The organism is Streptomyces caelestis, from assembly GCF_001279005.1.
In the GTDB taxonomy this organism is placed as follows: domain Bacteria; phylum Actinomycetota; class Actinomycetes; order Streptomycetales; family Streptomycetaceae; genus Streptomyces; species Streptomyces heliomycini.
Genome location: NZ_LGCN01000221.1, coordinates 1 through 54,567 on the forward strand (window position 1 = coordinate 1; position 54,567 = coordinate 54,567).

Genomic DNA, 54,567 nt, shown 5'->3' on the forward strand with positions numbered 1-54,567 from the left:
TGGTACTGCAGGGGGGACCCTGTGGGAGAGTAGGACGCCGCCGAACAATTAGTGTAGAAAACCCCGCACCGTATGGTGCGGGGTTTTCTGCGTTTCAGGACGGCTCCACCAGTTTCGTGTCGTACGCCAGGATCACCGCCTGGATGCGGTCCCGTGAACCGGTCTTCGCGAGTATCCGGCCCACGTGGGTCTTCACCGTGGACTCGGCCAGGTGGAGGCGGGCGGCGATCTCGGTGTTCGTCCAGCCCTTTCCGACGACCGTGAGGATCTCGCGTTCCCGCTCCGTGAGGGCGGACAGGCGTGCGTCGCCGGGGAGAGGAACATCCGCGGTGCCGCCGCCGGCCGGCAGGTGCTGGACGTAGGCGTCGAGGAGGCGGCGGGTCAGGCTGGGCGCGACGACCGCGTCCCCGCTCGCCACGGAGCGGATGCCGGAGAGGAGTTCCTCCGGCTGGGCGTCCTTCACGAGAAAGCCGGAGGCGCCCGCGCGGAGGCCGGCGTAGGCGTACTCGTCCAGGTCGAACGTGGTCAGGATGAGGACGCGGGTGCGGTCGCCGGTGGCGACGATGCGGCGGGTCGCCTCGATGCCGTCCATGCCGGGCATGCGGATGTCCATCAGGACCACGTCGGGGTGCAGCTCCGCCGTCATGCGGAGCGCTTCGGAGCCGTTCGCCGCCTCGCCCAGGACGGTGAGGTCGTCCTGGCTCTCCAGGAGCATGCGGAAGCCGAAGCGCTGGAGGGGCTGGTCGTCGGCGATGAGGACGGTGGTCACTGCGGGGATTCCTCCGGTAGGTGCAGACGGACACGCCAGCCCTGTTCGGGCCGCGGTCGGGGGCCGGCCTCAAGTGTGCCGCCGTACAGGGCGGTTCGCTCCCGCATGCCGGGGAGGCCGCGGCCGTCGGCGGGGGCGGACGTCCCGAGGGCGCCCGTGTCGGTGACGGTGACCGTGACGGCGCCCTTGTCGCCGTAGACGAGGGAGATCTCCGAGGTCGCGTCGGGGCCGGCGTGCTTGAGGGTGTTGGTGAGGGCTTCCTGGACGACGCGGTACACGGTGAGCTGCCGGCCCGGGGGAAGGGTGGCCCGCCCCTCGACGGTGGTGTGGACGGGCAGGCCCGCGTTGCGGACGCCGTCGATGAGCCGGTCCAGGTCGGTGAGGGCCGGCTGGGGGGTCAGGTCCGCGGGGTGGGCCGCCGTCCCCTCGTCCCTCAGGACGTCCAGGAGGCGGCGGAGTTCGCCGAGGGCCTGGCGGCTGGTGGTGGCGATGGCGTCCAGGGCCTGGGCGGCGCGTTCCGGGGACTTGCCGGCCGCGTACCTGCCGCCGTCGGCGAGACCCGTGATGACGGAGAGGTTGTGGCCGATGATGTCGTGCATCTCGCGGGCGATGCGGGCGCGTTCGGCGGCGGCGGCGAGCCGGGCCTGCTGGTCGCGTTCGGTCTCCAGGCGGCGGGCGCGGTCCTCCAGGGCCTCGGTGTAGTTCTGCCGGGTGCGGACCGTGACGCCGATGAGGACGGCCACGAGGACGGACGTCAGCTGGGAGCCGATCTGCTGGCTCCACTCGCCCTCGCCGTAGCGGGCCGTGGAGACGACCACGGGGGTGAGCACCAGGGCCGCGGCCCACCACAGATGGCGCAGGGGCAGGCGCAGGGCGATGTGGTAGACGACGACGAGCTGGAGCAGCGCCGCCTGGAGCGCTGTACCGGACCAGGCGTTGACCAGGGCGAACGGGGCCATGGCGAGCAGGACGGCCGCGGGGCGGGTGCGGCGCCGCAGGAGAGGCACGGACAGGCCGAGGCTCAGGGTGAGGAGGAACGGGCCGGGGGCGCCCGGGTTGTGGGTGATGCTGCGCCAGCCGCCGCCGGTGTAGTCGATGAGGGCGGCCGTCACCCAGAAGCCGGTGAAGGACAGGTCCCACGGCAGCGGGTGGCGCCGGTCGAAGGCGCGTACCCGCTGGTGGGCGCGTTGCAGGTACTGGGTGAGGGGTTCCGTCGTCCGTACCCCCGTCGGCGGAACCTCCTGGTGGTTCGTCACGAGGTCCATGGTCGCGGGTGCGTCCGCTGCCGTCATCATGCTTCGATGCTCGGCCGTGCGGGGGCGGCGGGCGTCGGACCACGGGCCGTATTCCGGATGAGGGCGGTGGTACCCCGGTACTACGGTGGCGGGCATGAACGCCGTTGCCACGACCTTCGAGGACTGTGTGATCCGGCCGGTGCGCCCGGAGGAGTGGAAGGCGGTGAGGGAACTGCGGCTCACCGCGCTGCGGGATCCGATCGCGCACCTCGCCTATCTGGACACCTACGAGAAGGCGGTGGCCCGGCCCGACTCGTTCTGGCAGGAGCGCACGGCGAACGGTGCGCGGCAGTTCATCGCCGAGACGGCGGACGGGAGCTGGGTCGGCAACGTCGCCGTGCTGATCGAGGAGGCCGGGACGACGGACTGGGCCGGTTTCCCCGTCGAGCGGCGGCAGGGGCATCTGGTGGGGGTGTACGTGGCTCCCGGGTACCGGGGGAGCGGGCTGACGAAGGCGTTGTTCGACGCCGCGGTGGAGTGGGTGCGGGGGCGTGGCGCGGAGCGCGTGCGGCTCGTCGTGCACGCGGAGAACGCGCGGGCACGGGGCTTCTACCGCAAGGCGGGGTTCGTGGAGAGCGGGGTGGTCGTGCCGTTGGCGGACCGGCCGCAGGAGCGGGAGCTGGAGATGGTCCTCGAGCGCTGACGCGTCTACACCGGCAGTTCGGCGTGGGGCCAGCGGGTTCTGGCCTGCTCGCGGGAGCGGAGCAGGGCCAGGGTGGGCATGCCGTGGTCCGCGCCGGTGGCGAGCAGGCCCGGGAGCTGGGGGAGCGGGGCCACGGCCGCCACGTCGTCCAGGACGAGGGTGAGTGGTGGGTCGAGCCGACCGGAGGATGACCGTTCGGCCATGCGCCGGCCGTGCTCGACCACGTGTGAGGCGAGGGCCGTCAGCAGGGGCATCGCGCCCGGACTGCTGCGGGGGTCCTCGATGGATTCACCCACGACATAAAGCGTTCCCCCTTCGTGGACGAAGGAATCCAAGGCGAGGGCATCATTTCGGTGGGGCGTGCAGGCCTCGCGGACGTTGACCGTGGAGAGCGCGGCCAGGGCGCGGGTGGTCAGCTGCTGGGCCATGTCCCGGCGCTCGGGGTGCGCCGTGAGGGCCGCCTCGAGTTCGCCGGCGGCGCCGGGGGCGGCCTTGGGGTGGGTGCGGAGGACGCGTACGGCGTCGTGGACCTGGAGGCCCTGGGACCAGCGGTGGACGTGGCGGACCGTGCGGCCGTCGACGGCGGCGGCGTGCAGGTAGCTGCGGAGCAGGGTCTCCGCGGTGTCGCCGACCGCCTGGTCGAGGCGGGAGGTGGGGCGGACGGGGGCGAGGAGCGCGGCCGCTCTGGCTTTGGCCGTTCCCTTGTCCTCGCAGCCGGCCGTGGGGGACCAGTGGAGGCGGGCCGGGGTGTCACAGAGGTGGGTGGGGTCGTAGAGGTGGGTGGGGCCGAGTTTGGCGCGGGCGTCCTTGGTGTCGTGCCAGAGGGCGGGGTTGGAGGTGAGGACGAGGGCGGGGCCCTCCGCGTCGCGTACGGCCTGGGCCGCGGTGGGGTGGCGGGTGGCCGGGGGGCCGTAGAGCAGCCCCGCGCCTTCGGTGCGGGGGGTTTCCCCTCCGCTCGCCCGTTCCCCGTCGGCCAGGGGTGCGGCCACGGGTTCTTCCCGCGTCGGCGTCTCCTGCTCGGGCTCCCTCGGGGCCGGTACCTCGTGCAGCTGCTTCGGGGTCGGCTGCGGCTCCCGTTCGGGCAGGTGCTCCGGCTCCGGTCGCCGCTGCGTGGCCCCTGCCGTCCCCGTCGCCCGTTCCGCCCGGCGTCGGGCCCTTACCGCTCTCCAGCGGGCCACCGTGCCCAGCGCGAACACCGTCAGGACGGTCAGGATCATCAGCTGGCTGATGAACAGGCCCCAGAAGAGGCCGTACCCCGAGAGGGCGGACTCCGGGGCGTTCGGCCAGGCGCCGGGAAGGTTCTGCGGGTCGGCGACGAGGTGGCGCATGGCCACCGGGGTGCGGGTGAAGGTGACGCCGGACGGCCAGTGGCCGTGGGCGAAGAGGGCCGCGAGGCCCGTGGCCGTCCACACCATCGCGGTGATGCCGATGAGGAACGCGAGGATGCCGATCAGCAGCCCGTCGGGGATGCCGCCGCCCCGGCCGCCGCCCCGGCCGCCGGCCCGGCCGTGCTCACGGTGGTCGTCCGGTCTCACGCGTGCTCCCCTTACGCCACCGTCGATTCGGAGTCGCCGACGTGCTGCTCCACGAAGGCCGCCGCCCGTTCCTCCGCCTCCCGTTCGGCGGCGCGCAGGGCGTCGTCGGTGAGGTCGGCGGAGGACTCGGTCATCGCGCGGTCGGTGAAGACCAGCGGGCGTTCGGTCTCGGTGACCAGGTGTTTGACCACCTGGACGTTGCCGTTGACGTCCCACACCGCGATACCGGGCGTCAGCGTCGGGATGATCTCCACCGCCCACCGGGGCAGGCCGAGCACCCGGCCCGTCGCCCTGGCCTCGTCCGCCTTCTGGGCGTAGATGGTCCGGGTCGACGCCATCTTCAGGATGGCCGCCGCCTCCTTCGCCGCCGCCCCGTCCACCACGTCGGACAGGTGGTGGACGACCGCGACGAACGACAGACCGAGCCGCCGGCCGAACTTCAGCAGCCGCTGGAACAGCTGGGCGACGAACGGGCTGTTGATGATGTGCCAGGCCTCCTCGACCAGGAAGATGCGCTTCTTCCGGTCGGGGCGGATCCAGGTGTGCTCCAGCCACACGCCGACGATCGCCATGAGGATCGGCATGGCGATCGAGTTGCGGTCGATGTGGGACAGGTCGAAGACGATGAGCGGCGCGTCGAGGTCGATGCCGACGGTCGTCGGGCCGTCGAACATGCCGCGCAGGTCACCGTCGACCAGGCGGTCCAGGACCAGGGCGACGTCCAGGCCCCACGCCCGGACGTCGTCTATGGCGACGTTCATCGCCTCCGCCGACTCCGGTTCGGGGTGGCGCAGCCGCTCCACGATGTCGGAGAGGACCGGCTGGCGTTCGACGACGGACTCGTTGACGTAGGCGTGCGCGACCTTGAGGGCGAAGCCGGCACGCTCGTCCAGGCCGTGCCCCATCGCGACCTCGATGATGGTCCGGAGCAGGGCGAGCTGCCCGGTCGTCGTGATCGACGGGTCGAGCGGGTTGAGCCGGATGCCGTGGTCCAGGGCGGCCATCGGGTCGAGGCGGATGGGGGTGATGCCCAGTTCCTGCGCGACGAGGTTCCACTCGCCGACGCCGTCCTCGCCCTGGGCGTCCAGGACGACGACCTGGCGGTCGCGGAAGCGCAGCTGGCGCAGGACGTACGTCTTCTCCAGGGCCGACTTGCCGTTGCCGGACTCGCCGAGGACCAGCCAGTGCGGGGCGGGGAGCTGCTGGCCGTAGAGCTGGAAGGGGTCGTAGATGTAGCCCTTGCCGGAGTAGACCTCGCGGCCGATGATGACGCCGGAGTCGCCGAGGCCGGGGGCGGCGGTCGGGAGGTAGACCGCCTGCGCCTGGCCCGTGGACGTGCGCACCGGCAGCCGTGTCGTCTCGACCTTCCCGAACAGGAAGGACGTGAAGGCGTCGGTGACGACGGACAGCGGATCCCGCATATCGGCTCAGCCCCTACCTTCGAATGCCGGTGGCGAACGGGAGTGTGTTCACGAACGCGCGGTGGTGCTCGCGGTCGCACCACTCCACCTTCAGGTACGACTTTCCGGCCGACGCCCGTATGGTCCGCTTGTCGCGGGCCAGGGCCTCGGGATTGCGGGAGGAGACGGTGATGTAGCCGACCAGGTTGACGCCGGCCGCGCCGCTGGCGAGGTCCTCGCCGCGCTGGTCCAGACGGCCGTGGGCGGCGATGTCGCGCGGGTCGACGGTGCGGTTCATCTTGGCGGCGCGGGACGCCTCCGCCTCGTCGTTGGTCTTCTCGGTCAGCATCCGCTCGATGGCGACCTCGGTGGGTTCGAGGTCCATGGTGACGGCGACCGTGCGGATGACGTCCGGGGTGTGGACGAGCAGCGGGGCCAGGAAGTTCACGCCCACCGGGGTCATCGGCCACTCCTTGATCCACGCCGTGGCGTGGCACCAGGGGGCGCGGGTGGCGGACTCGCGGGTCTTGGCCTGGAGGTAGGTGGGCTCCATGGCGTCCAGCTCGGCCGGCCAGGCGTTGCGCTGCGACATCGCCTGGATGTGGTCGATCGGGTGGTCCGGGTCGTACATGGAGTGGATCAGCGAGGACAGCCTGCTCTGGCCGAGCGGCTGCCGTACGCGGATGTCGGCCTCCTGGAGCCGGGAGCAGATGTCGGTCAGCTCGCGGGCCATGACGACGGCGAGCCCCGCGTCCCGGTCCACCTTGCCGCCGCCCTGGCTGCGCATCGCGCGGGCCATGGTGTTGGCCTCGGAGGCCAGTTCGCGCGTGTAGTGCATGCAGGCGACGAGGTAGGCGCGGTGCTGCTCGCTGCTGGTCGACACCATCGACTGGAGCTGGTCGTACGACTGCTGGAGCCACGGCGGCGACTTGTCGTCCCCGCGGACGGCGACGTCCTTGGCGTGGGCGTCGGGGTCGGCGGGCAGGGTGCGGGCGAGCATCTGGATGCGGGTCACGAAGCCGTCGCCGTTGGCGACGTGCTTGAGCAGCGTGCCGAAGCGGTCGACGAGGGCTTCCTGGTCCTCGGAGTCGCGCAGGCCGACGCCCGGGCCCTCGATCTCGATGGCGGCGGTGACGGTCTTGCGGTCCGCGTGCAGCAGTACGGCGATCTCGTCCGGGCCGAAGGGGGCGGCGAGCCAGGTGATCCTGCCGATCCCGGGCGGCGGTCCGATCTCCACCTCGCGTCCGTCCATGCGGGTGCCCGCCTCGACGGCGCCGGAGCGGTAGGTGGCGTTCCGGCGCACGGTGCGCTTGTAGCTGCGGTTGATCTCGAACCACTTGTAGAAGGTGCGGTGCTTGTACGGCACGTACACCGCGGCCAGCGCCAGCATCGGGAAGCCCGCGAGCAGCACGATCCGCACGGACAGGACGGGGACGAGCAGTCCGCACATCATGCCGAGGAACGCGCCCACGACGATCAGTGCGATCTCACCGGTCTCGCGATTACGGCCGACGATCGCGTTCGGCCGGGCGCGGCCGATCAGATACGTACGGCGGGGCGCGCCCGGATGGGACAGGTGGGACTCGGTCGTCAACGCCCTTCACCTCCCGTGCTGTTGGTGCTGCTGTTGCGGGTGTTGCCGGCGTGGGGGGTGTTCACCGGGCTGCTCGCGCGGGGCGCGGGGGTGGATCCGCCGCTGTTCGACGGGCGCGAGCTGTGCGCGGCGACTCCGCCGGAGGCGGGGTTGGAGGGGCGGGGGCCGGTGGACTGGCCGCCGCCCCCGCGGTGGTGGTCGGCGCGGGTGCTGTGGGTCTTGATGCCCTGGGCGACCAGGGTCGCCGGGGAGCTCATGACGGCGGCGGCCTTGCCTTCGGCGCCCTGCATGAGGCGGTTGTTGCGGGAGCTGGCGATCTCGTCGCCGAAGCCGGGGACGAAGCGGTAGATCATCGCGCTGGCGAAGATGGCCAGCAGGATGATGGCGAGGCCCGACACGATCGCGGCGAGCGAGTCCGGGCCCTCGTCCGACGCCAGCGCGCCGGCGAGGCCGAGCACGATGACGATCACCGGTTTCACCAGGATCACTGCGATCATCACACCGGCCCAGCGGCGGACGTGACCCCACAGGTTCTTGTCCACCAGTCCCGCGTACACGACGACACCGAGCAGGGCGCCGACGTACAGGAGCACCGCCCGCAGATACAGCTCCAGGTAGAGGATGCCCGCCGCGATGATCGACACCAGCGAGACCACGATCAGCATGATCGGGCCGCCGCCGATGTCGTTCCCCTTGGACAGGGCCTCGGAGAACGTCCCGAAGAACGTGTCCGTCTGGTCCCCGGTCGACTTCGCCAGCACGTCGGAGACGCCGTCGGTCGCCGAGACGACGGTGTAGAGGATCAGCGGGGTGAACGCCGATGCGAGCACCGTCAGCCACAGGAACCCGACGGCCTCGGACATGGCCGTGACGAACGGCACGCCGCGCACCGCGCGCTTGGTGACCGCGAGCAGCCAGAGCAGCAGCGTCAGAATCGCCGACGCGCCGAAAACGATCGAGTAGTGCTTCAGGAACTGCGGATTCGTGAAGTCGACGTTCGCCGTCTCCTGCACGGCCTTGCTGAGCTGGTCGACGGTCCAGGAGGCGGCGTCGGCGCAGCCCTGGGCGAGGGAGGCGAGGGGGTCGAGGGTGGTGGTGGGGTCGTTGAGGGTGGAGGAGTCGCCGCCGCCGCTCTTGCCTCGTTCGCAGTAGTCCTTGGCGGGGCCGTGGATCAGGTCACAGGGGTTGTTGCTGCCCGTGGGCGTGGGCGTCGGGGTCGGCGTCGGCGTCGGTTCAGCGAAGGCCCGCGTGGCGAAGACGACGGCAGCCGCCTGTACGGCCGTGACAGCGCCGGTCAGTTTGAGCAGGCGGTGGTTAGCGGGCATACGTGAACCCTCCGTACTCCTCGACGGCCTTCGCCATCTCGTCGGCGCTGGAGGCCCGCTCGTCACCGGGAACCGGCGTGGGGCCGTCCTTCTGAGAGTGGGTCACGATCTTCCAGTCGTCGTTGGTCCACTCAAGCTGCATGGTGATGGTGAACCAACTGTTGGTGACCGGATTGGTGGAACTCTCGCCCGCCAGCCCCAGAAGGCCGCTGCACCAGACCTCCACCGTTGCCGCGTCGGCGGACGCCGTGGTGACCTTGGTGCCGATCGGGCTGGTACGCGAGACGAACGTATAGCCCTCCGGCGTGGTGCCGTCGTCGTTGAGCCCTACGTTCTTGTTGAACTCCGACGTGTACGCCTTGTTCAGCTTCGCCCCGAAATCCGCGACGCGGCCGGGAACGATGATCGACTGGAGGATGACGTCTCGCCGGTCCTTGTTGAACATCTCGGCGGAACCCAGCGCCACCGCGTAGTTCGCCGCCGCGCTCTCCGCCCCCTGTCGGTTGTGGGCGAAGCCCGACGGGATGCCGGCCGCCTTCGCGTCCACCGGCTTCTCTCCCGACGGGGCCGTCGCCGCCGACTTGGGGGAGTCGCCGGAGCCGCCGCCCTCCTCCGCGGCGGAGTCGTCGCCTCCGCGGTTCGCGAAGGCGATCGCCGCGATCAGGAGGACCACCACGCCGACCACCGTGACCAGGCTGCGCGACGACGAACGGCCGCCTCTGCGCGCGCCGCCGTACGGATCGCCGCCTCTCTCCGGCAGGCGGGTGCGGGTCTGACCCGTGTCGTCTCCGAGACTCATGCCGCGTACGCCCTCTCAGCGTCGTGCGGAAACACCTCGTACTCCGCGTACTCCAGGTACGACGGTAGCCGTGCTGGTCCCCGCGCGGGCGCGGTGTGGTGACTGGACATCAGGGAAACGCAACCTCAGCCGGTGGGCACGACGGGCGGGTGGGATGGAGGGAGTGCCGGGCGTGCCCGGTCGGGAGCGGTGGAGCGGGGCTACACGGCCATGCCGTACACGATGGTGAACAGCGTGCCGAGCGAGCCGATGATGAAGACGCCCGTGAGCCCCGCGATGATGAGGCCCTTGCCCTGTTCGGCACTGAACGTGTCCCTCAACGCCGTGGCGCCGATGCGCTGTTTGGCCGCCCCCCAGATGGCGATGCCCAGGCAGATGAGGATGGCGACCGCCATGACCACTTCGATCATGATCTTGGCCTCGTTGCCCAGGCTGCCGAAGGGGCCCCAATCCGGAGCGATCCCGCCGATAATGGTGTTGATGTCTCCCTCGTCGGCCGCGAAGAACATGTAAGTCACCGCCCCTGTATGGGTAGTTCCACGTCCCCTGCGGTGGTGCAGAGGTCAGGCCTTATTGTCACCGACGATGGCGCTGCCGCATGTCGACTTGGCGTCATCCGTTGGCGGGTTTCGTACGAATAGCTTGCCACCGGCGTGCGCTGGACTACGGGAGAGGCGCGCTCCGACGGGTGAGAAGTCGTATTGTTACTCTGTGTATCACGCAGAGTGACGCCGGGCAATGAAGTGGGGCTCCTTCTTGAGGGCGAGGAGGAGCAAGTGGAATCCGTCACGGCTGGTGGTGAGTACGGCTCCGCCGGGGTCGGCGAACTCGCGGACACCGGGAGAGCGTCGGGCGGGAAGGTGTTGTGGGCGGAGTGTGGTGGGAGTGGCCCGACATGGGCGGACGCATGCGCGGCGTGAGCGAGCTCGGCGTCGAACCCGCACGGTGCGGTGGGCACGTCGCCGAGCGGGCTGCCGGGACAAGGGTCTTCGCCGCGCCCGTGGCAACCGCGCCAAAGTCCCACGTGATCATTCCGAAGAGCGGGTGCCGCCTCTACACTGACGTGCGGCAGTGGGCTGCCGGACGGCGAGGGGCGGTTGACGGTGCGTAAGGCATGGGTCGCGGCGGGGATCGCCGTCAGTTCCGCGCTCGCCCTCGTGATGCTGCTCGTCGTCGGGGTCTACGTCGTCGCCGGGAACCTCGTCAACGGGGTCGGCGGCGGGGCGGCCAAGACGCTGGCCAAGGGGAGCGTGCCGGCCGCCTACCAGGCGCTGGTGCAGAAGTGGGGCAACCACTGCCCGGCCATCAACCCGGCGCTGCTCGCCGCCCAGCTCTACCAGGAGAGCGGGTTCAACCCGAGGGCGCAGAGCCAAGCGGCGGCGCAGGGCATCGCCCAGTTCATCCCCGGCACCTGGGCCACGCACGGAATCGACGGGGACGGGGACGGGGACCGTGACGTGTGGGACCCGGAGGACGCGATTCCGTCGGCGGCGGCGTACGACTGCGCGCTCGCGTCCTATGTGAAGGACGTCGGCGGGAATCTGACCGAAAACATGCTCGCCTCGTACAACGCGGGGGCGTACGCGGTGATCAAGTACGGGGGGGTCCCGCCGTACGAGGAGACGCAGAACTACGTCAAGCGGATCCTGGCGCTGGAGAAGAGCTTCGCCGCGCCGGTGGGGCGGGTGGATCCGTCGAGGCAGGCGGCCGGGGCCATCGCGTACGCGCAGAAGAAGCTCGGGACGCTGTACCTGTGGGGCGGCAACGGTACGCCTGAGCAGGGCGGACGGTTCGACTGCTCGGGTCTGACCAAGGCGGCGTACGAGAGCGTGGGGATCACGCTGCCGCGCGTGGCCAACGACCAGTACAACGCGGGGCCGCACCCCGGGCGGGACGAACTGCTGCCGGGCGATCTGGTGTTCTTCTCGGACGACCTCACCAATTCCCGGGCCATCCGGCATGTGGGCATTTATGTCGGCGGCGGGTACATGATCGACGCGCCCCGGACCGGGGCCGTGATCCGATTCGACCCGATCGACACACCTGACTACTTTGGTGCCACCCGCGTCACCGAAGATGGCGCGAAAGCACTCCCCACCACGGTGTGAGCGGAGCGTTAACCACCACCCTGAGCTGCGGAGATGCATCTCTCTTCGATAACGTCTGCGTGATCATTCGGTGGAGTGTGGAACGTATCGACGGGGACCGTGCGTTCCTGTTGTCGTAGCCGAGCGGACGAGCGGATCTACAGACCACGGGGGTGGCAGGATCGGCGTGCGAAACGTGCGCCGCGAAACATGACGAAGGGGCCGCAGCACCATGGCTGGACTCGCCGAATCCGGGTCGAACCCCGACGTCGACCTGCTCTATGACATCAACGGCCTGGCGAAGGCCGCGCCGCCGTGGGTCGACCACCTCATGGAGTTCGTGGGCGAGTACGGCCTGCTGTTCGCCTTGCTGGCGCTGCTGGCGTGGTGCTGGTGGGGCGTCAGGCGACGGGGCGGCGCGGACGCGGCCCCGACCGTGGCGGCCCTGGTGTGGGCCCCGCTCGCGGCGGGCGTCGCGGTCCTGGTGAACGTGCCGATACGCGGGTTCGTGGAGCGGCGCCGGCCCTTCCTCGACCACGAGGGGCTCGAGGTCCTGGTCGACGGCAAGAACGACTACTCGTTCGTCAGCGACCACGCGACGCTCTGCATGGCGCTGGCGGTGGGGCTGTTCCTGGCCAACCGGCGACTCGGGATCATCGGGCTGGTGCTGGGACTGCTGGGCGGGTTCATCCGGGTCTACATGGGTGTGCACTACCCGACGGACGTCGTGGGCGGGCTCGCGCTCGGCACGGCCGTGGCGCTGCTGCTCTCGCCGCCGGCGATGGCGTTGCTGACGCCGCTGATGCGGGCGGTCGAGCGGTCGCCCCGGGGCGGGTGGCTGGTGTCCGCGCGGCGGCGGGACGAGCGGGGGCGGGTTGCTCCGGGGGCCTCGCGGAGTGGGGCGGCCGGGGCCGAGGAGCGGGACCTGGCGGCCTGAGGCTGCCGCCTGTTCACCGGCCCGCCTGCTTCTGCCGCTGAGCGGGGGGTGGTTCGCGCAGCCCGGCGCTTACAGGGCGCCTCCCCCGGAGAGGGCGCCCCCGGCGCCCACCCTCCCCCCGCTCTCGAGCGGGGGGACCCCCATGAGCGGGGGGACCCCATCGCCCTGGGGGTACCTCCCAGGCCCTTGAGGCACTGGGGGAGGCACGACTGCCCGCGGCTGCGGCGAGCGCGCTCGCAGGTGCGTCACTCACCTGTGTGGTTCTGGGCGTCTCTTCTGGCCTGGCTTCTGGCTCTTCTGGCGGGGCCCCGCCAGCCGCAGGTGCAGTGGGCCGTGCAGAAAGGGCCCTGTTCGGTGGTGGTCGTGGTGTGGGAGGCGGCGGTCGGCTCGTCGTCCTGGTGCGGCACGTCGACCACGGTAACGCCCCGTCCGCCGGCGTGACGGGGCCTCTTACCGGTCGTTAACCGGACATGGCTCGGATGCGCGGCGTGGTGGCTGGGTTCGGGGTGGTGTGCTGTCTGGGGCTCGGGAGCGTGGGCTGCACGGGAAGCGACGCCGTGCCCCGGGAGACACCCGCCGGGGACGCGGTGCGGGTGCTGAGGGAGGCCGCCGACGTGCTGATGGACGCCGGGAGTTCCAAGGCGACCACCTCCCTGGAGATGGCGACCGGCGGGACCCGGGTCACCATCCGGGGCGAGGGCGTGTACGACTACCGCAAACGGCTCGGGCGGCTGAAGGTGCTGCTGCCGCGGGATCCGGCCGGGAAGGCCGTCCGGCGGCCCATCACCGAACTGCTCGCCCCCGGGGCGCTGTTCATGAAGAACCGGGGAGCCGGGGTGCCCGCCGACAAGTGGGTGCGGGTGGACACCGGGACGCTGTCCGACGGGAACCTCGTCACCGGCGGGGCCACCGATCCGTTCGCCGCCGCCGAGGTGCTGCGCGGGACGTGGTCGGCGACGTTCGTCGGGCGGACCGAGGTCGCGGGGGCGAAGGTGCGCCACTACCGGGGGACCGCCGACCTGCGGCAGGCCTCGCGGCACGCCTTGGACGCGAACCGGGAGGCGCTGGACGCGGCGGCGAAAGGGTTCGCCACCGCACGGGTGCCGTTCGACGTCTACCTCGACGACGCGGGACGGATCCGCAAGCTCCGGCACCGGTTCAGCTTCGTCAACGGCCGGCGCGACGAGCCCGTCGCGGTCGCCTCGACCACGCTGCTGTACGACTTCGGGATCCCGGCCGACGTACGGCTTCCCGAGGACGGGGACATCTACGCGGGCCGGATCGCCGAGGAGTGAGGCCGGGAGTGACCGGCCTGAACTAGCCCTTCCGTGCCATGCGCGGTGCGTGGGGCGCTCCCTACTCTAGGAAGCCGGTGACGACGGAGAAGGGGTGAGGCGCGTGGCACCGCTCGGCGGTGGGACGGTCCTGGTTCAGGACCACGTGGCGCTCGCCGAGATCGAACTCTGCGGGGAGCTGATCATCGCCGCCTCCAACGCCGAGGAGCGGCTCAGCCTGGAGAGCATCGACGAGGTGCTGAGGGTGGCCGAGGCGCGGACGGATCCGGACGGGGCCTGAGCCCGGTCAGGTACGGAGCATGCGGGCGATGGCCTGCGTCGCCTCCTTGACCTTCGCGTCGATCTCGTCGCCGCCCTTGACGGCCGCGTCCGCGACACAGTGGCGCAGGTGCTCCTCCAGCAGTTGCAGCGCGAACGACTGCAGTGCCTTGGTGGAGGCGGACACCTGGGTGAGTATGTCGATGCAGTACACGTCCTCGTCGACCATGCGCTGCAGGCCGCGGATCTGGCCCTCGATGCGGCGCAGGCGTTTGAGGTGATCCTGCTTCTGGTGGTGGTAGCCGTGGACGCCGCGGTCGTGATCGGTCACGATGTCCGTCACGTCGGTCACGGGCGCTCCTCCTGTTACGTCCGTTACATCCGTCGCGTCCGGGGAGGAGGGCGCGTTCGCGCCGGTTCCGGTGGTCGTCATCGCGTCCTCCTGGTGAGCTGGCGGGCGACATATACCCCTGGTGGGTATATGGTAGCGAACTTTGCTGGGTATAGGCCTCTTGGCCGATGACGTGCGCCGCGGCCGGGAACGGAGCTCGGAACGCCCCCGTGTCCATCACTCTCTCCGATGGGTGACACTGGTGGGCGGCCCGTTAGTCGTGGCCGGATGATGCGCCTAGCATCAGCCTGACCGAAACCGATGCTCACCGAGGACCCCACGTGCGCTTTCGTCTGACCCCCAGGGAGACGAGCTTCTACGACATGTTCGCCGCGTCCGCGGACAACATCGTCACGGGCTCGAAACTCCTGATGGAACTGCTCGGGGCGGACCCCTCCGCCCGGGCCGAGATCGCAGAGCGTATGCGGGCCGCGGAACACGCGGGTGACGACGCCACGCATGCGATCTTCCACCAGCTGAACTCCTCGTTCATCACGCCGTTCGACCGTGAGGACATCTACTCCCTCGCCTCGTCCCTCGACGACATCATGGACTTCATGGAGGAGGCCGTCGACCTGGTCGTCCTCTACAACGTCGAGGAACTGCCCAAGGGCGTCGAGCAGCAGATCGAGGTCCTGGCGCGGGCGGCGGAGCTGACCGCGGAGGCGATGCCGCACCTGCGCACCATGGAGAACCTCACCGAGTACTGGATCGAGGTCAACCGGCTGGAGAACCAGGCCGACCAGATCCACCGCAAGCTGCTGGCCCACCTCTTCAACGGCAAGTACGACGCGATCGAGGTGCTGAAGCTCAAGCAGATCGTGGACGTACTGGAGGAGGCGGCCGACGCCTTCGAGCACGTGGCGAACACGGTGGAGACCATCGCGGTCAAGGAGTCCTGAGCACTTCATGGACACCTTGGCTCTGGTCGTGACCGTCGGGGTCGCGCTCTTCTTCACCTACACCAACGGCTTCCACGACTCGGCGAACGCGATCGCCACGTCCGTGTCGACGCGGGCGCTGACGCCCCGGGCGGCGCTGGCGATGGCGGCCGTGATGAACCTCGCCGGCGCGTTCATGGGTTCCGGCGTCGCCAAGACCGTCAGCGAGGGGCTGATCCAGACGCCCGAGGGGTCGAAGGGGATGGGCATCCTCTTCGCCGCGCTGATCGGGGCGATCGTCTGGAACCTGATCACCTGGTACTTCGGGCTTCCGTCGTCCTCGTCCCACGCCCTGTTCGGGGGCATGGTGGGGGCGGCGCTGGCCGGGGGGACGACGGTGTACTGGAACGGGGTGGTCGACAAGGTCGTCATCCCGATGTTCGTGTCGCCGGTGGTGGGCCTGATCGCCGGTTACCTGGTGATGACCGTGATCCTGTGGCTCTTCCGGCGGGCCAATCCGCACAAGGCCAAGCGGGGGTTCCGGATCGCGCAGACCGTTTCCGCGGCCGGCATGGCGCTGGGGCACGGTCTGCAGGACGCGCAGAAGACGATGGGCATCGTGGTGATGGCGCTGGTCATCGCCGATGTCGAGGACTACGGCGATCCGATTCCGGTGTGGGTGAAGATCGCTTGTGCGCTGATGCTGTCCGCGGGGACGTACGCCGGTGGGTGGCGGATCATGCGGACGCTGGGGCGGAAGATCATCGAGCTGGATCCGCCCCAGGGGTTCGCCGCGGAGACGACGGGCGCGTCGATCATGTTCGGGTCCGCGTTCCTGTTCCACGCGCCCATCTCCACGACGCATGTGATCACTTCGGCGATCATGGGTGTGGGGGCGACGAAGCGGGTCAACGCCGTGCGGTGGGGGGTGGCCAAGAACATCGTCCTCGGGTGGTTCATCACCATGCCGGCGGCGGCTGTGGTGGCCGCGTTGGCGTTCGGGCTGGTGAATCTGCTGGTGCTGTAGCCGGGCTGGTGCGCGGTGCTGGTGCTGGGCGGGGATGTTGCGCAGCCCGGCGTTTGCGGGGTGCCGCTGCGCCCACCCGTGCCGCCCTGCGGCACGATTGCCCGCAGCTACGCGGTACTTGGAAGGGCCCGCCCCCGGGAGTCGGGGGCGGGCCCTTTGCGCCTCGCGGTGGCACCGCCATGCAGCACCGCGAGGAGAATCGGTCAGCCGAAGCGGCCGGAGATGTAGTCCTCCGTGGCCTGGACCGACGGGTTGGAGAAGATGCGCTCCGTGTCGTCGATCTCGATCAGCTTGCCGGGCTGGCCGACGGCCGCCAGGTTGAAGAACGCCGTGCGGTCCGAGACGCGCGCCGCCTGCTGCATGTTGTGCGTCACGATGACGATCGTGAAGCGCTCCTTCAGCTCGCCGATCAGGTCCTCGATGGCGAGGGTGGAGATCGGGTCCAGGGCGGAGCAGGGCTCGTCCATGAGGAGGACGTTCGGCTCGACCGCGATGGCGCGGGCGATGCACAGACGCTGCTGCTGACCGCCCGAGAGGCCCGAGCCCGGCTTGTTCAGTCGGTCCTTGACCTCGTTCCAGAGGTTGGCGCCCTTGAGGGACTTCTCGACGATGTCGTCCAGCTGGGACTTCTTGTACTTGCCGTTCAGGCGCAGGCCCGCCGCCACGTTGTCGTACACCGACATCGTGGGGAACGGGTTCGGGCGCTGGAAGACCATGCCGACCTCGCGCCGCACCGCCACCGGGTCGATGCCGGCGCCGTACAGGTTCTCGTCGTCGAGCATGACCTTGCCGTCGACCCGGCCGCCGGGCGTCACCTCGTGCATGCGGTTGAGCGTGCGCAGGAAGGTGGACTTGCCGCAGCCGGACGGACCGATGAAGGCGGTCACGGAACGGGGTTCGACGGTCATCGAGATGTCCTCGATGGCCAGGAAGGAGCCGTAGTAGGCGTTGAGGCCGCTGACGTCGATGCGCTTGGCCATGGTGATCACTTCTTCTTTCAGGTCGGGGAGGTCTCAGCGACCGGCCACGCGGCGGAGCCGCATCGATGTCACCGTGGGGCCTTCCAGCGGGCGATGCCGCGGGCCACGAGGTTGAGGATCATGATGAACGCGATGAGCGTCAGGGCCGCCGCCCAGGCACGGTCGTACGCGGGGTCGGAACCGGCGCCGAACTGCAGGTAGATGTACATCGGCAGCGATTCCTGCGGGTCCTGGAACGGGTTGGCGTTGATGAAGTCGGTGCCCCAGACCAGCAGCAGCACGGGGGCCGTCTCACCGGTGATGCGGGCGACCGCCAGCATGATGCCGGTGATGATGCCGCCGATCGACGTCGGCAGGACCACCTTCAGGATCGTGCGCCACTTCGGCACACCGAGCGCCAGGGACGCCTCGCGCAGCTCGTTCGGGACGAGCTTGAGCATCTCCTCGGTGGAGCGGACGACCACCGGGATCATCAGGATCGACAGGGCCAGCGAACCGGCGAAGCCGGACGGGCCCATCTTCAGGATCAGGACCCACAGGCTCAGGATGAACAGGCCCGCGACGATCGACGGGATGCCCGTCATGACGTCGACGAAGAAGGTGACGGCCTTGGCGAGCTTGCCGCGCCCGTACTCGACCAGGTAGATCGCGGTGAGCACACCGACCGGCACGGAGATCAGGGCGGCGAGGCCGACCTGCTCCAGGGTGCCGAGGAGGGCGTGGTAGATGCCGCCGCCGGGCTCCGCGTCGGCGACCACGCCCATCGAGTGGGTGAGGAAGTAGCCGTCGAGGACCTTCACGCCGCGCTCGGCCGTCTCCCAGAGGAGGGAGGCCAGCGGGGTCACGGCCAGCAGGAAGGCGACCCAGACCAGGCTGGTCGCGGTGCGGTCCTTGGCCTGGCGTGCGCCCTCGATCTTCGCGGAGACGGCGTAGGAGCCGACGACGAAGAGGACCGCGGCGATCAGCGCCCACTGGACGTCGCTGTGCAGGCCGGCCGCGGCGCTGATGCCGTAGCCCAGGGCGAGGGAGCCGGCGGCGACCGCCCAGGCGAACCACTTGGGCAGGGTCGCGCCGCGCAGGGAGTCGCGCCGGGGGGAAAGGGTTGCGTTGCTCATGCGTTGGCCCCCGAGTACTCCTTGCGGCGGGCGATGATCAGGCGGGCCGCGCCGTTGACCAGCAGGGTGATGACGAAGAGCACCATGCCGGAGGCGATCAGCGCGTCCTGGCCCATCACGGTGGCCTCGTTGAACTTGCTGGCGATGTTCTGGGCGAAGGTGCCGCCGCCCGCGTCGAGCAGGCTGGCGGAGATGTCGAAGGACGGCGAGAGCACCATGGCCACGGCCATCGTCTCGCCGAGCGCGCGGCCGAGGCCCAGCATCGAGGCGGAGATGACGCCGGAGCGGCCGAAGGGCAGCACCGACATGCGGATGACCTCCCAGCGCGTGGCGCCGAGGGCCAGGGCCGCCTCCTCGTGCATGCGCGGGACCTGGCGGAAGACCTCGCGGCTGACGTTGGTGATGATCGGGAGGATCATCAGGGCGAGCAGGATGCCGACGGTGAGCAGCGACCGCGCGGGGCCGCCCTCCCACGCGAAGACGCCGGTCCAGCCGAGGTAGTCGTCGAGCCAGCCGTAGAGGCCGTCCATGTGCGGCACCAGGACGATGGCGCCCCACAGGCCGTAGACGATGGACGGGACGGCGGCGAGCAGGTCGATCACGTACCCGACGGTGCCGCCGAGCCGGCGGGGGGCGTAGTGCGTGATGAACAGGGCGATGCCGACCGAGATGGGGACGGCGATGACCATGGCGATGACCGACGACACGACGGTGCCGAAGGCCAGGACGGCGATGCCGAACTCCGGCGGGACGCCGGTGGGGTTCCACTCGAAGGAGGTGAAGAAGTTGGCTTCGTCCTTGCTGATGGCCAGCGAGGCGCGGTAGGTGAGGAAGGCCGCGATGGCGGCCATCAGGACCAGGACGAAGATGCCGGATCCGCGGGAGAACCCGAGGAATATCCGGTCACCGGGACGGGTGGCGCCGCGCGCGGCGCCCTTGTCCTCGGGTGCGGCCGGTCCGGGTGAGGGGGGAGCGGCGGGTTTCTGTGCGGTGATGTCCATCGGGTTCTCCGGTCTGCGGAGCCGCCGGGGCGGGCGGCTCGGTCGGAGCCACCGTGGGCCGGGGGCTCCTGTTGGCGGTGCACCGGACGGTGCGGACCGGCACCGTGGTCGGGGCCGGTCCGCACACTCGGGTCAGGCGAGGCTCGAGATGGTCTCGCGGACCTTGGTGATGATCTCGGTGGGCATCGGGGCGTAGCCGGCGTCCGCCAGCAGGCCCTGGCCGTCCTCCGAGGCGATGTAGTTCAGGAAGGACTTGGTGGCGGGCAGGGTGTCGGCCTTGTTGCCCTTGTCGCAGACGATCTCGTACGTGACGAGGACGAGCGGGTAGGCGCCGTCGGCCTCCGGGGTGTAGTCCATCTCCAGCGCGAGGTCCTTGCCGGTGCCGACGACCTTGGCGGCGCCGATGGCGGCGGTGGCGTTCTCGATGGTGGCCTCGACCGGCTCGGCGGCCTCGGTCTTGAGGGAGACGGTGTTCATGCCGTCCTTGGCGTAGGACAGCTCCATGTAGGAGATCGCGCCCGAGGTCTGCTTCACCTGCTGGGCGACACCGGCGGACTGCGGAGCGGACTGGCCGCCCTTCGCCTGCCAGGCCTTGCCGCCCTCGTACTTCCAGTCGTCGGGCGCGGCGGCCTTCAGGTACTTGGTGAAGTTGTCCGTGGTGCCGGACTCGTCGGAGCGGTGGAAGGCCTGGATCTTCAGGTCGGGCAGCTTGGCGTCGGGGTTGAGCTTCGCGATCGCCTCGTCGTTCCACTTGGTGATCTTGCTGTCGAAGATCTTGGCGAGGGTCGAGGCGTCCAGGACGAGGGAGTCGACGCCCGGGACGTTGTAACCGATCGCGATCGGGCCGCCGACCATCGGCAGGTCGATGCCCTGACCGCCGGAGCAGATCTTCTTCGAGGCCTCGATCTCCTCGGGCTTCAGCGCGGAGTCCGAGCCGGCGAACGCGGTCTGGCCCTGGGTGAAGGCCGTGATGCCGGCGCCCGAACCGGTCGGGTTGTAGTTGACCTGCACGCCCTTGCACGCCGCGGCGTACTGCTTGACCCAGGCGTCGATGGCGTTCTTCTGGGCGGAAGAGCCGGAGGCCTGCAGCTGGCCCTTGGCGTCGCCGCAGTCGATGTTGCCGGCCTGTGCGGTGGCGGAGGCGCCGCCGCCGTTGCTGTCGCCGGTGTCGTCGGAACCGCACGCCGTGAGGGCCAGGGCGCCGGAGACGGCGAGAGCACCGAGAGCGAGGGCCCGCCGGTTCTTGCGCTGAAGCTTCACTTGAGTCCCTTCCAGTGGCCGCCGTCCTGAATTCGGCGGCGTGCGAAGTGTGGGTGATGCGGTCACCCGTCTCTTCGGGCGATCCGCATCGCGTAAGGCCGAAATTAGGCAGAACAGGTGAAGGAGCTCATTGGCGTAAATGAACGCGGGGTGAACCCCTGTGGACGGTGCGGTGAGGTCACGGAACGCTCACGTCGAGGACACGGGGGGATACCGGGCGGGAACGGGACACTCACCGTGCCGGGCGGAGGGTGGCGAGGAATGCGTCCACGAGGTCGGCGTCCCGGGGCTCGGTGAGGCGGGCGCGGGCGGCTTCAGGGGGGAGCCAGAGGACGCGGTCCACCTCGTCGTTCGGGGTGAACGCGCCGGAGACGGCCTCGGCCGCCCAGTAGCGGACCCGCTTGGGGCGGCCGTTCGCCAGGTAGTGCGCGCTGGGGAGCTCGGCGGCCGGGACGGCGCTGTGGCCCGTCTCCTCGGCGACCTCGCGCAGGGCGCCGGCCAGCGGGTCCTCGCCCCGCTTGAGCTTGCCCTTGGGCCAGGACCAGTCGTCGTACTTCGGCCGGTGGACGAGGCAGAGTTCGAGCGCGCCGGTCACGGGGGAGCGACGCCACAGGACGCAGCCGGCGGCCTGGACGGTGAGGGCGCCGTGCCGCGCGGAGCCGGGGGTGCTCACCGGGTGCCTCCCTATAACGTGCCGAGGGCTTCCTTCTGCCAGGCCCGCTGGAACGCGTACCGCGCCGCCTCCACCTCATGCCGCTGGTCGGCGTGGAGCACGCCCAGCGCGTATGCCGTGGCCGGCGCGATCCGCGGGGTGCGGGCCGCCTGCGCGGCGGCGGCCGCGGCCTCGGAGGCGTCGCGGTGCCGGTCCAGTGCCCCGCCGGCGGCGAGGAGGCCCGGGTCCGGGCCGGCGTGGAGGACCTCGAGGGCGTAGCGGTGCAGGCGCAGGAGGAGCCGGACCTGGTGCCAGGGGGCGTCCTGCGGGTGCGGGGCCGGGTCCGGGGAGAGTCCGTGGACCAGCGCCTCGGCGTTGTACGGGCTGCCCGCGGTGAGCAGGGGCAGCGCGGCGACGGCGTCGGCGAGCCGTTCGCGCGCGGCGTCGGCGAGCGGGCGCAGATCGGCGCGGTCCGCCGCCGGGGACAGCGGGACCTCGCTGGCGAGCACGGCCACCTTGTCGGCGACGGCGTGGAACCGGGAGGAGCCGAGGGCCTGCAGTGCGGTGGAGTGCGCACGGGTCCGGGCGAGGGTCAGCTGCCGGTCCAGCAGGGCGCCGGCCTTGGCGGCGCCGACGGTCAGGTTCCCCCGGTCCGGGGCGGTGACCCTGCGGTCGGCGGTGGCCGTCAGCGTCGCCGTGGCGGTGCGGGTCCCCCCGAGGGCGGTCGCCGTGGCGGTGCGGCGCAGGTGCGCGGGGTGTCCGTCCCCGGCTTCGCCTTCGGCCGGGAGGCTGTTCCCCCTCGTACCGCCCGTGCGGGGTTCGTGGTCGGGTGCGGGCGGCCCCTGTGGGGCGTTCTCGCCATCGGCGGCCGCGGCGCGGGGCGACAGGGGCGGTGCCCCCGACAGGCGGTGCAGGGCCGTCAGGAGCTGCTCCAGGCGGGACGCGTAGGCGTGCTCCAGGGCCAGGGTGCCGGAGACCCAGGCCAGTTCGGGGCGCATCGCCTCCGACCAGTCGGGGTCCAGGACCGGCTGGAAGGTGTGCAGGCTGGCACTGACGCGGCGGGCCGCGCGGCGCAGCGCGCGGGCCGCCGCGACGGAACCCTCCGACGCGGCCGCGCCCGCCCCGGCCTCCCGGTGGAGGCGCAGCGCGCGGAGGAACTCGGTCGCCCGGTCCCGCAGGTAGCCGGCCAGGACGTCCGCCGGTACCGGACCGGCCGTCGGGTCAAGGTGTCGCTGTGCCACGCCGGCGCCTCCGGGCGTCTATGAGCATCTCCTGGACGTTGCGCAAGGGCTGGCCGTCCGCGTCCGTCGCGTGCCGGGTCCACTCGCCGTCCGCGGCGAGGTGCCAGGACTGGGTGGTGTCCGACATGCCGGTCTCCAGCAGTCGGTTCAGGGCCGCCCGGTGAGCCGGGTCGGTGACCCGCACCAGCGCCTCTATCCGGCGGTCGAGGTTGCGGTGCATCATGTCCGCGCTGCCGAACCACACCTCGGGCTCGCCGCCGTTGCCGAAGGCGAACACGCGGGAGTGTTCGAGGAAGCGGCCGAGGACGGACCGTACCCGCACGTTCTCCGACAGGCCCGCCACGCCGGGCCGGATCGCGCAGATGCCGCGCACCCAGATGTCCACCGGCACGCCCGCCTGCGACGCCCGGTAGCAGGCGTCGATGACGGCCTCGTCGACCATCGAGTTGACCTTGATGCGGACGTAGGCGGGGCGCCCGGCGCGGTGGTGCTGGGCCTCCTTGTCGATGCGGGAGACCAGGCCGTCCCGCAGGGACTTGGGGGCGACGAGGAGGCGCCGGTAGGTCTCGCGCCGGGAGTAGCCGGAGAGCCGGTTGAACAGGTCGGAGAGGTCCGCCCCGACCTGCGGGTCCGCGGTGAGCAGCCCGAGGTCCTCGTAGAGGCGGGCCGTCTTCGGGTGGTAGTTGCCGGTGCCGACGTGGCTGTACCGCCTGAGCGTCTCGCCCTCCTGACGGACCACCAGGGACAGCTTGCAGTGGGTCTTCAGGCCGACCAGGCCGTACACGACGTGGCAGCCGGCCTCCTCCAGCTTGCGCGCCCACTTGATGTTCGCGTGCTCGTCGAACCGCGCCTTGATCTCGACCAGCACCAGCACCTGCTTGCCGGCCTCGGCGGCGTCGATGAGCGCGTCGACTATGGGGGAGTCGCCCGACGTGCGGTACAGGGTCTGCTTGATGGCCAGCACGTCGGGGTCCTCGGCGGCCTGCTGCAGGAACGCCTGCACCGACGTGGAGAACGAGTCGTACGGGTGGTGCAGCAGCACGTCCCGGCTGCGCAGGGCGGCGAAGACGTCGGGCTGGGACGCCGTCTCCACCTCCGCCAGGTCGCGGTGGGTGCCGGCGATGAACTTCGGGTACTTCAGCTCGGGCCGGTCCAGGCCGTGGATGCGGAACAGGCCGGTGAGGTCCAGCGGGCCCGGCAGCGGGTACACCTCCGCCTCGCCGACCTTCAGCTCGCGCACCAGCAGGTCCAGCACCTCGCGGTCGATGGACTCCTCGACCTCCAGGCGCACCGGCGGCCCGAAGCGGCGCCGCATGAGTTCCTTCTCCAGCGCCTGGAGCAGGTTCTCCGCGTCGTCCTCCTCGACCTCGAGGTCCTCGTTGCGGGTGAGCCGGAAGGCGTGGTGCTGCAGCACCTCCATGCCCGGGAACAGCTCCTCCAGGTGCGCGGCGATGACGTCCTCGATGGGGACGTAGCGGCCGGGGGAGCTCTCCAGGAAGCGGGACAGCAGCGGCGGCACCTTGACGCGGGCGAAGTGCTTGTGGCCGGTGACCGGGTTGCGGACGACCACGGCCAGGTTCAGCGACAGGCCCGAGATGTACGGGAAGGGGTGCGCGGGGTCGACCGCGAGCGGGGTGAGGACCGGGAAGATCTGGTGCCGGAAGAGGGTGAACAGGCGGGCCTGCTCCTTCTCCGCCAGCTCGTTCCAGCGGACCAGGTGGATGCCCTCCTCCGCGAGTGCGGGGGCGACGTCCTCGTGGTAACAGGCGGCGTGCCGGGCCATCAGCTCGCGGGAGCGGGCCCAGATCATCTCCAGCACCTCGCGCGGCTGGAGACCGGAGGCGGAGCGGGTGGCGACGCCGGTGGCGATGCGGCGCTTCAGTCCGGCCACGCGGACCATGAAGAACTCGTCCAGGTTGCTGGCGAAGATCGCCAGGAAGTTGGCGCGCTCCAGCAGCGGTGTGGCGGGGTCCTCGGCGAGTTCGAGGACGCGTTCGTTGAACGCGAGCCAGCTGCGCTCCCGGTCGAGGAAGCGGCCCTGCGGGAGCGGGGTGGCGCCGTCCGCCACGGACTCCTCGTAACCGTCGAGATCCGCGTCGATGTCGGGTTCCAGGTCGGAGACCACTCCGGCCACGGTGTGCGGACGGTGGGCGGCGATGGAGCCCACGGAGGGCTGCGGGTGCTGTGCCTGGGCGTTGGGCTGGCTCATGACCCCATTCTTCCGCGCCGGGGGCGTCACGGGCGCGTCGGAATGCGCGGGTGGGAGCGGTGGTGGCCCTGAGGCGTCCCCGTTCCCCCCGTTCACCCTTGGGGGCGGTGAAGGCTCCGGCACGGCGGGATGCATTGGCCGAGCGTCGCAAGCCTGTCTGAATCAATGGTTACGGAGACATGACGTCCGGGATATCGGGCAGCGGCTCACGGGGGTGCGGGTCCCGGCGCGGGGAGCCGTACGTCCCTCCCCGCCGGGAGGGACGCACGGACGCGGGCGTCAGGCCGTGCGGCGGCGCGGCACCCGGCGGCCGGCGGGCAGCCGGAAGGAACAGTCGCGCAGCGCGGGGGCGACGCGTCGGCCGAAGCGCTTGCCGAGCGCGTCCGCCTCGATGGCCGGGACGGTCATGACGGGTCTCCCTGAGGGGGCTTCGGGGGTGCGGGGTCCGGCGTTCGTACCGGGTGGTGGGTTTCGAGCACGGCGGTGAAGAGCGCGGCCACGTCCTCCCGCTCCAGGCCGGCCTCGCGGGCCCGGGACGCCCAGTCCTCCAGCTCCGCACGGAGCGGGGAGTCGGCGGGGGCGGCGCCCAGGGAGCGCCGTACGAAGGTGCCGAGTCCGCGCCGGGCCTCCACCAGGCCCTCGCGCTCCAGCTCGCGGTAGGCCTTCAGCACGGTGTTGGGGTTCACGGCGGTGGCTTCGACGACCTCGCGGGCCGTGGGCAGCTTGTCGCCGGGCGCCAGCAGGCCCAGGCGCAGGGCCTGTTCGGTCTGCTGCACGATCTGGACGTAGGTGGCCACGCCACTGCGCCGGTCGATGCGGTAGTCGACCACTTGGCACCACCCTTTCACTCATTGAGTAGTGAAAGGGTGGTACAGGGGGGTGGGAAAGTCAACCGCGATCCCGTGAACCGATCGCCGCGGGTCGTTCGATGAGGGGACGTGAGCGAAACGAGAAGCGACGGGGAGCTGCTGCGCTCCGTCGCGTCGGACGGGGACCGCCGCGCCTTCGAGGAGCTGTACCGGCGGTACGCGCCGTGGCTGACCGCCCGGATGCGCGGCCGGTGCGCCGACGCGGGGATCGTCGACGACGTCGTGCAGGAGACGTTCCTGGCGGTGTGGCGGGGGAGCGCGCGCTACCGGGAGGACGGGGACGCGGCCGGCTGGCTGTGGCGGATCGCCTCGCGCCGGCTGGTCGACGCCCTGCGCGGCGCCGGGGCACGCGGCCGGCTGCGGCAGACGCTGGCGCGGCTGCGGCACCGGGACGAGGCCTCGGCGGAGGACCACGTGCTCGCGGGGGTGGAGCACGGGGACCTCGCCGGTGCGCTCGTCCGGCTGTCGCCGGAACTGCGCGCGGTGCTCCAGGCCACGGTCGTCGACGGGCTGACCACCCGCGAGGCCGCCGTCCTGCTCGGCATCCCGCCGGGCACGGTCAAGACGCGGGCGATGCGGGCCCGCAGGCAACTCCGGGAGGCGCTGGCATGACGTACGGAACGACGGGCGGCACGTCCGGGGGCGGCACCGGCTGGCACGTGTCCGAGGAGGACCTGCGGGCCTACGCGCGGGGCGGCCTCCCGGCGCCCCTGCTGTGGTCGGCCGACGCCCACCTCACCGCCTGCGCGCACTGCCGGGCCGTCCTCGCCGACGTGAGCGACCCCGCCGCCCTCGACGCCGGATGGGAACGGCTCGACGCCGAACTGGACGCGCCCCGGCCCGGATTCCTGGAGTCGCTGCTCCTGCGGCTCGGCATCGCAGACCACACCGCGCGGCTGCTCGCGGCCACCCCGGCGCTGCGCCTCTCCTGGCTGGGCGCGGTCGCCGCGGTCCTCCTGCTCACGGTGGCCGTCACCCTCGGTCGCGGCGCCACCGGGTCACCCACCCTCTTCCTCGCCCTCGCACCGCTGCTGCCGCTGGCCGGGGTCGCGTTGTCGTACGGGCCCGTGCTGGACCCGACGTACGAGATGGCGGTCGTCGCCCCGATGCACGGCTTCCGGCTGCTGATGATCCGCACGGTGGCGGTGCTCGGCGCCGGGCTCGGCCTCAACGGGCTGGCCACGCTCGCCCTGCCCGGATACGGGCTGCGCGCCCTGGCCTGGCTGCTGCCCGCCCTCGCGCTCACCGCGACCGGGCTGGCGCTGACCGCCCGGCTCGGCCCGGTGCTCGCCCCGTCCCTCGTCGGCGGCGGCTGGATCGCGCTGCTGCTCACGGCGGACGCCGCCCGGACCGGCGGGGAGGGCCCGCTCGCCCCGTTCACCGCGGCCGGACAGGGCGTGTCGGCGGCGGTCGCCGTCCTCGCCGCCGGGCTGCTGGTCCTGCTCCGGGACCGCTTCGACCTCAGCGGCCGACGTACGGCCTGACGGCTGCCCGGTTTCCCGCCGGAGGGGGTGAACGCGGCCTGACGGCCCCGGTTCTCCTTCCCTCCGCCGGGGCGGGCTGATCACCCCGATTCCCCTTCTGCCGGGAAACCCGGCCGTCCGTTCTGGTGTCCGGTCGGCCGGTGCTCCTGGGCCGTCCGTCCCGGTGCTCGGCCGGCCGGGGATCCCCGGCCGTCCGCCCCCGGCTGATCCCCGGGCCGGGAAGCGCGGGCCGGCCGCCTGCTGCTCCGTCCACCCGCCTCCACCTGTAAGGGAGTTCCGTATGACCCCCACCGTCTCCGCCTCCGGGCTGAGCCTCCGCTACGGCGGTACCCGCGCCCTCGACGACGTGTCGCTGCGGCTGTCCGCCGGCGTCACCGGGCTGCTCGGGCCCAACGGCGCGGGCAAGACCACGCTGCTGCGGGTGCTCGCCACCGCCGTGCCGGCCGACCGGGGCGCCTTCACGGTGCTCGGCCACGACCCGGGCACCTCGCGCGGCCGGCAGGAGGTCCGGCGCCACCTCGGCTACCTGCCGCAGACGCCCGGCTTCCACCCCGACTTCACCCCCTTCGAGTTCGTCGACTACGTGGCGATCCTCAAGGAGCTCACCGACCGCGCCGCCCGCCATCGCGAGGTGCGCAGGGTGCTCGACGAGGCCGGCCTCGACGGCGTGCGCGGCAAGCGGATCCGCAAGCTGTCCGGCGGCATGCGGCAGCGGGTGGCGCTGGCGGCGGCGCTCGTCGGCGACCCCGCGTTCCTCGTCCTCGACGAGCCCACCGTCGGACTCGACCCGGAGCAGCGCATGCGCTTCCGGGAGTTGATCGCGCGGGCCGGTGAGGGCCGCACGGTGCTGCTGTCCACGCACCAGACCGAGGACGTGGCGATGCTCTGCCACCGGGTCGTCGTCCTGGCCGGTGGCACCGTCCGCTTCGACGGCACCCCCGCCGAGCTGACCGCGCGGGCCGCCGGCCGGGTGTGGAGCAGCGCCGAACGCGACCCGGGCGCGAAGGCCGGCTGGCGCACCGGACTCGGCACCTTCCGCAACGTGGGCGACCCGCCCGTCGGCGCGGACCTCCTCGAACCCACCCTGGAGGACGGCTACCTGCTCACCCTCGACGGACTCGACGGTGTGGACACGGAGGTGGCCGCATGAGCACGCTCACCGCCGGGACCCCGGCCGCCACGGTCACGGCCGGGACCCGTACGTCCTGGGCGGCCGTCCTCACCCTGGCCCGCTTCGAGACCCGCCTGCTCCTGCTGCGGGCTCCGGTCCTCGTCGCCTTCGCGGTGTACCTCGGCTGGACGGTGTGGAGGACCCGCACCTCCTGGGACGGCTTCCCCGCGCTGCAGGACGCCGACCGCGCCACCCAGGGCGCGCCCCTGCTCGTCGGTCTCGCGGTGCTGCTCTGCGCCAACCAGGCCGTGCTGCGCTCCCGCCGGTACGACACCGACCGGCACCTCGCCGTGCTGGTGGTCCAGCCGTGGCGCCGTACGGCCGCGCACCTGCTGTCCGTCGCGGCCGTCGCGCTGCTCACCGGGGTGTGCGTGGCCGGCCAGTTCACCTGGGAGGCGCTCAAGCCCGGTGCCGTGGGCCAGGGGTCGCCGGGCGAACTGCTCGTGGGCCCGCTGTGCGTGCTGCTGTTCGGCGCGGCCGGAGTACTGCTCGCCCGGCTGGTGCCGTCGGCGTTCGCGGCCCCGCTGCTGATCGTCCTCTGCCTGTTCTTCGCCCTGCTCGCCCCCATGGCGTCCGACGAGGACAGCGCGGCACGCTGGTTGTCGCCGGTGGTCGAGGAGAGCGGCCCCCATCCCCTGCCGTCCGAACTGCTGGGCCGCCCCGCCGCCTGGCACGCCCTGTACCTCGCCGGGCTGGCCCTGAGCGTGGCCCTGACCGCCGTGCTGCTTTCCGGAGCCGGCCGGCTGCGGTCCCTCCGGGCGGCCTGCGCCGGCGCCGTGCTGCTGACCCTGGTGGGCGCGGTGGCCCAGTCCCAGGGCGTGCCGCGGGAGACGACCGAGGCGCGGACGCGGTACTCCGTCACCCCGGAGAAGGAGCAGCGGTGCGCCGAACGGGACGCCACGACGTACTGCGCCTTCCCGGAGTGGGGAGCACGCACCGACGACTGGGACCGGGTCCTCGACGGCGTGCGCTCCCTCGCGGGCGGCGCCGCGCAGGACCGGCCGCTCGTCGTACGGCAGCGGGTCGAGGCGCGGTACGGCCTGGCCGGCGACGCGGCGATCGACCCGGCCACCCGCCCCGGCGAGATCACCGTCGGTACGTCCTGGGGCGGCAACAGGGCCCCGGAGTTCGCCGTCGCCGTGGCCGGTGTGCTGGTCGCGGGCACCGAGGCGAAGGCGGGCGGGATGTGCGACGGCCGGATGGTCACCGTCATGTGGCTGGCGCTCGCCGACCGGCCCGACCCGATGGCGGACCTGCGGCGGGTGCGCCTGGACGACAGCGACGCCGGCTCGGCGGTCGTCCTCTCGCGGACGAACCCGCTGTCCATGACCGCCGCGCAGACGGAGGTGGTGCGCGAGCTGCTGCTGCGCCCGAAGGACGGGACCGCCGCGAAGGTGAGGGCGCACTGGGCCGAGCTGACGGCTCCGAAGGTGACGACGGACCGGGTCGCGCGACTGCTGGGCCTGGACGAACCGGAGGCGAGGGACGAGTGCCTGTGAGGGCCATCGACCCGGCTCTGCTGCGGCCGGCCGTACGGACCATGCCCTGGAGGGCGATCGGCGCGGCCGGGGCCCTGGGCCTGCTGCTCGCCGCCGTGCCGAGGCTGATGGGCGAGGAGGCGGACGCCCGGCTCGCGCTCGACGCGCTGCGGGCGTCCGCCGTGACCTTCGCGCTGGGGGCGGCCTTCGTGCTGGACGACCCGGCCCGGCACACCACGGCCGCCGTCCCCACCCGGCGGGCCGTCCGCCACGGACTGCGCGTCCTCCTCGTGGCCTCGGTCGCCGCCGTGTGGTGGACGGCCGCGCTGCTCCTCGTCCCGGAGGCCGTGCGCCCCCCGGCCGTCGGGATCACCGTCGAGGCGGCGACGGCCCTCACCCTCGCCCTGTCCGGGGCGGCGTTCGCGATCCACCGCGGGGACGGCGCCCGGCCGGGCCGGGCGGTCGCCGCGTTCCTGCTCACCCTGGCGGTCCTGGGCCCGCTGCTGACCCCCGGGAGCTGGGCCCTGTTCGTGCCCCCGGACGACCCGAGGTGGGCGGCGGCCCACGGCCGCTGGGCGGTGCTGCTGTGCGCGGAGGTGGTGGTGGGCGCGGTGTGCGCGGCGGAACCGGGGCGCCGCCTCACTCCTCGCGGGCTCAGGTCTCCGTCCGGTACATCAGGTCCGTCTCGTGCGTGACGAAGCCCAGCCGCTCGTAGACGGAGACCGCCGCCTTGTTGTCGGCGTCGACGTAGAGCATGGCCGTCGGCAGTCCCCGCTCCGCCAGGTGCCGTAGCCCGATCGTGGTGAGGGACCTGCCGAGGCCGCCGCCCTGGGCGTCGGGGCTCACCCCGAGGACGTACACCTCGCCGAGGTGCTCCGCCGCGTGCACCTTGGTCCAGTGGAAGCCGACGAGCCGGCCGTCCTTCTCCGCCAGGAAGAACCCCTCGGGGTCGAACCACGCCTCGGCCTTGCGGTCGTCCAGGTCGCGCTGGGTGAGGGCGCCCTGCTCGGGGTGGTGGGCGAAGGCGGCGGCGTTCAGCGCGAGCCAGGCGGCGTCGTCCCGCCCCGGCACGAACGTACGGACGCTCACGCCCTCCGGCAGCACCGGGTCGGGCAGGTCGAGGCCGGCCAACGGCCTCCGCATCTGCCGCAGTTCCCGGAACAGCGTCAGCCCGAGGACCTGCGCGAGGTGCCGGGCGGCGGAGTGGCCGCCGTGCGCCCACACCCGCAGCCGCTTCCCGGAGGCGGCGAGCAGCGCCGAACCGAGCGCCCTCCCGTGGCCGTTGCCCCGGTAGGAGGGGTGCACGACCAGTTCGGCGGCCGGCGGCTCCACCGGATCGGTGTCCTCCAGCTGGGCGTATCCGACGAGTTCGCCGTCGACGGAGAGCAGCAGGTGCGAGATCCCGTCCCGCTCCCCGCCGCGCAGCTGCAACCGCCCCTGTTCGGACACCGCCTGTTGTCCGTCGGTCCGGGCGGCCTCCGCGAGCAGGGCGAGCACCGCCTCGGTCCGCTCGGGGCCGAGCGCGGCGTACGTCTGGAGCGAGCGGGGGCGGGGCCGTGCGAAGTCGTCGCTGGTCATGCGTACGAGATTAAGGGGAGGCGGCCCCAAAACGGACAGTGGCGGCGTCGACGAAACCTCAACCAGGCCGTAACCCCGAATACCCTGTTGCGCTACGCGCGTTGACTCTAGGCTGCGCCGGTACCCACTCGGACCCACAGGGGGGCGCATGCCAGCCACATCCCCGGCGCACCACCAGCGCCGCAGACGCCGTACGAACCGTCTCCTCGCGACCGCCGCCGGTGTGCTCACCGCCGGCGCGCTGGCCGCGGCAGCCCTGCCGGGGTCGGCGACCGCGGGCGAGAACCACGGGAACAAGGGCAAGACCCACCCCGGCCGCTACCAGGACGTGCAGCTGCTGTCCTTCAACGACCTGCACGGCAACCTGGAGCCGCCGTCCGGCTCCTCCGGCCGGGTCACCGAACTCCAGCCCGACGGCACGACGAAGACCGTCGACGCGGGCGGCGTGGAGTACCTCGCCACCCACCTGCGCGAGGCGCGCAAGGGCAACCGCTACTCCATCACCGCCGCCGGCGGCGACATGGTCGGTGCGTCCCCGCTCCTCTCGGGCCTCTTCCACGACGAGCCCACCGTCGAGGCGCTGAACAAGCTCGACCTCGACGTGACGAGCGTCGGCAACCACGAGTTCGACGAGGGCGCGAAGGAACTGGCCCGCCTCCAGAACGGCGGCTGCCACCCCGTCGAGGGCTGTTACACCGACAAGCGGTTCAAGGGCGCCGACTTCCCGTACCTGACGGCGAACGTCCTGGACGAGAAGACGAGGAAGCCCCTCCTCAAGCCGTACTGGGTGTGGAAGAAGCAGGGCGTCAAGATCGGCTTCATCGGCGTGACCCTGGAGGGCACCCCGAACATCGTCTCGGCGGAGGGCGTGAAGGGCCTCGCCTTCGAGGACGAGGTCGAGACGATCGACAAGTACGCCGAGGAGCTCCGGCGCCAGGGCGTGAAGTCGATCGTGGCGCTGATCCACGAGGGCGGCTTCCCGGCCTCGTCCTCCTACAACTACGACTGCGACTCCCCGGGCGCGGGCGACGGCGTCTCCGGCCCGATCGCGGACATCGCGAAGAACGTCTCGCCGCAGGTGGACGCGCTGGTCACCGGCCACACCCACAACGCGTACGTGTGCACCGTCCCCGACCCGGCGGGCAAGCCCCGCATGGTCACCTCGGCCGCGTCCTTCGGCCGCCTCTACACGGACACCACGCTGACCTACGACCGCGCGACGGGTGACATCGCCCGTACGGCCGTGAAGTCCGCGAACCACGTGGTCACCCGGGACGTCCCCAAGGCGCCCGACATGACCCGCCTGATCGACCGGTGGAACACCCTCGCCGCCCCCATCGGCGACCGCGCGATCGGCTACATCTCCGGCGACGTCGTCAAGGACGGCACGGAGTCCCCGCTCGGCGACCTGATCGCCGACGCGCAGCTGGAGTACGGCAGGACGCTGGACGCGGAGACCGACCTGGCGCTGATGAACCCCGGCGGCATCCGCGCGTCCCTCACCCACGCGGCCGGCGGCAAGGAGGGCGACGGCGTGGTGACCTTCGCCGAGGCCTTCACCGTCCAGCCGTTCGCCAACACGGTCAACCTCCAGGACTTCACCGGGGCGCAGGTCGTCCAGGCCCTGAAGGAGCAGGTCAGCGGCTCGAACGAGGCGGCCCCGAAGATCCTCCAGATCTCCTCCGGCCTGACCTACACCCTGGACCTGACGAAGACCGGCGCGGACCGCGTGGTCACGGACTCGATCAGGCTCGACGGCTCGCCCATCGACCCGTCCGCCACCTACCGCGTCGCGACCAACAGCTTCCTCGCGGGCGGCGGCGACGGCTTCCCGACCCTGGGACAGGGCACGAACGACCTGGTCGGCGAGGACGACCTGACGGCCCTGGAGCGGTACCTGACCGCCAACTCGACGCCCACCACCCCGATCGCCCCGCCGAAGGCGGACCGCATCACCATCGTGCGGTGACCGTCGTCGGGGCCGGCACGAGGCGTGTTCACCGCCTCGTGCCGGCCCCGACGCACACCCGTGCCCCTACCCGGGCCACACGACCGCCTGCGCGACGATCACCCGCTCACCGTCGAAGGTGACGGCAGGCCCTTCGTGCAGCCTGTACCCCAGCTCCAGCGCCTCGCTCACCCGGTGGCAGAAGACAGGGTCGTCGGGACCGGTCAGTACGCGGTAGACGGGCAGCCCGTCCGGTGGTGTCGACATGCGCCCACCGTGCCACACGCCCCGCTCGGGCGGGCAGGGGCGGTACGACGAGGCGCTCGCCGGGGCGGAAGCGGCGGTCCGCGGGGCGCTCGCCGACTGCGAGAGGTTCCTCCACCCGGGCCGCCCCGCCCCCGCCCCCGCGTTCGCGAAGCCCGCACGCTGCCGGCCCGCATCGTCTCGGACGGGCCTCGGATGAGCGGAGATCCCCGTGACCCCGCGCCGGGGACGGCGCGGGGCCCGTTGCGAGGGGGTCAGGACGCCGTGGGGGTCCAGCCGGCCAGCCAGTCGGCGACCTCCTGGTCGGCTGCCTGGGCGTCGGTCAGATGGGGGCGGTTGCTGCTCGCCGCGCCCGAACCGGAGCCGGTGTTCCTGTACTCGGCGAAGCGGTCGTCCTTCCAGGAGAAGCCGCTCATGTCGGTCCAGGGCGTGGTGCGGATCGCGGCGCTGAGGCTGGTGTTGCGGACCGTGGTCTGCGGGTCCAGGGAGGCGTCGCCGCCGGCGTGCCAGGGGCGGCCGAGGTAGAAGGTGCGGTCGGAGACGTCGCCGCTCACCGCCGAGTTGGCGATGAGGATGCCCTTGCGGTTCGCGGCCGTGCTCGGGGCCGTGACGTAGCCGGCGGAGGAGCCGTCCCAGCGCTTCTTCAGCGTGATGACCGAGCGGTCGATCACCGCGGTGGCCCGGCCGAAGACGAAGTCGACGTTCCCGACGACGTAGGAGTTGGTGACGTAGACCCGGCCCAGCCTGTCCTTGGCGGCCGTGTCGAGCAGGAGGGTGTCCTGGTCGCCCTCGACGATCACACCGTCGAGGAGGACCTTGTCGGCCGCCGTGCGCAGGGCGACCGCCTGGTGGCCGGAGAGGGACTGGTTGGCGCCCTCGTCGAAGTCGTTGGAGATCGTCAGGTTGCGGGCCTGGAAGTCGTCGGCCTCCACGGCGACCGTGGCGCTGCCGGAGGTGCCGTAGGTGCCCGAACCGTCCGGCTTCCGCGTGCCGGCCGCGTTGTTGTAGACGATCACCGTGTCCTTGCGGCTGCCGCCGGTGCCCTGGAAGGTGACGTGCGGCTTGTTGGACGGGACCTTGACCGTCTCGCGGTACGTGCCCGGCTTGATGGAGATCACCACGCGGGAGGCGTTGTTCGCGGGGACGGCGTTCACCGCCGCCTGGACCGTCCTGTACTGGCCGGTGCCGTCCTTGGCGACGGTGAGCGTGGTGGCCGCCGCGGCCTTCGTGGAGACCTCCGCCGACGCCGACATCGACGCCGACGTGCCGATGGTCGTGCGCGGGCCCGTGCCCGCCTTCAGCAGCGACGGCACGTCCGCCGCCCTGTCGAGCGTGTACGGGTAGTACGTCTTCGGGTCGAACGCCGTACCGCCGCTCTCGTTCCGTCCCGACGTGCCCGAGAAGACGTTGCCGCGCTGCACGACCGTCGCCGTCGCGTCCTTGATGACCGGGTTCCTCATGCCCTGGAAGTAGCTGTTCTCCAGGACCATCCGGGTGCCGCCGCGCGAGTAGTTGCCGTACGAGGATTTGATGTCCGTGTTCGCGACGTCCTCGAGGAAGTTGTTGTAGAGGTGCGCGTGGGCGGCGTTGTCCGTGGAGGGGTTGCGCTGCTCGGTCTCGCGGAACCAGTTGTGGTGGATCGTGATGTCCGTGGTGACGTTCTCGGTCCAGCCGATGCCGAAGGTCTTGTTGTTCTGGCTGAGCCTGTTCCAGGAGACCGTCACGTACGTGCTGTCCTTGCGGACGTCGATCAGGCCGTCCGCCATGTTCCGCAGGTCGTTGTGGTCGATCCAGACGTGGTGGGCGCCGTCCATCTGGATCGCGTCGAAGTCGTGCTCCTTGTCGTTCCAGACGCCCTGGTAGGCGTCCCGGATCGTCAGGTTGCGGATGATCACGTTGTGCACGCCCCGGCCGAGGAAGAAGCCCCCGCCGACGAGGTGCCCGGACGTGCCGGAGCCCACGATCGTCTTGTCGGAGGCGACCTTGATCTCCTTGCCGACCGGGTTCATCGTGATCGTCCCGGCCACGACGATGACGTACGGCTCGGCGGCCGTGGCGTACTTCTCCAGGTCCGCCTGCGTCCGCACGGTGACGGTCCTGCCGTCCCGGCCGCCGTACGTGCCGTTCTGGCCGAGCGCGTCGACGGAGGCGAAGCCGTCGGCGGTGGCGGTGGCCCAGGCGGGTGCGGCGGCGGCCGCCGCCGCGGCGGACGCCTCCTGCTGGGGGAGGAGGCCGGCGCCGTGGACCAGGAGGCCGGCGGTGGTCAGGGCCACGGGGAGGCCGACGGCCAGGAGCTTTTTGGACCTGCGGTGCCGGGCCGTGCTGCGGTGCTCGCTCATGCGGCGATCCGTTCCGTGTGGGGGAGGGGACGCCGTTCGGTCGCCGCCCGGCGCGGAAAGGTTGCCGCCGAACGCGGCTAGGGCACCTCGGGCGGTGGGGTCGGGGCGCCCGGCAGGCGGACCGTGGCCGTCGTGCCGCCGCCGTCCGCCCGGGTCAGGGACACCTCGCCGCCCGCCTGCTGGACCGTGCGGGCCACGATGGACAGGCCGAGACCGGAGCCCGGGAGGGCGCGGGCGGTGGGGGAGCGCCAGAACCGGTCGAACACGTGCGGGAGTTCGTCGACGGGGATGCCGGGGCCGTGGTCGCGGACGGTGAGGACGCCGTCGGCCAGGCGTACGTCGATCACTCCGCCCTCCGGACTGAACTTCACCGCGTTGTCCAGGATGTTGACCACCGCCCGCTCCAGCGCGGACGGCTCCGCCCGTACGTACCACGGGTGGACGTCCGCGGTGATGGTCAGCTCGGGGCCGCGCAGCCGGGCGCGGCGCAGGGCCGACTCGACGGCGTCCTGCCAGGCGACGATCTGCGCCCGGTCCGCGTGCTGGCCGGTGTCGGGACGGGACAGCTCCTGCAGGTCGCCGATGAGCGCGGCCAGTTCCGTCATCTGCGCCTTCACGGAGGCGAGCAGGGCCTTGCGGTCGGCCTCCGGGATCGGGCGGCCCGTCTCCTCGCTGCGGGTGAGGAGTTCGATGTTGGTGCGCAGCGAGGTGAGCGGGGTGCGCAGCTCGTGGCCGGCGTCCGCGATCAGCTGCTGCTGGAGGTCGCGGGAGCTGGCGAGGGCCGAGGTCATGGAGTTGAAGGAGCGGGAGAGGCGGGCGATCTCGTCCTCGTCGGCGTCGTCGACGGGGATGCGGACGGTGAGGTCCTCGGTCCGGGCGACGTGTTCGACGGCCCGGGTCAGCTCGTCCACGGGGCGCAGGGCGGTCCGGGCCACCCAGAGGCCGGCGGCGGCGGCGCCCACGACCCCGGCGCCCGCGACGAAGACCAGGACCAGCGCCAGGTTGTTGAGGGAGTCGTGCACCTCGCTCAGCGGGCGCGCGGCGGAGACGGCGACGTCCCGCAGGCCGGGCACGGTGTAGGTGAAGACCCGGTACCGGCCGCCGTCGGAGCCCGTCGCGTCGTGCAGCGCGTCGGCGGACGCGCCCTCGGCGACGGCGCGGTCGGCGCCGGTGAGCCGGACCGCCTCCGTGCCGATGATGAGACAGCTCCCGCCCTTGCCGTCCACGAGCTGTACGGACGAGCCGAAGGGGTTCTCCTCGCGGGTGACGGGGTCGTGGGCGCACAGGCCCGTGCGCAGGTCGAGGTACTTGCTCACCTGCTGCCCGTCCATGCGGTTCGCCTTCAGGGCCTCGTCCAGCGAACTCACCAGCACGCTCTTCACCACGAACCAGCACGCCGCCGCCACCACCGCCACCGCGAACGCCACCGCCGCCGCCACCAGCAGCGACAGCCGGGCCCGGAGGGGCAGGGCGCGGACGCGGCGGACCAGCCCGCTCACTCCGCGCCCCCCTGCCGCAGCACGTACCCCACCCCCCGCACCGTGTGCACCAGGCGCGGCTCGCCGCCCGCCTCGGTCTTGCGGCGCAGGTACATGACGTACACGTCGAGCGAGTTGGACGAGGGCTCGAAGTCGAAGCCCCAGACCGCCTTCAGGATCTGCTCGCGGGTGAGCACCTGGCGCGGGTGGGCCATGAACATCTCGAGGAGGGTGAACTCCGTGCGGGTCAGCTCCACCCGCCGGGCGCCGCGGGTGACCTCGCGGGTCGCCAGGTCCATGCGCAGGTCGGCGAAGGCGAGGACGTCGTCCGACGCGGCGGAGGCGTCCACCGCCGCCGCGTACGAGCTGCGGCGCAGCAGGGCGCGGATCCGGGCGAACAGCTCGTCCAGCTCGAACGGCTTGACCAGGTAGTCGTCCGCCCCCGCGTCCAGGCCGGTCACCCGGTCGCCGACCGTGTCCCGGGCGGTCAGCATCAGGATGGGCGTGGTGTCGCCGGTGGCGCGGATGCGGCGGGCGGCGGTCAGGCCGTCCATGCGGGGCATCTGGATGTCCAGGACGAGCAGGTCGGGCCGGTGGGCCGCCGCCTTCTCCAGGGCGTCCGCGCCGTCGACGGCGACCTCGGTGCCGTACCCCTCGAAGGCCAGGCTGCGCTGGAGCGCTTCGCGCACCGCCGGCTCGTCGTCGACGATCAGGATGCGCTGGGGGTCGCGGTCGCCTTCTGCGGGGCTCATGGGCTCGGGGTTCCTCACGGCTCTCTACGGGGTCGGTCCTTCAGCCTCGCACGGTACGCGGGCGGCGCGTCAGGTCGTCGAGCCGGAGCGCAGCGCCGGCAGGTCGGACGTGACGGTGTCGATCGGGATGGCGAAGCCCAGGCCCACGCTGCCCGCGTCGGACGAGGACGAGCCGCTGCCGCTCGACGAGTACATCGCGGAGTTGACGCCGATGACGTGGCCGTTCATGTCGATCAGCGCGCCGCCGGAGTTGCCCGGGTTCAGGGACGCGTCGGTCTGGATCGCCTGGTACGTGGTCGTGGAGCCGCCCGTGTCGCCGTTGAACTCCTGGCCGCCGTACTCGAACGGCCAGCCGCCGCCCTGCTGCCGCTGCTGCTGCCCCTGGCCCTCGTCCGTCGAGACGGTCACGTCACGGTCGAGGGCCGAGACGATGCCGCTGGTCACCGTTCCGGTCAGGCCCTCGGGGGAGCCGATCGCCACGACCTGGTCACCGACCTGCACGCCGTCGGAGTCGCCGAGGGTGGCCGCCTGCAGACCGGAGGCGTCCCGCAGCTTGATCAGGGCGAGGTCCTTGCCGCTGTCGGTGCCGACGGTCTCCGCCGCGTAGGTCGTGCCGTCGCTGGTCCGCACCTCGATCGAGGTGGCCCCGGACACGACGTGGTTGTTGGTGACGATCTCGCCGTCGGACGTGATGATCACGCCGGAGCCGGTGGAGGAGCCGGCGTTCGAGGTCGCGTTGATCTCGACGATGCTCGGGGTGACCGCCTCCGCGACGCCGGCCACCGTGCCCTTCCGGCTCGACGGCACGACGGTGGTACTGGTCGAGCCGGCGGCGGCCGTGTCGCCGCCGGCCAGCTCCTGGATGCCGTAGGCGGTGCCGCCGCCCACCGCCGCCGCGACGATCGCCACGGCCGCGAGCAGGGCCGCCGGGCCGCGGGCGCGCTTCCTCTTCTTCGCGGGCCGCGGCGCGGGCTCCTGCGTGGGTTCCTGCGCGGGCTGCGGGGACGGCGCGTACGCCGGCGGGGGCGGCCACTCGGGGTTCACCGGGGCGGGGCTTCCGTACGCGCCGTTGGGGCGGGGGCTCTCGGTCATGGCACCGAGCCTCGCGCCCGACCATGAGAGCGAGCTGAGTGTGTGCTGAGAAGTCCGGCAGAACCTCGTATGCCCGATATGAGGACCGCGGGTCCGGCCGAGGGGCCCGGTTACGCGCAGCCGCAGGAGTGGCGGACCACCAGGCGGGACGGGTACACCTTCAGCCGCTCACGGCGGGAGCCCGCCACCCGCACGCCGTCGTCCAGGACGAGGTCGACCGCCGCACGGGCCATCGCCGAGCGGTCGGAGGCGACCGTGGTCAGCGGCGGGTCCGCGAGCGCCGCCTCCTTGATGTCGTCGAACCCGGCGACCGCCAGCTCCCCCGGCACGTCGATCCGCAGCTCCCGCGCGGCGCGCAGGATGCCGATCGCCTGGTCGTCGGTGGAGCAGAAGACCGCGGGCGGGCGGTCCGGGCCGGAGAGGATGTCCAGGCCGACACGGTAGGCGTCGTAGCGGTTGTACGGGGCCTCGAAGAGACGGCCCTCGGTCGGTATGCCGGCCTCCTCCATCGCGCGCCGCCAGCCCTCGACGTGGTCGGAGACCGGGTCGCCGACGGCGGGGGTCTCCGCGGTGCCGCCGACGCAGGCCACGTACTCGTTGCCGTGTTCCAGCAGGTGGCGCACGGCGAGCTGGGCGCCGCCGAGGTCGTCGGTGACGACGGCGACGTCGTCGATCGCCTCCGGGCGCTCGTGCAACAGGACGATCCGGGCGTCCCACGCCTCGATCTCCGCGGCGGCCTGGTCGTTGAGCGCGTGGCTGACCAGGATCAGGCCGGACACCCGCATCCCGAGGAAGGCCCGCAGATAGTGGACCTCGCGCTCGGCGATGTAGTCGGTGTTGCCGACGAGCACCATCTTCCCGCGCTCGGAGGCGGCCTGCTCGACCGCGTGCGCCATCTCGCCGAAGAACGGCTGACGGGCGTCCGGGATGATCAGGCCTATGAGGTCCGTGCGCCGCGAGGCCATCGCCTGGGCGACCCGGTCCGGCCGGTACCCCAGCTCCTTGATCGCGGCGAGGACGCGCTCGCGCGTGGCCGGGGCGACCGGCCGGGGTCCGTTGTTGATGACGTAGCTGACGACGGCGGTGGACGTCCCCGCCAGCCGCGCCACGTCATCCCTGGTTACCTTGGCCACGCGCGGAGTCTACGCGGATATACCCGGGGTGGGCAGGGAGTATCACACCTTGGATGACGCGGCTTCCGCGGTGCCCGTCCGCTCCTCGGCCCGGGCGTCCTCCGCGGCGCGCGCCGGCTTCTCGGGTTTCTCGGGGGTGACGAACCGGTAGCCGACGTTGCGGACGGTGCCGATCAGCGACTCGTGCTCGGGGCCGAGTTTGGCGCGCAGGCGCCGTACGTGGACGTCGACCGTGCGGGTGCCGCCGAAGTAGTCGTAGCCCCAGACCTCCTGGAGCAGCTGGGCGCGGGTGAAGACCCGGCCGGGGTGCTGCGCGAGGTATTTGAGCAGTTCGAATTCCTTGAAGGTCAGGTCGAGGACCCTGCCCTTGAGTTTCGCGGAGTAGGTCGCCTCGTCGACCGACAGGTCGCCGTTGCGGATCTCCATCGGGGAGTCGTCGTTGACGATCTGCTGGCGGCCCATGGCGAGGCGCAGGCGTGCCTCCACCTCGGCCGGGCCCGCGGTGTCCAGGAGGACGTCGTCGATGCCCCAGTCCGCGGTGACGGCGGCCAGGCCGCCCTCGGTCACGACCAGGACGAGGGGGCAGCCGGGGCCGGTGGAGCGCAGCAGCTGGCACAGGCTGCGGACCTGCGGGAGGTCGCGGCGGCCGTCGACCAGGATCACGTCGGCGCCGGGGGTGTCGACGAGGGCGGGTCCCTCCGCGGGGGCCACGCGCACGGTGTGCAGCAGCAGACCGAGGGCGGGGAGCACCTCCGTCGACGGCTGGAGGGCGTTGGTCAGGAGCAGCAGAGAGCTCATCGCACCCCACCGGCCCGGGTCGTCGTCGTTCGCTCGTGCACGGTTCGCTCGCCCATAACGTCTGGTTCCTCCTCGGTCCCTGCGAGGACGTTTACGGCATTGCCGGGTGCGTTCGACGGCCCGTACACCGGCGGTTTCCCGCGTTCGTATACAACGCTTCCGAAAGCACAAAAGGACCCGGGGGCTTCACTGCCCGAGTCCTCTTCGCAGCAGAATAGCCGACATGAGCACCGGTCGGGCAGGTCATGTGGCGCGATCCACCACGCGATCCACCATTCGTCCATATTCCGAGACGCCCGGGGTAACACGGGACCGGGCGCCTTTGCGGACGTTCCTGCACACCGCGGACGGGGTGGCGATCGATTCCGTATACGAACCGGGGAGCCCTCCTTCCCGTGATCTCGTTTTCGTGATCGCGCACGGATTCACCGGGAACGCGGACCGGCCGCACGTGCGGCGGGCGGCGCGGGCCCTCGCGCGGTACGGCGGTGTCGTGACGTTCTCCTTCCGGGGGCACGGGGCCTCGGGCGGACGGTCGACCGTGGGGGACCGGGAGGTGCTCGACCTCGCGGCGGCGGTGGGGTGGGCGCGTGAGCTGGGGTACGCGCGGGTGGCCACCGTCGGCTTCTCCATGGGCGGCTCGGTGGTGCTGCGGCACGCCGCGGCCGGCCGGGACGCCGGGGTCGACGCCGTCGTCTCCGTGAGCGCGCCCGCGCGGTGGTTCTACCGGGGCACCGCCCCCATGCGGCGGCTGCACTGGCTGGTGACCCGGCCGTCCGGGCGGCTGGTGGGGCGGTACGGGCTGCGGACGCGGATCCACCACCGGCAGTGGGACCCGGTGCCGGTGCCGCCCGTCGAGGCGGTGCCCCGGATCGCGCCCACGCCGCTGCTGATCGTGCACGGGGACCAGGACGGCTACTTCCCGCTCGACCACCCGCGGATGCTGGCGGCCGCCGCCGGGGAGCACGGGGAACTGTGGGTCGAGGCCGGCATGGGGCACGCGGAGAACGCGGCGCCGGAGGAGCTGCTGGGGCGGATCGGGGACTGGGTGGTGGACCGGGCGGGCTAGCCTGACGGTGTTCACCGTCAACTTCATGAGGAATCAGCAGATGGCAAAGGTCACGGTGCGGTACTGGGCCGCCGCCAAGGCCGCGGCCGGGGTGGCCGAGGAGGCGCACGAGGCGGCCACGCTCGCCGAGGCGCTCGACGCGGTGCGCGGGCGGCACCCCGGCGAACTCGCGCGTGTGCTGCGGCGGTGCTCGTTCCTCGTCGACGGTGATCCCGTGGGCAAGCGCGCGCATGAGACGGTACGGCTGGCCGACGGCGGCACGGTCGAGGTGCTTCCGCCGTTCGCAGGAGGGTGAGCGATGACGAACCAGCCGTACGGGGCGTACGACCCGTACCAGGACCCGCAGCGGGCCCAGGGCGTGTGGCCGGGGCAGCAGCAGGCGTACGAGGACCCGTACGCGGACCAGCAGTACACGCAGCAGTGGCAGGGGCAGACGTGGGAGACGCAGACGCAGCCGCCGGTGGCCGCGGCGTACGCCCCGGTCCCTCCCGACCCCGACCCCGCTCCCGTTCCCGACCCCGCTCCCACGCCTGCCCCGGCGGCCCCGGCCGCCGACGGGGCCGGGCCCGCGTACGGGCCGGCCACGCTGGGCGGGAACGCGCGGGTCACGGACGCGCAGCGGGCGCGGGCCGAGGGACGGTCGCCGATCATCGAGCCCGGGATGCAGCCGGCGGCGCTCACCGCGCTGCTGGGGCTGCTGCTGGCCGGTGGGGCGGCGCTGGGGACGTACGCGCTGCTGGTGCCGTTGGTGGTGCTCCAGGGGCTCACTGCGGCGGGCTGGTTCCGGCTGAACGGGATGTGGCCGGCGCGGCAGGGGATCGCGCTGGGGTTCCTCGGCGCGCTGGCCGCGGACGCGGCGCTGCTGCTGTCCGACCGGTCGCCGGCGGCGATCCTGGGGACGCTGGGCGTGTGGGTGCTGCTGACGCTGGTGCTGCAGCTGCGGTCGCACGCGGATCCCGACGAGCGGATGTACGGCCTGATGGCGACGGTCGTGGCGGCGGCGCTGGCGATCGCGGCGGGCGGGTACCTGGCGGCGGACGCCTCCGCGGTGACCGTGGGCGCGGTCGCCGTGGCGGCGGGGGTGGCGGCGCGTGCGCTGCCGCTGCCGACACCGGTGTCCGTGGTGGTCGCGGTGGCGGCCGCGGCGGGTGCGGGGTTCGTGGCCGACGGGCCGGCGGGAGCGCTGCTGGGGGCGGGCGCGGCGGTGTGCGCGCTGATCGGCCACCGGGCGGCGAGCTACGACTACCCGTCCCGCTTCGTCCACTTCACGGCGGGCGTGGCCCTGCCCCTGGCCGCGGCGGCCCCCGCGGTCCACGTCCTGGCCCGCGTGCTCTCCTGACGGCCGCGGGGGCGGACCCCTGTCACAAGTGATCGACAATCCCCCGCCCCCCGCCCTCCCCGGCACTAACCTCGCGCAGGGACGGCCGCCCGGTCGTCGACGAACGCCGTCGTCACACGCCCGGTGGGGGAAGACCGCATGCGCGCACTGCGAATACTGCTCGTCGTCACGGTGGTACTCGCCGCCGTCCTCGTCGTCGTCGACCGCGTGGCCGTCCACATCGCCGAGGGCGAGGCGGCCGACCGTCTGAAGGCGGCCGAGGACCTGGCGCGCACCCCCGACGTGTCGATCGACGGCTTCCCGTTCCTCACCCAGCTCGCCGACGGCACCCTCGACGAGGTGCGGGTGGGCATCGAGGACTACGAGGCCGGCACCGGCGACGGCGCCCGGACGATCCGGATCGCCGACCTGAGCGCGGACCTGCGCGGCGTCGACTTCTCCACCGACTTCGGCTCCGCCGTCGCCGCCGAGGCCACCGGCACGGCCACCGTCGCCTACGGCGAGCTGCTGAAGGCCGCCGCGTCCGAGTCCGGCCGGGTGGGCCCCGGCGTCACCGCCCGGGTCGTCGGGCTGTCCGACGGCGGCAACGGGAAGATCAAGGTCGCGGTGGAGGCCGCCGTGCTGGGCGTCGAGCTGCCCGAGCCGGTCTCCGTGCTCAGCTCCGTGACGGTCGTGGACGGCGACACCGTGCGGGTGGAGGCCGACGCGGTGCCGGAGTTCGGCGGGGTCGAGATCATCGAGTCCGCCGTGCGGCGGATCACCGACTTCGAGCAGGGGATCGACGGACTGCCGGGCGGCATCCGGCTGGACGAGGTCCGGGCCGCGGGGAACGGGGTGGAGATCACGGTGAAGGGTTCCGACGTCCGCCTGGTCGGGTGAGGGACGGCGCGGGCGAGAGGCCTGTCCGAGAAGTGAGACGGGCGTGTCCGCAGGGTAAATCCGACCGCGGCCGTCCGGGCGGCCGGGACGGGGGAGGGGCGGTTCCCGACGGCATGTGTCCCGTATGGCGGACGATCGCGTCTCAGCATGCGACACCCCGGTGACACGCGTGCCCGTCCGTCCTTACGATCGGACCCATGCGGTGTCAGACGAGCGTCCTCCGGCCGAGGGGACAGGCGGATCTCACGAAGCGGCGGGCAGTGGACCTGTGCCGTGTCGCCGCCATGCTCTGTCGCACCTTCTGATGAGCGGACGCCCCGCCGTCCGCGTTCCCGCCCCGCCCCGCTGAGGGCATCCGTGCGCCGTCGCCGTCGAGGCCGCGCGCACCCTCTCACCCGCACGCCCCGCCGCACCTGCCCCGGAGGAGAAACAGCATGAGCCGCAGCGACGTCCTGGTCGACGCCGACTGGGTCCAGGACCACCTGGACGACCCGACCGTCGTCATCGTCGAGGTGGACGAGGACACCACCGCCTACGAGAAGAACCACATCAAGAACGCCGTCCGGATCGACTGGACCAAGGACCTGCAGGACCCGGTCCGCCGCGACTTCGTCGACCAGGAGGGCTTCGAGAAGCTCCTGTCGGACAAGGGCATCGGCAACGACCACACGGTCGTCCTCTACGGCGGCAACAACAACTGGTTCGCCTCGTACGCCTACTGGTACTTCAAGCTGTACGGCCACGAGAACGTCAGGCTCCTCGACGGCGGCCGCAAGAAGTGGGAGCTCGACGCCCGCGAGCTGGTCCCCGGCGACGAGGTGCCGGAGCGCCCGAAGACCGCCTACAGGGCCAAGCCGCAGGACGCGTCCATCCGCGCCTTCCGCGACGACGTCGTGGCCGCCATCGGCAGCCAGAACCTGGTCGACGTGCGCTCGCCCGACGAGTTCTCCGGCAAGCTGCTGGCCCCGGCCCACCTGCCGCAGGAGCAGTCGCAGCGCCCGGGCCACGTTCCGACCGCCGCGAACATCCCGTGGTCGAAGAACGCCAACGACGACGGCACCTTCAAGTCCGACGACGAGCTCAAGGCGCTCTACGAGGCCGAGCAGGTCGACCTGTCCAAGGACACCATCGCCTACTGCCGCATCGGTGAGCGCTCCGCGCTGACCTGGTTCGTGCTGCACGAGCTGCTCGGCGTGGAGAACGTCAAGAACTACGACGGCTCCTGGACCGAGTACGGCTCCCTCGTCGGCGTGCCGATCGAGCTCGGCCCCGCCAAGTAACCCTCCCGACCGACCTCTCCAGACCACTTCAGGAGTACGACATGTGCGGTGCGAAGGCCGGCGGCCCGGACGCCTCGACGATCAAGCCCGGTGAGACCACCATCCAGGGCCAGGTGACCCGCGACGGGGAGCCGGTGACGGGCTACGTCCGTCTGCTGGACTCGACCGGCGAGTTCACCGCGGAGGTCCCGACCTCCGCCACCGGACAGTTCCGCTTCTACGCGGCGGAGGGCACCTGGACCGTCCGCGCCCTGGTGCCCGGCGGCACCGCCGACCGCACGGTCGTCGCCCAGCAGGGCGGCCTGGCCGAGGTCGCGATCGCGGTCTGAGGGCACGGGAACGGCCGGAGGGCCGCACCCCACGGGTTGGACGCCCGGGGTGCGGCCCTCCGGCGCGTCCGGTCCTACGCTGGACGTATGTACGCGCGCAGGCGGCACGTCTACTTCGCCATGATGGGCACCTGCATCGGGCTGTTCGTCCTGGCCTGGGGCGTGGTGCGGCTGTGGTCGGTGCCGGCGGCCGTGGGCATGTGCCTGGTGGCCATGGTCATCCCGCCGGTCGCCGCGATGGTCGCCAACCGGCGGGGGCCGGAGGACCGCTGGTGGGACGATCCGTCCGGCGATCCGGAGTCCGACGAGTGGTGGGACGAGCTGGACGGCAGGAAGCGGCCCCGGTAGGGCGGGCCGCTCAGTAGACGAGTGCCTGGACCCCGTCGGCCAGGGACTCCTGCACGAAGACCTGCGCGCCGGCGATGCGCACGCCCTCGATGACGTCCTTCTCGGTGATGTCGCGGCGGGCCGCGCACTGGGTGCACAGGGTGATCCGGCCGGTGGCCAGGACCGAGTCCAGCAGGTCGGGCAGCGGGGCGGCGTGCGGCAGCTCGAACTCGGCCGCCCTGCCCGGCAGGGCGAACCACGCGGACTCGCCGGTGAGCCACAGGGAGACCTCGACCCCGCTGGCGGCGGCCACCGCCGCCACCGTGAACGCCTGCGAGCAGCGCTCGGGTGCGTCGGTTCCCGCGGTCACCTTGATCACAAGCTTCTTCGCCATGCCCGAATCGTAGACATGACCGCCGCGTCGGCGGGCCGGACGGCGTCCGCACCGTGGGCGTCGTGCTCGTCCGGAAGGGGCCGCGCCCGCCGTGCCGCGGGGAGGACGCACCTCGCACGACGGGGCCTGGTCCCGGCCGCGTAAGCTGGGGCCCGGCCCCGTGCACACCACCGCACCCCGCTCAAGGAGCACCCCGTGGAACTCTTCTTCGAAATCCTGTTGGTCCTGGTTGCCGTCGGCGTCCTCGCCTTCGCCGGGCTGACCGTGAAGAAGCTGTACCAGGGCCAGCGCTGATCACCGACGCCAGGAAGTTCCGCTCATGATCGAGATCCCGTCCGACCTGCACAAGGACCTCGTCCCGCTCGCCTTTCTGCTCGGCAACTGGGCCGGCGCCGGCGTGCACGACTTCCCCGGCGCCGAGAAGTGCAACTTCGGCCAGGAGGTCACCTTCACCCACGACGGCCGGGACTTCCTGGAGTACAGCTCCCACACCTGGGTGCTGGACGGCGACGGGAACAAGGTCCGCCCGCTGGAGTCGGAGCACGGCTTCTGGCGGATCGACGCGAGCCGCAAGGTCGAGGTGACGATGACCCGCGACGACGGCGTCATCGAGATCTGGTACGGCGAGCTGGCCGACCAGAAGCCGCAGATCGACCTGGTCACGGACGCGGTGGCGCGCACCGCCGCCTCGCGGCCCTACACCGGCGGCAAGCGGCTGTACGGCTACGTCAAGAGCGACCTGATGTGGGTCGGCGAGAAGCAGACCCCCGAGGTCGAGCTGCGCCCCTACATGTCGGCGCACCTGAAGAAGGTCGTCACCCCGGAGGAGGTCGAGCGCTGGGCCAAGGCCCTGCCCGACGACATGCCGGACGACGGGATCGCCTTCTTCAAGTAGGTCTTCTCCGGCGGGGCACGGGTCGCTCTAGACTCGTGGTGTGGTGAGCACCGACTGGAAGAGCGACCTCAGGCAGCGCGGCTACCGGCTGACTCCGCAGCGGCAGCTGGTGCTCGAAGCCGTGGACACCCTCGAACACGCGACCCCCGACGACATCCTCGGCGAAGTGAGGAGGACGGCGTCGGGGGTCAACATTTCCACCGTGTACCGCACGCTGGAGCTCCTCGAGGAGCTGGGGCTGGTCAGCCACGCCCACCTCGGGCACGGGGCGCCGACGTACCACCTCGCCGACCGGCACCACCACATCCACCTGGTCTGCCGGGACTGCACGAACGTGATCGAGGCCGACCTCTCGGTGGCCGCCGAGTTCACCGCCAAGCTGCGCGAACAGTTCGGTTTCGACACCGACATGAAGCACTTCGCGATCTTCGGCCGGTGCGAGGACTGCTCCCTGAAGGCTTCGAGCGCCGAGTCGTAGGCTTGGCGCATGAAGAGCCCCCTGCTGACCCTGCCCGGCGCCGTCCCCGCCGAGGGCGTGGACGAAGGCGTGGCCGCCCACTACGGCGACCTGTTCCGTGAGCAGCGCGCCCTCGCCGAGGGCACCGGTTTCGTCGACCTGTCCCACCGCGGGGTCGTCACCGTGTCCGGCCCGGAGCGGCTGTCCTGGCTGCACCTGCTGCTCACCCAGCACGTCAGCGACCTGCCGCCGCACCAGGCCACCGAGGCGCTGATACTCTCCGCCAACGGCCACATCGAGCACGCGCTCTACCTGGTCGACGACGGGGAGACGGTCTGGGCGCACGTCGAACCCGGGACCCGCCAGGCGCTGATCGCGTACCTGGAGTCGATGAAGTTCTTCTACCGGGTGGAGATCGCCGACCGCACCGCCGACATCGCGGTGGTGCACCTGCCGGCCGGTTCCATCGTGGAGGCGCCCGAAGGGGTCGCCGTCCGCGAGACGCCGTACGGGCGGGACCTGTTCCTGCCGCGCGGCGACCTGGAGTCGTACGCCCGGACGGCGGGGCCGGCCGCCGGGATCCTCGCGTACGAGGCGCTGCGGGTCGAGCAGCACCGGCCGCGGCTCGGCTTCGAGACCGACCACCGCACCATCCCGCACGAGCTGGGCTGGATCGGCACCGCCGTGCACCTGCAGAAGGGCTGCTACCGGGGGCAGGAGACGGTGGCCCGGGTGCAGAACCTGGGCAAGCCGCCGCGCCGGCTGGTCTTCCTGCACCTGGACGGCAGCGAGGTCCACCTGCCGGTGGCGGGGACCGGGATCCGGCTCGCGGACGACGGGCCGGACGGGCGGAGGATCGGGTTCGTCACCACGTCCGTGCGCCACCACGAGCTGGGGCCGGTCGCGCTGGCGCTGGTGAAGCGGAACGTGCCGGTGGACGCGCGGCTGATCGCCGGGGACACGGCCGCCGCGCAGGAGACCGTCGTCGAGCCCTGAGCCGTACGGCTCGGACCTCCAGGCCGTACGGCTCAGATCTCCAGCAGGACGGTGAACGGGCCGTCGTTGGTCAGCGACACGCTCATCCGCGCGCCGAAGCGGCCCGTCGCCACCGTCGCGCCCAGCGCGCGCAACCGCGTCACCACCTCGTCGACCAGCGGCTCGGCGAGGTCGCCGGGCGCGGCGGCGTTCCAGGTGGGGCGGCGGCCCTTGCGGGCGTCGCCGTACAGGGTGAACTGGCTGATCACCAGCAGCGGGGCGTCGACGTCGCTGCACGACTTCTCGTCCTGGAGCATCCGGACCGACCAGAGCTTGCGGGCGAGCTGCGCCGCCTTCTCCTCGGTGTCCTCGTGGGTGACGCCCACGAGGACGCACAGCCCTTCGCCCTCGATCGCCCCCACCGTCTCGCCGTCCACGACCACGCTCGCGCCGTCGACCCTCTGCACCACTGCTCGCATACGACCATCATGCCGGTCGGCGAACAGGCGGCCGACGGCGGCCCGCGGAGGACCCCGGCCGGGCTATTTTCACTCATTGACGCCCATCTGGGGCGGATCGGGGGCACTCGCTCACAATGTGGCCGCTCGGGGTGGCACGATGCTGGCACACGCCGGTCGAGGGGACGGTTGAGGCACATGAGCACACCAGGGATCGGACAGCCGCTCGAGGCTGTCCCGTCGACCCAGGCGGGCGTCGGGGAACGGGAGTTCTGCCGGCCGCCCACACAGCGCACGGACAGTCCGGTGCTGCCCGAGGACCGGGCGGTGCGCGATCTGGCCGTGCTCAGCCTGGCCGAGCTGCGCACGGTGCGGCGGGACGCGCAGCGTGACGAGGCCGACCTCAGTTACGTGCGGCGGCTGCTGCAGGGGCGGATCGACATCCTGCGGGCGGAGCTGGCCCGGCGCCTCCCGCGGGAGGCGCCCTCGGTCGTCGCGCCGGGGGAGGCGTCCGTCGTCGAGCGGCTGGGGGAGATCCTGCGGGACACCCCGGCCCGGCACCGTTCCTCCGCCCGGCACGTGACGCTGGGGACGCCGCGGGGCGAGGAGTACCGGCGGCTGGCGTCCGAGACGCTCGCCGAGGTGGAGCTGTCCGACCTGGGCGCGCGCACGGACGGGGAGCTGAACGCCGCGATGGGGCGGCTCGTGCTCTGCGAGCAGCAGGTGTCCCGGCGCCGGCAGCGGCTGCAGCGCACGGCCGACGAGTGCAGCGCGGAGATCGCGCGCCGCTACCGGGACGGGGAGGCGCAGGTCGACGACCTGCTCACGTGAGCGGGCCGGGGGGAAACCTCTTCGACACCCGGCGCGCGGCCGACCTACCGTGATCCCATGACCCCCCGCGCCGACATCGACGTACGTCCGATCGCCGAGTCCGAGTTCGCCGACTGGCAACGGGCCCTGAACATCGGGTTCCTGCGGGAGCCCACCCTGTCCGAGGAGGTCCTCGAGGCGCGCCGGGAGCAGTTCACGCCCGGCCGGTCGGTCGGGGCCTTCGACGACGGGCGCTGCGTGGCGACGTTCCGGTCCTTCGCGCAGGAGCTGACGGTGGTCGGCGGGGCGACCGTGCCCGCCGACGCCGTCACCAACGTCACGGTCACCGCCACCCACCGCCGTCGCGGCCTGCTCACCCGCATGATGGCGCAGGACCTCGCCGCCGCGAAGGAGCGCGGGGACGTCGTGGCGACGCTGATCGCGGCCGAGTACCCGATCTACGGCCGGTACGGCTTCGGCCCGGCCACCACGGCGACCGAGTGGACCGTCGACGTGCCGCGCGCCGGCCTCGACCCGCGCCGGGCGGGCCCGGAGGACGGCGGCCGGGTCGACCTCGTGGGCGGCGAGGCCGTCCGCAAGCTCGGGCCCGAGCTGCACGAGCGGCTGCGCCGCGCACAGCCGGGCGCCGTCAGCCGGGACGAGCTGTGGTGGAGGACGGCGACGGGAGCGGTGCGCTTCCATCCGACCTTCCAGGAGCCGTACTACGCGGTGTACCGCTCGGCCGGCGGCGAGGTCGAGGGCATGGCCGCCTACACGGCCGACGACCACTGGGGCGATGCCAAGCAGCCGTCGAACACGGCGCGGGTGAAGTGGCTGACCGCGGTGACCCCGGCCGCCGAGCGGGCGCTGTGGCTCTACCTGTGCTCCATCGACTGGGTGACGCGGGTGAGGAGCGGCTGGCGGGCGCCCGACGATCTGCTCCCGCACCTCCTGCCGGACCCGCGCGCCGCCGCCGTCACCACGCAGGCGGACTGGCTGTGGGTGAGGATGCTGGACGTCGTACGGGCCCTCGGGGCGCGGACGTACGGGGCCGCGGGGTCGCTGGTGCTGGAGGTGACCGACCGGGCCGGACTGGCCGGCGGGCGTTACCGCCTCGAGGCGTCCGCGGACGGGACCGGGGTCTGTGCGCCGACCACCGGGAGCGCCGATCTCGCGCTGGACGTCGCCGAGTTGTCCGTGCTGTGGCTGGGGGACGAGTCGGCGGTGCGCCTCGCGGCGCTGGGCCGGGTCCGGGAAGAACGAGCGGGCGCCGCCCGTCAGGCCGACGCCCTGCTGCGTACCTCCAGGCGACCGTGGTGCCCGGACGTGTTCTGAGCGCTGTCGCTCTCGCGCCCCTGCCGCCCTCCTCCTTCCGCCGACGACGGGTGGCTCATCCGTAGCGAGCTGTTCGGTTGTGGTGGTGCGGGTGGTGCGGGTGGTGCGGGTGGTGCCCGCCGACGGGACTCCCGGCTCCCCTCCGGAGGGGGGCCCGGCCGGCGGTCCGTGCGGTGTGCCGTCAGCCGGACTGGGCGAACAGCATCACGAGGATGACCGCGCCGATGCCGCTGATCACGGTGTTCCGCGCCTTGATGCCCACGGTGAGGGCGACGAAGGCGATGATTCCCATCGGCCCGTACTTCCACTGGACGAGCTGCTCGAACCCGATGGCCAGGGCTGCGAGGGCGATGGCGATGAGCGGCATGACGGTCCCCCTTGTCGTTCGCGGTTCCCACCCCTCTCCCTGAGGGGCACTCCTCCTGGCTGCCGACCAGGTTGCGAGAGTTGGTTACCAACTTGCTCCTAGTTATAGCCACTTGGAAGAGTCCTATAACCACCCTTCACCGAACTGCCCGAAGATGGCGGGAAGTTGTACTGTTCGGTTGTGGAGCCGGAACACGTCTTCGCCCCTGGGCGGAAGAAGCCACAGCGGCCACAGCCCACACCCCGTGAGGTGGCCGACGAACTGCGCGCGCGGATCAGGTCCGGGACGCTGCGGCCGGGGCAGCGCATGCCCACCCAGGCCCGGCTCGCCGCCGAGTTCGGCGTGGAGCGCCCCGCGGTGCGCCAGGCGCTGCGCATCCTGCAGTCCGAGCGCCTGCTCACCAACGTCTCCAGGGGCGCCCCGGCGACCGTCGCCGCCGACCCCGGCAGGGCGCCGGCCGGCCCCTCGGCGCCCCCGCTGCCCACCACGGTGGGCCTCGCGCCCAGGATCGACGCCGCCTTCGAGGCCGAGCACGTCGAGATCGACGCCGTCTGCCTGACCGCGGTCTCCCTCACCCTGGCCCTCGGGGAGCCGCTGCGCCGGATCCACTCCGGGCGGTTGAAACCGGCCAGGGTCGACCTCCGGGTGCTGCTGCCCGGCCGGGACATCGACCTCGCCTTCCCGGTGCCGGTCGAGGGGCGCGACGGCGCGGAGGACCCGCTGCACGAGCGGTGGCTGACCCAGCGCAACGCCCAGGGCCAGGTGCTCCGCCACAACCTGCTCGCCCTGCGCGCCACCCACGGCGTCGAGGTGCGGGTCTCCTTCCGCGCGCTGCCGTTCACCCCGCCGGTGAAGCTGTACGGCGAGGAGGCGCTGTTCGCCTACTACACGCCGGCGCGCGGCGAGGCGCAGATCGACCAGGAGTACCTGGAGACCTACGACGCGCAGGGGGCCCGGTCCCTGCTGTTCGCCTTCGAGCAGGGGACCGTCCTGCGGGACACCACGTTCGTGGAGCAGTCGCGCCGGTGGTTCGACGCGCTGTGGGAGACCATCAGTTCGGAGCTGGTGCTCACGGGCTGACGTCTCCCGCGGACCCGGGGCGGCGGTGGCTCCTCACAGGGCCGGCCTCGTCACCAGCAGCGCGAGCAGGACCGCTCCGGCGGAGCTGATCCCCGGCCGGTTGGACCCGACGCCTATGGCGAGCAGCAGCAGGCCGAGGACGCCGGCCGCGCCGTACTGCCACTGGACGAGCTGTTCGACGGTGACGACCAGGACGGCGGGGACGAGGGCGAGGACGGGCACGGTGCGTTCCTCCTTCGGGGGCGGGTCGGGGCTGCGGAACCAGAAGCTCGCCAACTTGGAAAAGTTGGCAACCAACTATGTTTAAGTTGTTCCCACTTGGCCCCCACTTGCAAACGGCCTTCAAGCAACTCCCGTCAAGTGGATCAAAGTTGTAGCGTTCGGTCGTGACCCAGGAGAACGTCGCAGTGAACGGCAGCAGCAGAGTCCCGCCGCAGGAGATCGCCGACATCCTGCGGGAGCGCATCCGGGCCGGCGAGCTCAAGGCGGGCGACCGCCTGCCCACCCAGGCCGAGCTGGCCGAGGAGTTCGGCGTGGAGCGCGGCACCGTTCGCCAGGCCCTGCGCGCCCTCCAGGAGGACGGCCTGCTCAGCAACGTCAGCAAGGGCAGCCCGCCGCGGATCGCCGAACCGGCCCCCGCCCGGGAGGAGCCCCGGCCGACGACGGTGGGACTGGCGCCGCGCCTGACGGAGGCGTTCTCGACGGCCCACGTGCGGATCGACGCGGTGTGCCTGACCGCCGAGAGCCTGATGCTGGCGCTGAGCGAACCGGTTCGGCACATCCACGAGGGCCGCATCCGCCCCGAGTCGATCGACGTCCGCCTCCTGCTGCCCTCCCGGAGGATCAACCTGGCCTTCCCCGTCCCGGTCGAGGGTCGCGACGGCACCGACGGTCCGGTGCACGAGCGGTGGCTGACCCAGCGCAACGCCCAGGCCCGGGTGCTCCGCCACAACCTGCTCGCCCTGCGCGCCACCCACGGCGTCGAGGTGCGGGTCTCCTTCCGCGCGCTGCCGTTCACCCCGCCGGTGAAGCTGTATGTACCTGCTCAACGGCGAGGAGGCGCTGATCGGCTACTACCTGCTGACCCGGCGCGAGGAGGAGTGGGAGAGCCACACCCTGGAGATGTACGACGCCCTGGGCGCCCAATCCCTCCTCTTCCCCTTCGTGGAGCGGGGCGGGCGGCGGGAGCGGGCGTTCGTGGAGGAATCCCAGAAGTGGTTCGACGCCCTCTGGGAAACCATCACGACGGACCTGACGCTCTCCTAGTCGGCCCCTGAGACGGGACGGACCCATGCGGTGACGGCCGAGAAGCGGAACGGGGCAGGGACCGGCCACGGGACCGACGCCGACGGCGGACCGGACGGACCGCGGAACCCGGCCGAAGCCACCGTCCCGCTGGACCTCGGGTCGGCGCCGGCCCCGGACCGGATCGCGGACGCGCTCCTGAGCCGGCGCCGGGACCACGCGCCGGCCGGCGGCGACGCGGCGGGCCGAC

At 72.0% G+C, this 54,567-nt stretch carries 57 protein-coding genes and 1 pseudogene; 28 read left to right on the forward strand and 30 right to left on the reverse strand.

Annotated elements, in window-relative coordinates:
* Positions 1-94: 94 nt before the first annotated feature.
* On the reverse strand, positions 95-769 hold the full coding sequence (locus ADK41_RS26940; protein ID WP_030829557.1) for a response regulator: 675 nt from the start codon (positions 767-769) through the stop codon (positions 95-97).
* Positions 766-2,034: a sensor histidine kinase gene (locus ADK41_RS26945; RefSeq protein ID WP_234318880.1), complete on the reverse strand. Its 1,269-nt coding sequence runs from the start codon at positions 2,032-2,034 to the stop codon at positions 766-768. Before ADK41_RS26945 ends, ADK41_RS26940 begins: the two co-directional genes overlap by 4 nt.
* 124 nt (positions 2,035-2,158) lie before the next feature.
* Between ADK41_RS26945 and ADK41_RS26950 the strand changes: the two genes are divergently transcribed.
* Positions 2,159-2,707, forward strand: a complete 549-nt coding sequence (locus ADK41_RS26950) for a GNAT family N-acetyltransferase (RefSeq protein WP_051843241.1) — start codon at positions 2,159-2,161, stop codon at positions 2,705-2,707.
* Positions 2,708-2,712: 5 nt separating this feature from the next.
* Here the strand turns inward: ADK41_RS26950 and ADK41_RS26955 are convergent, their stop codons facing one another.
* From ADK41_RS26955 to ADK41_RS26980, 6 genes are all read right to left on the reverse strand, one after another.
* Complete coding sequence (locus tag ADK41_RS26955; RefSeq protein ID WP_030829549.1) at positions 2,713-4,242, reverse strand: type VI secretion protein; 1,530 nt, start codon at positions 4,240-4,242, stop codon at positions 2,713-2,715.
* A gap of 11 nt (positions 4,243-4,253) precedes the next feature.
* Positions 4,254-5,663 (reverse strand): ATP-binding protein, encoded by a 1,410-nt coding sequence (locus ADK41_RS26960; protein ID WP_030829546.1) that lies wholly within the window; start codon positions 5,661-5,663, stop codon positions 4,254-4,256.
* A gap of 13 nt (positions 5,664-5,676) precedes the next feature.
* Positions 5,677-7,236, reverse strand: a complete 1,560-nt coding sequence (locus ADK41_RS26965; RefSeq protein ID WP_030829543.1) for an SCO6880 family protein — start codon at positions 7,234-7,236, stop codon at positions 5,677-5,679.
* A complete protein-coding gene (locus tag ADK41_RS26970) occupies positions 7,233-8,561 on the reverse strand; it encodes a membrane protein (RefSeq protein ID WP_030829540.1) in 1,329 nt (442 codons plus the stop codon). Before ADK41_RS26970 ends, ADK41_RS26965 begins: the two co-directional genes overlap by 4 nt.
* Positions 8,551-9,360: a hypothetical protein gene (locus ADK41_RS26975; RefSeq protein WP_030829536.1), complete on the reverse strand. Its 810-nt coding sequence runs from the start codon at positions 9,358-9,360 to the stop codon at positions 8,551-8,553. The genes ADK41_RS26970 and ADK41_RS26975 overlap by 11 nt, the downstream gene beginning before the upstream one ends.
* A gap of 200 nt (positions 9,361-9,560) precedes the next feature.
* The gene (locus tag ADK41_RS26980) at positions 9,561-9,869 is read right to left on the reverse strand and encodes a hypothetical protein (protein WP_030829533.1); all 309 of its coding nucleotides are present in this window, start codon (positions 9,867-9,869) and stop codon (positions 9,561-9,563) included.
* A gap of 651 nt (positions 9,870-10,520) precedes the next feature.
* Here ADK41_RS26980 and ADK41_RS26985 point away from each other — a divergent pair.
* The 4 genes from ADK41_RS26985 (at position 10,521) to ADK41_RS39880 (ending at position 13,959) form a co-directional block, all read left to right on the forward strand.
* Positions 10,521-11,468, forward strand: a complete 948-nt coding sequence (locus tag ADK41_RS26985) for an NlpC/P60 family protein (protein WP_380954507.1) — start codon at positions 10,521-10,523, stop codon at positions 11,466-11,468.
* A gap of 211 nt (positions 11,469-11,679) precedes the next feature.
* Positions 11,680-12,384: a phosphatase PAP2 family protein gene (locus ADK41_RS26990; RefSeq protein WP_030829528.1), complete on the forward strand. Its 705-nt coding sequence runs from the start codon at positions 11,680-11,682 to the stop codon at positions 12,382-12,384.
* 479 nt (positions 12,385-12,863) lie between these two features.
* Complete coding sequence (locus tag ADK41_RS26995; protein WP_234318879.1) at positions 12,864-13,679, forward strand: hypothetical protein; 816 nt, start codon at positions 12,864-12,866, stop codon at positions 13,677-13,679.
* Between the two features lie 94 nt (positions 13,680-13,773).
* Positions 13,774-13,959, forward strand: a complete 186-nt coding sequence (locus ADK41_RS39880) for a hypothetical protein (RefSeq protein WP_078662022.1) — start codon at positions 13,774-13,776, stop codon at positions 13,957-13,959.
* Between the two features lie 6 nt (positions 13,960-13,965).
* Here the strand turns inward: ADK41_RS39880 and ADK41_RS27000 are convergent, their stop codons facing one another.
* Entirely contained in the window at positions 13,966-14,370 is a 405-nt protein-coding gene (locus ADK41_RS27000; RefSeq protein ID WP_030829521.1) for a metal-sensitive transcriptional regulator, read from the reverse strand.
* Positions 14,371-14,609: 239 nt separating this feature from the next.
* Here ADK41_RS27000 and ADK41_RS27005 point away from each other — a divergent pair, with 239 nt between their 5' ends.
* Complete coding sequence (locus tag ADK41_RS27005) at positions 14,610-15,230, forward strand: DUF47 domain-containing protein (RefSeq protein WP_006136311.1); 621 nt, start codon at positions 14,610-14,612, stop codon at positions 15,228-15,230.
* Between the two features lie 7 nt (positions 15,231-15,237).
* Positions 15,238-16,236 carry an inorganic phosphate transporter gene (locus tag ADK41_RS27010; protein WP_030829518.1) on the forward strand — a complete coding sequence of 333 codons (999 nt, stop codon included), beginning with the start codon at positions 15,238-15,240 and terminating at the stop codon, positions 16,234-16,236.
* A 203-nt stretch (positions 16,237-16,439) separates the two neighbouring features.
* On the opposite strand, the gene pstB is transcribed toward ADK41_RS27010, so the two are convergent.
* The 9 genes from pstB to ADK41_RS27050 all read right to left on the reverse strand — a co-directional run bounded on the left by pstB (position 16,440) and on the right by ADK41_RS27050 (position 25,524).
* On the reverse strand, positions 16,440-17,216 hold the full coding sequence (gene pstB / locus ADK41_RS27015) for a phosphate ABC transporter ATP-binding protein PstB (RefSeq protein WP_030829515.1): 777 nt from the start codon (positions 17,214-17,216) through the stop codon (positions 16,440-16,442).
* A 68-nt stretch (positions 17,217-17,284) separates the two neighbouring features.
* Positions 17,285-18,331 (reverse strand): phosphate ABC transporter permease PstA, encoded by a 1,047-nt coding sequence (pstA, locus tag ADK41_RS27020; protein ID WP_030829511.1) that lies wholly within the window; start codon positions 18,329-18,331, stop codon positions 17,285-17,287.
* Positions 18,328-19,332: a phosphate ABC transporter permease subunit PstC gene (gene pstC / locus ADK41_RS27025; RefSeq protein WP_030829508.1), complete on the reverse strand. Its 1,005-nt coding sequence runs from the start codon at positions 19,330-19,332 to the stop codon at positions 18,328-18,330. Before pstC ends, pstA begins: the two co-directional genes overlap by 4 nt.
* A 132-nt stretch (positions 19,333-19,464) precedes the next feature.
* On the reverse strand, positions 19,465-20,592 hold the full coding sequence (gene pstS, locus ADK41_RS27030; RefSeq protein ID WP_030829506.1) for a phosphate ABC transporter substrate-binding protein PstS: 1,128 nt from the start codon (positions 20,590-20,592) through the stop codon (positions 19,465-19,467).
* 232 nt (positions 20,593-20,824) lie between these two features.
* Complete coding sequence (locus tag ADK41_RS27035) at positions 20,825-21,265, reverse strand: NUDIX hydrolase (protein ID WP_030829503.1); 441 nt, start codon at positions 21,263-21,265, stop codon at positions 20,825-20,827.
* Between the two features lie 11 nt (positions 21,266-21,276).
* The gene (locus ADK41_RS27040) at positions 21,277-22,485 is read right to left on the reverse strand and encodes a CHAD domain-containing protein (protein WP_030829500.1); all 1,209 of its coding nucleotides are present in this window, start codon (positions 22,483-22,485) and stop codon (positions 21,277-21,279) included.
* On the reverse strand, positions 22,466-24,829 hold the full coding sequence (locus ADK41_RS27045) for an RNA degradosome polyphosphate kinase (RefSeq protein ID WP_106979500.1): 2,364 nt from the start codon (positions 24,827-24,829) through the stop codon (positions 22,466-22,468). Before ADK41_RS27045 ends, ADK41_RS27040 begins: the two co-directional genes overlap by 20 nt.
* A 144-nt stretch (positions 24,830-24,973) precedes the next feature.
* Positions 24,974-25,102 (reverse strand): hypothetical protein, encoded by a 129-nt coding sequence (locus ADK41_RS43980; protein ID WP_267883149.1) that lies wholly within the window; start codon positions 25,100-25,102, stop codon positions 24,974-24,976.
* Positions 25,099-25,524 carry a GntR family transcriptional regulator gene (locus ADK41_RS27050; protein WP_030829494.1) on the reverse strand — a complete coding sequence of 142 codons (426 nt, stop codon included), beginning with the start codon at positions 25,522-25,524 and terminating at the stop codon, positions 25,099-25,101. The genes ADK41_RS43980 and ADK41_RS27050 overlap by 4 nt, the downstream gene beginning before the upstream one ends.
* Positions 25,525-25,632: 108 nt before the next feature.
* Between ADK41_RS27050 and ADK41_RS27055 the strand changes: the two genes are divergently transcribed.
* The 5 genes from ADK41_RS27055 (at position 25,633) to ADK41_RS27075 (ending at position 30,391) form a co-directional block, all read left to right on the forward strand.
* Positions 25,633-26,175, forward strand: coding sequence for an RNA polymerase sigma factor (locus ADK41_RS27055; protein WP_030829491.1), 543 nt, complete (start codon positions 25,633-25,635; stop codon positions 26,173-26,175).
* On the forward strand, positions 26,172-27,047 hold the full coding sequence (locus ADK41_RS27060; RefSeq protein WP_037804561.1) for a hypothetical protein: 876 nt from the start codon (positions 26,172-26,174) through the stop codon (positions 27,045-27,047). The genes ADK41_RS27055 and ADK41_RS27060 overlap by 4 nt, the downstream gene beginning before the upstream one ends.
* A gap of 280 nt (positions 27,048-27,327) precedes the next feature.
* Positions 27,328-28,197 carry an ABC transporter ATP-binding protein gene (locus ADK41_RS27065; RefSeq protein WP_030829483.1) on the forward strand — a complete coding sequence of 290 codons (870 nt, stop codon included), beginning with the start codon at positions 27,328-27,330 and terminating at the stop codon, positions 28,195-28,197.
* Entirely contained in the window at positions 28,194-29,717 is a 1,524-nt protein-coding gene (locus ADK41_RS27070; protein ID WP_030829480.1) for a hypothetical protein, read from the forward strand. Before ADK41_RS27065 ends, ADK41_RS27070 begins: the two co-directional genes overlap by 4 nt.
* The gene (locus ADK41_RS27075; RefSeq protein ID WP_234318875.1) at positions 29,714-30,391 is read left to right on the forward strand and encodes an ABC transporter; all 678 of its coding nucleotides are present in this window, start codon (positions 29,714-29,716) and stop codon (positions 30,389-30,391) included. Before ADK41_RS27070 ends, ADK41_RS27075 begins: the two co-directional genes overlap by 4 nt.
* Here the strand turns inward: ADK41_RS27075 and mshD are convergent.
* A complete protein-coding gene (gene mshD, locus ADK41_RS27080) occupies positions 30,351-31,274 on the reverse strand; it encodes a mycothiol synthase (RefSeq protein WP_030829474.1) in 924 nt (307 codons plus the stop codon). The two genes, ADK41_RS27075 and mshD, sit on opposite strands and share 41 nt — an antisense overlap.
* 148 nt (positions 31,275-31,422) lie before the next feature.
* Between mshD and ADK41_RS27085 the strand changes: the two genes are divergently transcribed.
* Entirely contained in the window at positions 31,423-33,243 is a 1,821-nt protein-coding gene (locus ADK41_RS27085) for a bifunctional metallophosphatase/5'-nucleotidase (protein ID WP_030829471.1), read from the forward strand.
* Between the two features lie 66 nt (positions 33,244-33,309).
* On the opposite strand, the gene ADK41_RS27090 is transcribed toward ADK41_RS27085, so the two are convergent.
* The 7 genes from ADK41_RS27090 to ADK41_RS27120 form a co-directional block, all read right to left on the reverse strand.
* The gene (locus tag ADK41_RS27090; protein WP_030829468.1) at positions 33,310-33,489 is read right to left on the reverse strand and encodes a DUF1737 domain-containing protein; all 180 of its coding nucleotides are present in this window, start codon (positions 33,487-33,489) and stop codon (positions 33,310-33,312) included.
* A 251-nt stretch (positions 33,490-33,740) separates the two neighbouring features.
* Positions 33,741-35,825, reverse strand: a complete 2,085-nt coding sequence (locus ADK41_RS27095) for a pectinesterase family protein (RefSeq protein WP_030829465.1) — start codon at positions 35,823-35,825, stop codon at positions 33,741-33,743.
* Positions 35,826-35,902: 77 nt separating this feature from the next.
* Positions 35,903-37,324 (reverse strand): sensor histidine kinase, encoded by a 1,422-nt coding sequence (locus tag ADK41_RS27100; RefSeq protein WP_030829462.1) that lies wholly within the window; start codon positions 37,322-37,324, stop codon positions 35,903-35,905.
* Positions 37,321-38,055: a response regulator transcription factor gene (locus ADK41_RS27105; protein WP_030829459.1), complete on the reverse strand. Its 735-nt coding sequence runs from the start codon at positions 38,053-38,055 to the stop codon at positions 37,321-37,323. Before ADK41_RS27105 ends, ADK41_RS27100 begins: the two co-directional genes overlap by 4 nt.
* 69 nt (positions 38,056-38,124) lie before the next feature.
* Positions 38,125-39,147 (reverse strand): S1C family serine protease, encoded by a 1,023-nt coding sequence (locus tag ADK41_RS27110; RefSeq protein WP_030829455.1) that lies wholly within the window; start codon positions 39,145-39,147, stop codon positions 38,125-38,127.
* A gap of 110 nt (positions 39,148-39,257) precedes the next feature.
* Complete coding sequence (locus tag ADK41_RS27115; protein ID WP_030829452.1) at positions 39,258-40,280, reverse strand: LacI family DNA-binding transcriptional regulator; 1,023 nt, start codon at positions 40,278-40,280, stop codon at positions 39,258-39,260.
* 42 nt (positions 40,281-40,322) lie between these two features.
* A complete protein-coding gene (locus tag ADK41_RS27120; protein WP_030829449.1) occupies positions 40,323-41,078 on the reverse strand; it encodes a response regulator transcription factor in 756 nt (251 codons plus the stop codon).
* A 223-nt stretch (positions 41,079-41,301) separates the two neighbouring features.
* Between ADK41_RS27120 and ADK41_RS27125 the strand changes: the two genes are divergently transcribed.
* From ADK41_RS27125 to ADK41_RS27155, 8 genes are all read left to right on the forward strand, one after another.
* Positions 41,302-42,147 carry an alpha/beta hydrolase gene (locus ADK41_RS27125; protein WP_051843240.1) on the forward strand — a complete coding sequence of 282 codons (846 nt, stop codon included), beginning with the start codon at positions 41,302-41,304 and terminating at the stop codon, positions 42,145-42,147.
* 40 nt (positions 42,148-42,187) lie between these two features.
* Positions 42,188-42,442, forward strand: coding sequence for a MoaD/ThiS family protein (locus tag ADK41_RS27130; RefSeq protein ID WP_030829438.1), 255 nt, complete (start codon positions 42,188-42,190; stop codon positions 42,440-42,442).
* A gap of 3 nt (positions 42,443-42,445) precedes the next feature.
* Positions 42,446-43,486: a hypothetical protein gene (locus ADK41_RS27135; protein ID WP_030829436.1), complete on the forward strand. Its 1,041-nt coding sequence runs from the start codon at positions 42,446-42,448 to the stop codon at positions 43,484-43,486.
* Between the two features lie 138 nt (positions 43,487-43,624).
* The gene (locus ADK41_RS27140) at positions 43,625-44,365 is read left to right on the forward strand and encodes an LmeA family phospholipid-binding protein (protein ID WP_030829433.1); all 741 of its coding nucleotides are present in this window, start codon (positions 43,625-43,627) and stop codon (positions 44,363-44,365) included.
* A 197-nt stretch (positions 44,366-44,562) separates the two neighbouring features.
* Positions 44,563-44,670 (forward strand): putative leader peptide, encoded by a 108-nt coding sequence (locus tag ADK41_RS44345; protein ID WP_366482813.1) that lies wholly within the window; start codon positions 44,563-44,565, stop codon positions 44,668-44,670.
* A gap of 129 nt (positions 44,671-44,799) precedes the next feature.
* Positions 44,800-45,645 carry a sulfurtransferase gene (locus tag ADK41_RS27145; RefSeq protein WP_030829431.1) on the forward strand — a complete coding sequence of 282 codons (846 nt, stop codon included), beginning with the start codon at positions 44,800-44,802 and terminating at the stop codon, positions 45,643-45,645.
* A gap of 41 nt (positions 45,646-45,686) precedes the next feature.
* Positions 45,687-45,974 (forward strand): DUF1416 domain-containing protein, encoded by a 288-nt coding sequence (locus tag ADK41_RS27150; RefSeq protein WP_004986406.1) that lies wholly within the window; start codon positions 45,687-45,689, stop codon positions 45,972-45,974.
* 87 nt (positions 45,975-46,061) lie between these two features.
* Positions 46,062-46,322, forward strand: coding sequence for a DUF3099 domain-containing protein (locus ADK41_RS27155; RefSeq protein WP_030829426.1), 261 nt, complete (start codon positions 46,062-46,064; stop codon positions 46,320-46,322).
* A gap of 10 nt (positions 46,323-46,332) precedes the next feature.
* Here ADK41_RS27155 and ADK41_RS27160 read toward each other — a convergent pair whose 3' ends face one another.
* Positions 46,333-46,695 carry a DsrE family protein gene (locus tag ADK41_RS27160; protein ID WP_030829423.1) on the reverse strand — a complete coding sequence of 121 codons (363 nt, stop codon included), beginning with the start codon at positions 46,693-46,695 and terminating at the stop codon, positions 46,333-46,335.
* 319 nt (positions 46,696-47,014) lie between these two features.
* On the opposite strand from ADK41_RS27160, the gene ADK41_RS27165 reads away from it, so the two are divergent.
* From ADK41_RS27165 to ADK41_RS27175, 3 genes are read left to right on the forward strand one after another with little or no spacing between them, the layout of a single operon-like run.
* A complete protein-coding gene (locus ADK41_RS27165) occupies positions 47,015-47,590 on the forward strand; it encodes an FABP family protein (RefSeq protein WP_030829419.1) in 576 nt (191 codons plus the stop codon).
* A 40-nt stretch (positions 47,591-47,630) separates the two neighbouring features.
* Positions 47,631-48,068 carry a Fur family transcriptional regulator gene (locus ADK41_RS27170; RefSeq protein ID WP_030829416.1) on the forward strand — a complete coding sequence of 146 codons (438 nt, stop codon included), beginning with the start codon at positions 47,631-47,633 and terminating at the stop codon, positions 48,066-48,068.
* Between the two features lie 9 nt (positions 48,069-48,077).
* On the forward strand, positions 48,078-49,043 hold the full coding sequence (locus ADK41_RS27175; protein ID WP_030829413.1) for a YgfZ/GcvT domain-containing protein: 966 nt from the start codon (positions 48,078-48,080) through the stop codon (positions 49,041-49,043).
* A gap of 32 nt (positions 49,044-49,075) precedes the next feature.
* On the opposite strand, the gene dtd is transcribed toward ADK41_RS27175, so the two are convergent.
* Positions 49,076-49,501 (reverse strand): D-aminoacyl-tRNA deacylase, encoded by a 426-nt coding sequence (dtd, locus tag ADK41_RS27180; protein ID WP_030829410.1) that lies wholly within the window; start codon positions 49,499-49,501, stop codon positions 49,076-49,078.
* A 177-nt stretch (positions 49,502-49,678) separates the two neighbouring features.
* On the opposite strand from dtd, the gene ADK41_RS27185 reads away from it, so the two are divergent.
* A complete protein-coding gene (locus ADK41_RS27185) occupies positions 49,679-50,311 on the forward strand; it encodes a hypothetical protein (protein ID WP_030829407.1) in 633 nt (210 codons plus the stop codon).
* Between the two features lie 57 nt (positions 50,312-50,368).
* Positions 50,369-51,625, forward strand: coding sequence for a GNAT family N-acetyltransferase (locus ADK41_RS27190; protein ID WP_030829404.1), 1,257 nt, complete (start codon positions 50,369-50,371; stop codon positions 51,623-51,625).
* Positions 51,626-51,806: 181 nt separating this feature from the next.
* Here the strand turns inward: ADK41_RS27190 and ADK41_RS27195 are convergent, their stop codons facing one another.
* Positions 51,807-51,992 carry a hypothetical protein gene (locus tag ADK41_RS27195; RefSeq protein ID WP_030829401.1) on the reverse strand — a complete coding sequence of 62 codons (186 nt, stop codon included), beginning with the start codon at positions 51,990-51,992 and terminating at the stop codon, positions 51,807-51,809.
* 165 nt (positions 51,993-52,157) lie between these two features.
* On the opposite strand from ADK41_RS27195, the gene ADK41_RS27200 reads away from it, so the two are divergent.
* Positions 52,158-53,072: a GntR family transcriptional regulator gene (locus ADK41_RS27200; protein ID WP_107086068.1), complete on the forward strand. Its 915-nt coding sequence runs from the start codon at positions 52,158-52,160 to the stop codon at positions 53,070-53,072.
* A gap of 33 nt (positions 53,073-53,105) precedes the next feature.
* Here the strand turns inward: ADK41_RS27200 and ADK41_RS27205 are convergent, their stop codons facing one another.
* A complete protein-coding gene (locus tag ADK41_RS27205; protein ID WP_380954475.1) occupies positions 53,106-53,348 on the reverse strand; it encodes a hypothetical protein in 243 nt (80 codons plus the stop codon).
* Between the two features lie 131 nt (positions 53,349-53,479).
* On the opposite strand from ADK41_RS27205, the pseudogene ADK41_RS27210 reads away from it, so the two are divergent.
* Positions 53,480-54,338, forward strand: a pseudogene (locus ADK41_RS27210) (GntR family transcriptional regulator).
* The last annotated feature ends 229 nt before the right edge of the window (positions 54,339-54,567 follow it).

Bases quoted from the DNA above. Each gene is read 5' to 3' on its own strand.
- ADK41_RS27165 (WP_030829419.1), top strand. From the start codon at position 47,015: ATGATCGAGATCCCGTCCGACCTGCACAAGGACCTCGTCCCGCTCGCC.
- ADK41_RS26980 (WP_030829533.1), bottom strand. From the start codon at position 9,869: ATGTTCTTCGCGGCCGACGAGGGAGACATCAACACCATTATCGGCGGG.
- ADK41_RS27110 (WP_030829455.1), bottom strand. From the start codon at position 39,147: ATGACCGAGAGCCCCCGCCCCAACGGCGCGTACGGAAGCCCCGCCCCG.
- ADK41_RS27010 (WP_030829518.1), top strand. From the start codon at position 15,238: ATGGACACCTTGGCTCTGGTCGTGACCGTCGGGGTCGCGCTCTTCTTC.
- ADK41_RS27065 (WP_030829483.1), top strand. From the start codon at position 27,328: ATGACCCCCACCGTCTCCGCCTCCGGGCTGAGCCTCCGCTACGGCGGT.
- mshD (WP_030829474.1), bottom strand. From the start codon at position 31,274: ATGACCAGCGACGACTTCGCACGGCCCCGCCCCCGCTCGCTCCAGACG.
- ADK41_RS27195 (WP_030829401.1), bottom strand. From the start codon at position 51,992: ATGCCGCTCATCGCCATCGCCCTCGCAGCCCTGGCCATCGGGTTCGAG.
- ADK41_RS27145 (WP_030829431.1), top strand. From the start codon at position 44,800: ATGAGCCGCAGCGACGTCCTGGTCGACGCCGACTGGGTCCAGGACCAC.
- ADK41_RS27150 (WP_004986406.1), top strand. From the start codon at position 45,687: ATGTGCGGTGCGAAGGCCGGCGGCCCGGACGCCTCGACGATCAAGCCC.
- ADK41_RS27160 (WP_030829423.1), bottom strand. From the start codon at position 46,695: ATGGCGAAGAAGCTTGTGATCAAGGTGACCGCGGGAACCGACGCACCC.
- ADK41_RS27125 (WP_051843240.1), top strand. From the start codon at position 41,302: ATGAGCACCGGTCGGGCAGGTCATGTGGCGCGATCCACCACGCGATCC.
- ADK41_RS27155 (WP_030829426.1), top strand. From the start codon at position 46,062: ATGTACGCGCGCAGGCGGCACGTCTACTTCGCCATGATGGGCACCTGC.
- ADK41_RS27060 (WP_037804561.1), top strand. From the start codon at position 26,172: ATGACGTACGGAACGACGGGCGGCACGTCCGGGGGCGGCACCGGCTGG.
- ADK41_RS27105 (WP_030829459.1), bottom strand. From the start codon at position 38,055: ATGAGCCCCGCAGAAGGCGACCGCGACCCCCAGCGCATCCTGATCGTC.
- ADK41_RS44345 (WP_366482813.1), top strand. From the start codon at position 44,563: ATGCGGTGTCAGACGAGCGTCCTCCGGCCGAGGGGACAGGCGGATCTC.
- ADK41_RS27090 (WP_030829468.1), bottom strand. From the start codon at position 33,489: ATGTCGACACCACCGGACGGGCTGCCCGTCTACCGCGTACTGACCGGT.
- ADK41_RS26975 (WP_030829536.1), bottom strand. From the start codon at position 9,360: ATGAGTCTCGGAGACGACACGGGTCAGACCCGCACCCGCCTGCCGGAG.
- pstB (WP_030829515.1), bottom strand. From the start codon at position 17,216: ATGGCCAAGCGCATCGACGTCAGCGGCCTCAACGCCTACTACGGCTCC.
- ADK41_RS26950 (WP_051843241.1), top strand. From the start codon at position 2,159: ATGAACGCCGTTGCCACGACCTTCGAGGACTGTGTGATCCGGCCGGTG.
- ADK41_RS27095 (WP_030829465.1), bottom strand. From the start codon at position 35,825: ATGAGCGAGCACCGCAGCACGGCCCGGCACCGCAGGTCCAAAAAGCTC.
- dtd (WP_030829410.1), bottom strand. From the start codon at position 49,501: ATGCGAGCAGTGGTGCAGAGGGTCGACGGCGCGAGCGTGGTCGTGGAC.
- ADK41_RS27175 (WP_030829413.1), top strand. From the start codon at position 48,078: ATGAAGAGCCCCCTGCTGACCCTGCCCGGCGCCGTCCCCGCCGAGGGC.
- ADK41_RS26970 (WP_030829540.1), bottom strand. From the start codon at position 8,561: ATGCCCGCTAACCACCGCCTGCTCAAACTGACCGGCGCTGTCACGGCC.
- ADK41_RS27190 (WP_030829404.1), top strand. From the start codon at position 50,369: ATGACCCCCCGCGCCGACATCGACGTACGTCCGATCGCCGAGTCCGAG.
- ADK41_RS27185 (WP_030829407.1), top strand. From the start codon at position 49,679: ATGAGCACACCAGGGATCGGACAGCCGCTCGAGGCTGTCCCGTCGACC.
- ADK41_RS26990 (WP_030829528.1), top strand. From the start codon at position 11,680: ATGGCTGGACTCGCCGAATCCGGGTCGAACCCCGACGTCGACCTGCTC.
- ADK41_RS26995 (WP_234318879.1), top strand. From the start codon at position 12,864: ATGCGCGGCGTGGTGGCTGGGTTCGGGGTGGTGTGCTGTCTGGGGCTC.
- ADK41_RS26960 (WP_030829546.1), bottom strand. From the start codon at position 5,663: ATGCGGGATCCGCTGTCCGTCGTCACCGACGCCTTCACGTCCTTCCTG.
- ADK41_RS27120 (WP_030829449.1), bottom strand. From the start codon at position 41,078: ATGAGCTCTCTGCTGCTCCTGACCAACGCCCTCCAGCCGTCGACGGAG.
- ADK41_RS27045 (WP_106979500.1), bottom strand. From the start codon at position 24,829: ATGCATCCCGCCGTGCCGGAGCCTTCACCGCCCCCAAGGGTGAACGGG.
- pstA (WP_030829511.1), bottom strand. From the start codon at position 18,331: ATGAGCAACGCAACCCTTTCCCCCCGGCGCGACTCCCTGCGCGGCGCG.
- pstC (WP_030829508.1), bottom strand. From the start codon at position 19,332: ATGGACATCACCGCACAGAAACCCGCCGCTCCCCCCTCACCCGGACCG.
- ADK41_RS26985 (WP_380954507.1), top strand. From the start codon at position 10,521: ATGCTGCTCGTCGTCGGGGTCTACGTCGTCGCCGGGAACCTCGTCAAC.
- ADK41_RS43980 (WP_267883149.1), bottom strand. From the start codon at position 25,102: ATGACCGTCCCGGCCATCGAGGCGGACGCGCTCGGCAAGCGCTTCGGC.
- ADK41_RS27070 (WP_030829480.1), top strand. From the start codon at position 28,194: ATGAGCACGCTCACCGCCGGGACCCCGGCCGCCACGGTCACGGCCGGG.
- ADK41_RS27140 (WP_030829433.1), top strand. From the start codon at position 43,625: ATGCGCGCACTGCGAATACTGCTCGTCGTCACGGTGGTACTCGCCGCC.
- ADK41_RS27000 (WP_030829521.1), bottom strand. From the start codon at position 14,370: ATGACGACCACCGGAACCGGCGCGAACGCGCCCTCCTCCCCGGACGCG.
- ADK41_RS27085 (WP_030829471.1), top strand. From the start codon at position 31,423: ATGCCAGCCACATCCCCGGCGCACCACCAGCGCCGCAGACGCCGTACG.
- ADK41_RS27135 (WP_030829436.1), top strand. From the start codon at position 42,446: ATGACGAACCAGCCGTACGGGGCGTACGACCCGTACCAGGACCCGCAG.
- ADK41_RS26945 (WP_234318880.1), bottom strand. From the start codon at position 2,034: ATGGACCTCGTGACGAACCACCAGGAGGTTCCGCCGACGGGGGTACGG.
- ADK41_RS27130 (WP_030829438.1), top strand. From the start codon at position 42,188: ATGGCAAAGGTCACGGTGCGGTACTGGGCCGCCGCCAAGGCCGCGGCC.